The sequence below is a fragment of the Streptomyces sp. NPDC001443 genome, from assembly GCF_053597355.1.
The window spans coordinates 203,792-246,049 of record NZ_JBSFIA010000007.1 but is presented as its reverse complement, the minus strand read 5'-3'; the positions used below and the strand labels follow the sequence as shown (position 1 = coordinate 246,049).

The window sequence follows — 42,258 nt, the reverse complement described above, 5'->3', positions numbered from 1 at the left end:
AAACGCCCGGTTACATTCCGAACCCGGAAGCTAAGCCTCACAGCGCCGATGGTACTGCAGGGGGGACCCTGTGGGAGAGTAGGACGCCGCCGAACAAATTTTAGAGAAGGCCTCTACCGTTAAAACGGTAGGGGCCTTCTTTGCGTTCCGGATACGGTGTGGCGCATGAACTACGTCATCCGATCCATACGTGCCGATGAGTGGCCGGCGGCCAAGGCGCTGCGGCTGCTCGCGCTCCAGGACCCGATCGCGCACCTCGCCTTCCTCCAGACCTACGAGGACGCCGTCCGGGAGCCGGATTCCTTCTGGCAGCAGCGGACCGAGCGGGCCGCGGAGGGCGCGAGCGAAGCTCAGCAGATCGTCGCCGAGGGGCCGGACGGCGAGTGGGTCGGCACCTTGACCGTGCTGGTCGAGGAGGCGGGCTCGAAGGACTGGGCCGGCTTTCCGGTCGAGCGGAGGCAGGCGCACCTGGTCGCCGTGTTCGTACGGGACGACTTCCGTGGGATCGGGCTCACCGAGGTGCTCTTCGACGCCGGGCTGGAGTGGGCGTGGGGCATCGGGGCCGAGCGGATACGGCTGATCGTGCACCCCGACAACCAGCGGGCGCAGCGGTTCTACCGCAGGATCGGGTTCGTGCCGAGCGGGATCGCCGTGCCGTTGGAGCCGACGTCCGAGGAGACAGAGCTGGAATTCGTCCTCGAACGCGACTGAGGACTACGCCGGGAGTTCCTGGTGCGGCCAGCGGGAGCGGGCCTGTTCCCGGGACCGGAGCAGGGCCAGGGCGGGCATTCCCCGGTCCGCTCCGGTGACCAGCAGCTCCGGCAGCTGGGGAAGCGGAGCCACGGCGGCGACGTCGTCCAGGACGAGCGTCAGTGGTGGGTCGAGGCGACCGGAGGATGACCGTTCGGCCATGCGCCGGCCACGCTCGACCACGCTGGAGACGAGGGCCGTCAGGAGGGGCATCGCACCGGGGTGCGTCCTGGGGTCCTCGATGGATTCACCGACCACATAAAGCGTGCCCCCTTCGTCGACGAAGGAATCCAGGGCGAGCGCATCGCTTCGGTTCGGGGCGCAGGCCTCGCGGATGTTGACCGTGGACAGCGCGGAGAGCGCACGGCTGGTCAGCTCCTGGGCGATGTCACGGCGTTCGGGGTGCGAGGTGAGGGCGGCCTCCAGCTCGCCCGCGGCGCCGGATGCCGCCTTGGGGTTGGTGCGGAGGATGCGTACCGCGTCCTGGATCTGGGTGCCCTGGGACCAGCGGTGGACATGGCGGACGGTGCGGCCGTCGATGGCGGCGGCGTGCAGATAGCTGTGCAGGAGCGTTTCGGCGGTGTCGCCGACGGCCTGGTCGATCTTGGCGGTGGGCCGGACGGGGGCGAGCAGGGCCGCGGCCCTGCGTACCGCGGTCTGTTTGTCCTCGCAGCCGGTGGTCGGCGACCAGTGCAGCCGGGCCGGAGTGTCGCACAGATGTGTGGGGTCGTAGAGGTGGACGGGGCCCAGTTTGGCGCGGGCGTCCTTGGTGTCGTGCCAGAGGGCGGGGTCCGAGGTGACGACGAGGGCCGCGCCCTCCGCGTCGCGTACGGCCCGGGTCGCGGCGGTCCGACGGGCTTCGGGAGCGGCGTAGACGACCGTGCCCTCCGGGCGGGCCGGCTCCCACCCGGCGTTGCGTTCCACGGGGAAGAGCGCGGTGGGGGGCTCCTGGAGCTGGGCCGTCGGTGCGGACGACGGTACGGACGACAGGCTGGGTGCGGTCTGCTGCGGCCCGTCCGTCGGCGCGGGTTCGCCCGCCGGTGCGGGTACCGGTTGGCTCGTATCCGCGGGCGAGGGCGGTCGGTGGCTGGGGCCGGGCGTCGGTGACGGGCTCCTCGGCACCGGCACCTCGTGGTGGTCCGGGGTGGCCGTGGCCGCCGCGCGCCTTCTGGCCCGGCCCGCTCTCCAGCGCGCCAGCGTCCCCATCACGAACACGGTCAGGACGAAAAGGACCATCAGCTGGCCGATGAAGAGGCCCCAGAACAGGCCGTAGCCGGAGAGCTCGGCCGGTGGGGCGTCCGGCCAGGCGCCGGGGATGTCATGTGGCTGGGCGATCAGCCGGCGCATGGCCACGGGGGTACGGGTGAAGGTGACGCCGGACGGCCACGCGGCGTGTGAGAACAGTCCGGCGAGACCTGTGGCCGTCCACACCAGCAGGGTCATGCCGAGCAGGAAAGCGAGTATGCCTACCAGCAGGCCGTCGGGGATGCCGCCCGCGCCGGGGCGGCGTTCGTCCGGTCTCATGCCAGGGACACCCCTTCTATGCCACCGTCGACTCGGACGAGCCGTCCAGATCGCCCAGGTGCTGTTCCATGAATGTGGCCGCCCTTTCCTCCGCTTCGAGTTCGGCGGCGCGCAGCACGTCGTCCGGGGCCAGGTCGCTGGACGACTCGGTCATCGCGCGGTCGGTGAAGACCAGTGGGCGTTCCGTCTCGGTGACCAGGTGTTTGACCACCTGGACATTGCCGTTGACGTCCCAGACGGCGATGCCCGGGGTGAGGGTGGGGATGATCTCGACGGCCCAGCGCGGCAGGCCGAGCACCCGGCCGGTGGCCCGTGCCTCGTCGGCTTTCTGGGCGTAGATCGTCCTGGTCGAGGCCATCTTGAGGATGGCCGCGGCCTCTTTCGCGGCCGCTCCGTCCACCACGTCGGACAGATGGTGGACGACTGCGACGAAGGACAGGCCGAGCCTGCGCCCGAACTTCAGCAGCCGCTGGAACAACTGGGCCACGAAGGGGCTGTTGATGATGTGCCACGCCTCCTCGACCAGGAAGATGCGCTTCTTGCGGTCGGGGCGGATCCAGGTGTGCTCCAGCCAGACGCCGACGATCGCCATCAGGATCGGCATCGCGATGGAGTTGCGGTCGATGTGGGAGAGGTCGAAGACGATCAGCGGTGCGTCGAGGTCGATGCCCACGGTGGTCGGGCCGTCGAACATGCCGCGCAGGTCACCGTCGACCAGGCGGTCCAGGACCAGGGCGACGTCCAGGCCCCATGCCCGTACGTCGTCTATGGCGACGTTCATCGCCTCGGCCGAATCCGGTTCGGGGTGGCGCAGTTGCTCCACGATGTCGGTCAGGACCGGCTGGCGGTCGAGGATCGTCTCGTTGACGTAGGAGTGGGCGACCTTGAGGGCGAAGCCGGAGCGTTCGTCCAGGCCGTGGCCCATCGCGACCTCGATGATGGTGCGCAGCAGCGCCAGTTGGCCGGTGGTGGTGATCGAGGGGTCGAGCGGGTTGAGGCGGATGCCGTGGTCCAGGGCGGCCATCGGGTCCAGGCGGATGGGGGTTATTCCCAACTGCTGGGCGATGAGGTTCCATTCGCCGACGCCGTCCTCGCCCTGTGCGTCCAGGACGACGACCTGCCGGTCGCGGAAGCGCAGTTGCCGTAGGACGTATGTCTTCTCCAGGGCCGACTTGCCGTTGCCGGACTCGCCGAGTACGAGCCAGTGCGGGGCCGGCAACTGCTGGCCGTAGAGCTGGAAGGGGTCGTAGATGTAGCCCTTCCCGGAGTAGACCTCGCGGCCGATGATGACGCCGGAGTCACCGAGGCCGGGGGCGGCGGTGGGCAGGTAGACCGCCTGGGCCTGGCCCGTCGAGGTGCGCACCGGGAGCCGGGTCGTCTCCACCTTCCCGAAGAGGAAGGAGGTGAAGGCGTCGGTGAGGACGGACAGCGGATCCCGCATCAGGTCCTACCTCCGAATGCCGGTGGCGAAAGGAAGGGTGTTCACGAAGGCGCGATGGTGCTCGCGGTCGCACCACTCCAGTTTCAGATACGACTTTCCGGCCGAGGCCCTTATCGTCCGCTTGTCGCGGGCCAGTGCTTCGGGGTTGCGGGAGGAGACGGTGATGTAGCCGACCAGGTTGACGCCGGCCGCGCCGCTGGCGAGGTCCTCGCCGCGCTGGTCGAGGCGGCCGTGGGCGGCCACGTCGCGCGGGTCGACGGTGCGGTTCATCTTGGCGGCGCGGGAGGCCTCCGCCTCGTCGTTCGTCTTCTCCGTCAGCATGCGCTCGATGGCGACCTCGGTGGGTTCGAGGTCCATCGTGACGGCGACCGTGCGGATGACGTCCGGGGTGTGGACCAGGAGCGGGGCCAGGAAGTTGACGCCGACCGGGGTCATCGGCCATTCCTTGACCCAGGCGGTGGCGTGGCACCAGGGGGCGCGGGTGGAGGACTCGCGGGTCTTCGCCTGGAGGTACTGGGGCTCCACGGCGTCCAGCTCGGCCGGCCAGGCGTTGCGCTTGGTCATCGCCTGGATGTGGTCGATCGGGTGGTCCGGGTCGTACATGGAGTGGATCAGGGACGCGAGGCGGCCCTGGCCCAGCGGCTGGCGGACCCGGATGTCCGCCTCCTGGAGGCGGGAGCAGATGTCGGTGAGCTCGCGGGCCATGACGACGGCGAGTCCGGCGTCCCGGTCCAGTTTGCGGCCGGCCGTGGGGCGGGCGGCGCGGGCCATGGCCTGTGCCTCGGCGGCCAGTTCACGGTTGTAGTGCATGCAGGCGACGAGGTAGGCGCGGTGCTGCTCGCTGCTGGTGGACACCATCGACTGGAGCTGGTCGTACGACTGGGCCAGCCAGCCCGGTGCCCGCTCGTCGCCGCGTACGGCCACGTCCTTGGCGTGGGCGTCGGGGTCGGCGGGGAGGGTGCGGGCGAGCATCTGGAGGCGGGTGACGAAGCCGTCGCCGTTCGCCACGTGCTTCAGGAGGGTGCCGAAGCGGTCGACGAGGGCCTCCTGGTCCTCGCTGTCGCGCAGGCCGACGCCGGGGCCCTCGATCTCGATCGCCGCGGTGACCGTACGACGGTCGGCGTGCAGGAGTACGGCGATCTCGTCGGGGCCGAAGGGCGCGGCCAGCCAGCTGATGCGGCCGATGCCGGGTGGCGGGCCGATCTCGATCTCCCGCCCGTCGGCCCGGGTGCCCGCCTCCATGACGGTGGAGCGGTAGGTGGTGCCCCGGCGCAGGGTCCGCTTGTAACTGCGGTTCACCTCGAACCACTTGTAGAAGGTGCGCTGCTTGTACGGCACGTAGACCGCGGCCAGCGCGAGCACGGGGAAGCCGGACAGCAGCACGATGCGCAGGGCCAGCAGGGGGACGAGGAGCCCGCACATCATGCCGAGGAACGCGCCGACGACGATGAGCGCGATCTCGCCGGACTCGCGGTTGCGGCCGACGATCGCGTTCGGCCGGGCGCGGCCGATCAGATATGAACGGCGGGGCGTGACCGGATGGGACAGGTGGGTCTCGGTCGTCAACGCCCTTCACCTCCCGTGCGGTTGTTGCGTGTGTTGCCGGCGTGCGGGGTGTTGACCGCGCTGGGTGCGCGGGGTGCGGGTGCGGTGGTGGGTACGGATCCGCCGCCGCCCGGGGTACGTGTGCTGTGCGCCGCCACTCCGCCCGAGGCGGGGTTCGCCGGGCGGGGGCCTGCGGAGCCGGACTGGCCGCCGCCGTTGTTGTCGGCGCGGGTGCTGTGCGTCTTGATGCCCTGTGCGACCAGGGTCGCCGGAGAGCTGATGACGGCGGCGGCCTTGCCCTCGGCGCCCTGCATGATGCGGTTGCTGCGGGAGTTCGCGATCTCGTCGCCGAAGCCGGGGACGAAGCGGTAGATCATCGCGCTGGCGAAGATGGCGAGCAGGATGATCGCGAGTCCGGAGACCACGGCGGAGAAGGCGCCCGGGCCGTCGTCGGTGGACAGGGCTCCGGCCAGGCCCAGCACGATGACGATGACCGGTTTGACCAGGATCACGGCGATCATGATTCCGGCCCAGCGGCGCACATGGCCCCACAGGTTCTTGTCGACCAGGCCGGCGTACACGACGGTGCCGAGCAGGGCGCCCACGTAGAGGAGCGCGGCCCGGATGACCAGCTCCAGCCACAGGACGCCGGCGGCGAGGATGGAGACCAGCGAGACCACGATCAGCATGATCGGGCCGCCGCCGATGTCGTCGCCCTTGTCGAGGGCGCCGGAGAAGTTGCCGAAGAACGTGTCGGTCTGGTTCCCGGTGGTCTTCGCCAGGACGTCGGTGATGCCGTCGGTCGCGGAGACGACCGTGTAAAGGATCAGCGGGGTGAAGGCGGAGGCCAGCACGGTGAGCCAGAGGAAGCCGACGGCCTCGGCGATGGCGGTGGTCAGCGGAACCCCGCGCACCGCCCGCTTGGCGACCGCCAGCAGCCACAGCAGCAGCGTCAGTACGGCCGAGGCGGCGAAGACGACGGCGTACTGCTGGAGGAACTTGGGGTTGGTGAAGTCGACGTTCGCGGTGTCCTGCACGGCCTCGCTGAGCTTGTCGATGGTCCAGGACGCGGCGTCGGCGCAGCCCTTGGCGAGGGAGGAGAGGGGGTCGAGGGTGTCGGTGGTGCTGGGGGTGGTGGTGCCGGAGGGGGAGTTGCCGCGTTCGCAGTAGTCCTTCGCCGGGCCTCGGATCAGGTCGCACTGGCTGCTGGTCGACGGTGACGACGACGGATCGGGCGACGCACTGGGTGACGGACTGGGGGTCGGCGCGGCGAAGGCGCGGGTGGCCAGCAGCACCACTGTCGCCTGCGCGGCGGCGACAGCGGTGGTGACCTTGAGGAAGCGGTGGTTAGCGCGCATAGGTGAACCCTCCGTACTCCTCGACGGCCTTCGTCATGTCGTCAGCGGTGGAGGCCTTCTGGTCGCGTCCGACCGGGACGGGCCCGTCCTTCTGCTGAAAGTCCGTGATCTTCCAGTCTGCGTCGACCCACTTCAGTTCGTACGTGGTGGTGTACCAGCTCTCGGACACGGGGTTGGTCGAGCCGTCGCCGGAGAGGCCGAAGAGGGATGTGTACCAGACCTCGACGGTGGCGCTGTCCGGGGTGGACGCCGTTGCTTTGGTGCCCACCGGGATGATCCGGGAGACGAAGGTCTGACCGCTTGGCGCGGTGCCGTCCTTGGCGAGCCCGATGTTCGCCAGGAAGCTCTCGCTCGAGTACGCGTTGTCCAGGTCCGTCTGGCGCGCGGCGGCGACATCGGGGGCGTAGACGGTGTTGACGATGTCGTGGCGTTTGGCCGCGGCGAACATGTCGGTCGAGCCCAGGGCCACCGAGTAGTTCGCCGCAGCGCTCTGTGCTCCCTGCGCATCGTGTTTGAACCCGCTCGGGATCCCGTCCGTGTTCGTCTCCACCGGTTTCGTCCCGCTGGCCGCGGTGGTCGACGACTTCGGCTTGTCCCCGCCCGCGCCAGTGGATCTGGTGCCGTCCGCGGACGCGGAATTGTCTCCCCCACGGTTGGCGAAGGCGATCGCCGCGATGAGCAGTACGACCACGCCGACCACCGTGACCAGGCTCCGCGTGGACGAGCGGCCGCCGCGTCGGGCGCCCCCGTAGGGGTCGCCGTCGGGCAGGCGGGTGCGGGTCTGGCCGGTGCCGCCGTAGCCGTCGTCGGCGCCGCCGTAGCTCTGATCGTCCCCGAGGCTCATCTCGCGTACGCCCCCTCGACCTCGTACCGAAAAGCGTAGAAGTACGACGGTAGCCGTGCTGGTTCCCGCGCGGGCGCGGTGTGGTGACTCGACATCAGGGAAACGCAACCTCAGCCGGTGGGCACGACGGGCGGGTGGGGAGAGGAGTGGAGCCGGGCGCGCCCGGGCGGGCCGGGGCTAGACGGCCATGCCGTACACGATGGTGAACAGTGTGCCGAGCGAGCCGATGATGAAGACGCCGGTGAGGCCCGCGATGATGAGGCCCTTGCCCTGTTCCGCGCTGAACGTGTCACGCAGCGCTGTCGCGCCGATACGCTGCTTGGCGGCACCCCAGACCGCGATGCCGAGACAGAGCAGGATGGCGACCGCCATCACCACCTCGATCATCACCTTGGCCTCGTTGCCCAGGCTGCCGAAGGGGCCCCAGTCCGGAGCGATCCCGCCGATGATGGTGTTGATGTCTCCCTTGTCGGCCGCAAAGAGCATGTAAGTCACCGCCCCTGGTGGGTAGTTCCGAGGCCCCTGCGGTGTGCAGAGGTCAGCCCTCATTGTCGCTGACAACGGCGCCTTCGTATGTCGACTTGGCGTCATTGGTTGGCGGGTTTCGTGCGAAGGCCCGACTGGGGATCGTTTGGTGACTCTGTGTATCACGGCAGGTCACGCCGGGCAATGAAGTCAGACCGGAACCTGTGGTGTGGTTCCGTCGTTGTCCCTTTTTCGTGTCGGTGTTCCCGGGGTGAAGGCTATCGGCAACGGCGAACGGGCCGCGGCTGGGTGCCGCGGCCCGTTCGCCCCTGGCCGCCTGGCCCCCACGGCCCAAGGCGGCGCGCTCTGCTGACCGTCCGTCAGCCCGTGAAGGCGGCTACGCCTTCCGGAGTGCCCCAGCCGGTGGGGCCGTCGTAGCCGGACTTGGCGGTGCACAGGTAGCTGGAGGAGCAGCTGCCGTTGCTGCCGCTGGTGACGTCGTTCAGGGCGGAGGTGCCGGCCGAGTTGTAGGGGAACTTCGCCGGGTACGAGCCGCTGGACGGGGTGCCGCCGAGGGCGTAGACGCCCGCGATGATCGGGGCCGAGGCGCTGGTCCCGCCGAAGGTGTACCAGCCGGCGGTGATGCCGTAGGAGTCGTAGACCGAGACGCCGGTCGCCGGGTCTGCCACGGCCGCGACGTCGGCGATGGTGCGCTTGGTGCAGCCGGTGTCGGTCTGCCAGGTCGGCTTGGCGTCGTAGGAGGAGCAGCCGGAGCCGGTGCCCTCGGTGCTGCTGGTCTTCCAGACGGTCTCGGTCCAGCCGCGGGTGGTGGAGGAGGTGGACAGGGCGGTGCCGCCGACCGCGGTGACGTACTTGGAGGCCGCCGGGTACTCGGCGCCGTAGCCGGAGTCGCCCGCGCTGACGGTGATGGCGACGCCGGTGTGGTTGAAGTACGAGGAGTCGTAGCCGGTGTCGGAGGAGGACTCCGAGCCGCCGTAGCTGTTGGAGACGTACTTCGCGCCCAGGGCGACCGCCTCGTTCACCGCGGTGCCGAGGTTGGCCATGGTGGCGGACTTGGCCTCGACCAGCAGGATGTTGCACTTGGGGCAGATCGCGCTGGCCATGTCGAGGTCCAGGGAGATCTCCTCGGCCCAGCCGCTGTCGGCGGAGGGCAGCGAGGTCGTGGAGCCGGTCTGGCTGACCTTCTTGAAGCAGCCGTTGGCGACCGTGCAGGCGGACAGGCCGTAGTACGAGCGGTAGGTCGCGAGGTCGGCCGCGGCGTTCGGGTCGTCGTAGGCGTCGACGATCGCGATGGTCTCGCCGGAGCCGTTGGAGGCGGCGGCGGAGGTCAGTCCGTAGGCGGACTGGAGGTTGGTCGGGCCGTAGCCGGAGGGGGTGGTGGCGTCCGCGGACTTCGGGGTGACGCCGGTGACCTGGGCCTGGTGCTTCTGGAAGGCGGTGAGGCCGCCGGTGACCCGGAAGGAGTTGCAGGCCAGTTCGCCCGCCTTGTGGGGCGTGGCGCAGGGGGTCGCGGCCCAAGTCGCCTGCGACGAGGCTGTTTTCACGGTGGCCATCGGGGCGGCTCCGGCGTGGGCCGCGGTGCCGAGTCCGGCGAGCACGAGCGCCGCGGTGCCGAGGGCCGCGGAGCCGATGCGGCGCCATCTGCCGCGTATGGCGGGCGTGCTGGGGGGTGACGTACGCAACGGACTGCCTCCTGGGAGTGGTTGACAGGGGCGGTGCGGGTGGTCGTGATGCCACCGGTACGTGGTCCCCGGCAGCGGGCGGCGGCCCGCCGACGACTGTGACTTGTTGAGTACGCGACAACAAGGCGGGTCTCGGAATCCTGACTTCCGCCTTACGAACGAGAGATGGCGCTTACCGCTCGATGGCGGGTGGATGGACGGGCGATGGCGGGGCCTTGACCAGGTGCACAGGGCCTGCACAGAGTCCCGCTCAGCCGCGGGCGGCCCACACGTGCAGGGTGTCGTAAGCGGTCCCGTACGTGTACCAGCGTCCGGCGCCGAGCGGCGCGGGCGCACTGGTCACCGGCAGCGGGTAGCCGACCGGTTCGGGCTCTGCGGGGCCCTGGGGTGCGGCGCCGACCAGCCAGTGCCTGCCCTCGCCCCACTCCTCGTCGCTCTCGACGGTGGAGGCCAGCACGGTGGTGTCGTCGACGAAGCCGCCCGCCCAGTCCCAGTAGGGCTCGGCCTCGTCGTCGTCCGGCTCCGCGTCCGGGTGCCGGGGCGCGGACGTCCCGGCGTCCCAGCGCGCCACGACGGCGCCGCTCGCCGTCTCGTGCACGGCGAGCGTGTTCTGGTCGTGGTCGACGGTCAGGAAGCGGCTGCCGGACGGGCTCACGTCCAGCAGGACCAGGTCCTGTCCCTCGAAGTACGCGACGGCCAGGCGTTCGCCGTCCCAGTGGCCCCACCTCAGCGGTGCCCCGTCCTGTCCCTCCCCGATGCTCAGGCCCATCCGGGCGGGATCGGGATGCGGCACGTGCAGGCTGCCCGCCGCGGCGGCCCGCGCGTCCGCCCGCGCGAGCACGCGGCCGTCCGCGGCGTCGAGTACCAGCCACTCGTCCACGGCGTCCGGGTCCGGCCCGCCCGCGTCGGGCAGCGGGCCGCGCACATGCGCCCACACGAGCCGCCCGTCCGAGGAGAAGGCGGCGGAGCCGCGGTCGGGGTGCGGCCAGCCGCCGTGCCGCACCTCCCACCGCACGGCTCCCCCGGCGTCCACCGCGCGCACGGCGTCCCGGCCCGTGAAGACGACCAGGTCCGCGTCGGGCGCCACCGCGTCCGCCCCGGACCGCCGGGGCCACGGCGCCGGGAACCGGAGCGTGCGCGTGACGTCGAAGGCGTCGTCCAGCAGCTGCACCACCAGTTCCCCGTCACCGCGCTGGAGCAGCGCCGTGTGCCTGCGCAGGCGCACCAGCTGCGGGGCGTCCGCCTCGGCGGCGGGCAGGGGGGCGGTCAGGGTGGCGACGAGTTCGGGCACGGTGGGTTCCTCGGACGGCCTGGACGACTTCGTGGAGGCAATACTGCGCCCGCGCGGGGGAGCGGCGGCGGGCGGGCCCCGTACGGCCGAGTGGCTCGCGTCACTCGTCGGGGCGGGCCCGGAGCCAGGGAGAACCGGGGCCGCCCGGTGCTGCGGGGGCTGTTGGGTCCCGGGGAGGGAAACGGCTGGGGGCCGAGTGCCGCAGGCAGCGCAGGCGGTTCGAGGGGACACCCAGTACGGTGGATGGAATGCCGAGCCGGAGCCGGAAGGACGGAGAGGTTTCCCCTCGTCTGCACAGGACAGGTGGGCCCCGATGAAGCGCATTCCACGCCCTCGCCGCACACCGCGCGCACCGCACCCCCGCAAGCGCGCCCTCTTCGGTGCGCTGGTGCTGCTGGCCGCCGCGTCCGCCACGGCCTCGGCCTCCACCGCGGACGACGGCACCGGGCCCCTCGGAATGACCGCCGTGGCCACGCAGGCGGCGCCCGCCGACCGGGTGGGTGCGCTGTTCCCCGCCGACCGGGCCTCCCGTCTCACCGGCAGTCACTTCTGCACCGCCTCCGTCGTGCACAGCCCGCACCACGACCTCATCGCCACCGCGGCGCACTGCCTCGACGGCCAGGGCGACACGCTCCTCTTCGTACCGGGGTACCGGGACGGCACGGCCGCGCACGGGGTGTGGACGGTCCGCCGGCGGTTCCTGCCCGACGGATGGGCCTCGGGCAAGGACGAGGACAGCGACCTCGCCTTCGCCGTCGTCGAGCCGCAGGGCGGCAAGGCCGTCGAGGACGTGGTCGGCGCGAACCGGTTCGCCGCCGGCCTGGCGACCGGGGCGACCGCGGTGACCGTCACCGGATACCCCGACTCCCGTGAAGTGCCGGTCAGTTGCACCAACAAGCCGGTCGCGCACAGCCCCACCCAGCAGCGCGTCGACTGTCCCGCCTTCAGCGGCGGCACCAGCGGCAGCCCCTGGGTGAACGGCGACGCGCAGCTCGTCGGCGTGCTCGGCGGGCACGAGCAGGGCGGGGACACCGACGACATCTCCTACAGCGTGGTGTTCGCCGACGAGGCCGCGGAGCTCTACGCGGACGCGGCGGCCGGTTCCTGAGGGTGGCCCCCGTTGCCGTCCGACTGCTGTGGGCCGGTCGCCGCATGGCGGCCGAGAAGGCAGAACGAGCAGGTCACAGCCATCTGACGCGACGAAAGTAACTGAACTGTCACTTATCCGGAAGCCTGGCCGATCGATCATTGTGGCAAGGTCTGTCCGGTGGACGGACTCAAGCCTCAGGATCCCGCGCAGATCGGCGCGCACACACTGCTCGCACGGCTCGGTGCCGGTGGGATGGGGCAGGTGTACCTCGGGCGGTCGCCGGGTGGCCGGCTCGTCGCCATCAAGGTGATCCGGGACGAGATCACCGACCACCCGGAGGCGTTGGCGCGGTTCCGGCGCGAGGTGGAGACCGCGCGGGCGGTGCGCAGCGCGTACACCGCGAACCTGATCGACGCCTCGTTGGACTCGGCTCCGTACTGGCTGGCCACCGAGTACGTCGAGGGACCCACGCTCAGCAAGGCGGTCGTGGAACAGGGGCCGTTGCCCGTGGAGACGTGCCGGGGCCTGTTCGCCGCGCTCGCGGAGGGGCTGGCCGCCGTGCACGCGCACGGCGTCACCCACCGGGACCTCAAGCCGCTGAACGTCATCCTCGGCGCCCAGGGGCCGCAACTCATCGACTTCGGCATCGCCCGCGGTGTGGGCCAGACCGCGCTCACCGACGCGGGTTTCGCCTCCGGGACACCCGGCTTCACCGCGCCCGAGGTCCTGATGCGCAATGAGGTCGGCCCGGCGGCGGACGTGTTCGCGCTGGGGGCGACGATCGCGTACGCGGCGACCGGACGAGCGCCCTTCGGCGTCGGCGACTCGGCCGCGGTCAGCTATCGAGCCGTGCACGAGTCCATCGACCTGGCGGGCACGGACCCCGAGTTGGCGGCCCTCGTCGAGGAGTGCGCGGCGAAGGACCCGGAGAAGCGTCCGGGGCTGGACGAGGTGATCGCGCGCTGCGGGGTGCGCGCGGCGCTGGTGGAGGACCCGTTCTACCGGGGGCTCATCGTTCCGGCCGAGGCGGCGCCCCGGACCCCTCAGGTCCCGGCTGCTCCTCGAGAAGAGCGGCCCGGGCTGCACGTCCTGCCGACGGCGGCCGCAACGCCGTACCCGGCCGGAACGCCTCACGGGGTGCCCGGCTATACGCCGACCCAGGTCACCCAGGCGGTTCCGGCCGCCCGGCGGCGCAGGGCGCGGATGGCGATCGCGGTGGGCGGCGGACTCGTGGTGGGGGTCAGCACGGCGCTGGTGTTCGCCCTGCTCCCCGGCCTGGGCGGGTCCGACGCGGACGAGGCCGGCGGATCCGGCAGGACCGGCAAGACCGGAGCGGGCGCGTCGGCCACGACCAGCGCCAGCGCGTCGGCCACGAGCGAGGCGAGCGCGTCCGTGGCCCCCGGGGTGACCTCGGCGGCGCCGCCGACGGCGGGCGCCGACGTGTCGACGGCCGAGCCGGCCTATGTCGAGCAGACGAACCCGTCGCGGGACTTCTGGCAGGCGGACGGGGATTCCCGGTACGGGACGGGAACCTGCGGGCTGCCCGCGGAGGAACGCAACGAGCATTTCCAGTACTCCGTCTCCGAAGCGGGCTCCGACGCCCCGTACACGACCGGCAAGGGCAGCATCGGCATACGTCTGAAGTACGCGGACCCGAAGCCCGGGGAGTCCTACTACCTGTCGGTCGTCGTGAAGCCCCCGCACGAGATCGACTCGGACACCGGCAAGCCCTTCGAGGGAGGACTCCAGAGCAATCTGAGCCTGGGGTACACGAGCAAGCCCGTGGACATCTACCAGCACTACCGCACCGATCCGGACAACAGCTGGATCGACTTCACGTACCCCGACGACTTCCAGGAGTACGTGAACGGGAAGCGGTACGGAGGCGCCATCCCGATCGGGAACGATCCGGGGGACTGGACGGTTCTCTTCCTTCACGTCAAGAGCCCCAAGGACTACGCGAGTATCGCCTGCGACGGCTTCACCGCGCGGTAGGCCCATGGGGGGAAAGCCGCCACTCTCTGCGGAAATGGCTTTGAACAGGGCGCGGATGGGGGAAGGTTGAGCCGTGCGGAAAGTGTGGGTGGTCGGTGGGGCGGCTGTCGGGCTCGGTCTGAGCTTCGTCATGCTGCTCGTCGTCGGCGTGTACGTGGTCGGCGGGAACCTGGCCAACGGAGCCGGCACCGGCAGCGTCGGACTGGCCAAGGGAGCCGTCCCGGCCGCCTACAGAACGCTGGTGCAGCAGTGGGGAAGCCTGTGCTCCGCCATCAACCCCGCCCTGCTCGCCGCCCAGTTGTACCAGGAGAGCGGCTGGGACCCGGACATCGTCAGCCATGCCGACGCACGGGGCATCGCCCAGTTCATCCCCAGCACCTGGGCGACGCACGGCATCGACGGCAACGGTGACGGCAAGCGTGACATCTGGGATCCCGACGACGCGATCCCGTCGGCCGCGTCGTACGACTGCGAGCTGGCGAAGGACATCGCCGACGTACCCGGTGACACGTCGGACAACATGCTCGCCGCCTACAACGCGGGTGCGTACCGCGTCATAAAGGCGGGCGGGATTCCGGCCATTCAGGAGACCCAGAACTACGTCAGGACCATCCGCACCCTGGAGAAGAGCTTCGCCGCGCCCGTCACCCGGGTCGATCCGTCGAGGCAGGCCGCCGGGGCGATCTACTACGCGCAGAAGAAGCTCGGCACGCCCTATCTCTGGGGCGGCAACGGCACCGCCGACCAGGGAGGGCGCTTCGACTGCTCGGGGCTGACCAAGGCCTCGTACGCCAGTGTCGGGATCACGCTGCCGCGGGTCGCCAACGACCAGTACAACGCCGGACCGCACCCCAAACGGAACGAACTGCTGCCCGGGGACCTGGTGTTCTTCTCGCACGACCTCGGCGACTCGCGGGCCATCCACCACGTGGGCATCTACGTGGGCGGCGGGTACATGATCGACGCGCCCCGCACGGGTGCCGTGATCCGGTTCGACCCGATCGACACCTCCGAGTACTTCGGGGCCACCCGGGTCACCGAAGATGGCGCGAAAGCGCTGCCCACCGAGGTGTGAACCGTGTGTGAACCCACCCCCTGAGCTGCGATGACGTGTCTCTCTTCGATAACGTCTGCGTGATCATTCGGTGGAGTGTGGAACGTATTCACCAGGGCCGTGCGTTCCTGTTGACGTAGTCCGGTGGGCGGTGGACGGCAGCCGACGGTCGGCGGGTCGGCACATGCCGGATGCGCGGATGGGCGTACGACGAGCGGAAGCGGATCTACGGGCCACGGGGGTGGGCAGGAGCGGGCGCGCGAGCGGTGCGTCCGGGGAACGACGAAGGGGCCGCAGCGCCATGGCTGGACTCGCTGAATCCGGGTCGAACCCCGACGTCGACCTGCTCTACGACATCAACGGTCTCGCCGGGAGCACGCCGCACTGGTTCGACCGCGGCGTCGCGTTCGTCGGCGAGTACGGACTGCTGCTCGCCATGGTGCTGGTGGTGCTCTGGTGCTGGTCGAGCGTGCGGCGGCGGGGCGGGGACGAAGCCGCCTCCGCCGTGGCCGGACTGGTGTGGGCGCCGCTGGCGGCCGGCATCGCGGTCCTGGTGAACGTGCCGATCCGCGGGTTCGTGCAGCGGCCCCGGCCCTTCCTCGACCACCAGGGACTCGACGTCCTCGTCTCCGGCAAGACCGACTACTCGTTCGTGAGCGACCACGCCACCATCACCATGGCGATCGGCGTCGGACTGTTCGTCACGAACCGCAGGTTCGGTCTGCTGGGGATCGCGCTGGCGATGCTGGAAGGCTTCTGCCGCGTCTACATGGGCGTCCACTATCCGACCGACGTGGTCGGCGGGTTCGCGCTCGGCACGGCCGTGGCCCTGCTGCTGTCGCCGCCGGCCATGCTGATGCTCACGCCGCTGATGAAGGCGGTGGAGCGGTCGCCGAGGGCCGGACGGCTGATCCGGCGGCGGCCGGCCGGGGACGACCGGGACGCGGTGGTCCCGGAGCCGCGCAGCGCGTCGTCGTCGGAGGCGGAACGCGACCTCGCGGCCTGAGCCGGGGGCCTAGCGCCCGAGCCGGGTGTTGAGAGCCCGAGCCGGGCGATGAACGCCCGAGCCGGGCGATGAACGCCCGAGCCGGGCGATGAACGCCCGAGCCGGGCGTTGAGGAACCGAGCCGGGCGTTGAGGAACCGAGCCGGGCGTTGAGGAACCGAGCGCCCGGGCGCCGGGCCGCTCCTTTCCCCGGCGTCCTGCCGAAGCGCCGGGTCGGGCCCGGTTACAGGGCCTGCGGGTAGGTGAAGAAGCGGTTCGGGTCGTAGGTCTTCTTCACCTGGGCCAGTCGCGTCGCCGCGGCGCCGTAGTACGCCTGCCGCCAGTTCGTCAGGGTCGGGTCCGTGTAGTTCTGGTAGGCGGCGCCCGAGGCGTACGGCCTCATCGCGTCGTGGGCCGAGTTCAGCCAGGACTGGGCCGTGCTGCCCGAAGTCCCGGCCCGCCAGGACACTATGTACTGCGCCAGCATGCGGGAGCGGCGGTGCACGAAGGCCGTCGCCGTGGGGGAGACCCGGTTGACCGCGCCGCCGAGGGCCGTCAGGGCGATGCTGCCGGCGCCGCCGCGCGTGGCGGCGATCCGGGCGAGCAGGGTCTGGACGCCGGTCGTGGACAGGGAGCGGTCGAAGAAGTCCGAGCGCGCCGCGTACGTCTCCCGGCCCAGCGCGCCCTGCGCGGAGCGCCCCGGGGTCGAGCCCGGCAGATGGCACTGGGCGTCGGCGGAGAAGGAGGAGCAGCCCGCGTAGATCTCCATCGCCTCCTCGTAACCGCGGCGGCGCAGCGAGACGCTGCGGGCCGGGGCGCCGATCCGGTCGGCGAGGCGGTCGACGGCGTTCTGGAGTTCGCCGTACGTGCCGAGGGAGAACGCCGCCACGGAGACCGTGGGCGTACCGCCGGAGCTCGCCAGGTGCAGCGAGGACCAGATCTCGTCCGGCTGGGACGGGCCCCACTCCTGCCAGGCCTTCACCACCGCGGCCGCCTTCGCCCACGGCCAGGTCATGTACGCGGTGACGGCCTGCGGGGCGGCATGGGTGCGGAAGCGCAGTTCGGTGACGACCCCGAAGTTGCCGTTGCCCGCGCCGCGCAGGGCCCAGAAGAGGTCCTTGTTCTCGCCGGCGTCAGCGGTCAGCTCCCGGCCGTCCGCCGTGATCAGGGTCGCCTGGGTGAGGCTGTCGCAGGTCAGTCCGTACGCGCGGGAGGCCACGCCGTGGCCGCCGCCCAGCACCAGACCGGAGACGCCCACGGTCGGACAGGAACCCGCGGGGATCGTCACGCCCTTCGCCGCGAGCGCGCGGTAGACGTCGATCAGCTTGGCCCCGGCGCCGACGACCGCGGAGTTGCCGCTGCTGCGGACCCGGTTGAGCTTGGAGACGTCGAGGACCAGACGGCCGTTGCCCGAGGACCAGCCCGCGTAGGAGTGGCCGCCGTTGCGGATCGACACCTGGATGTGGTGGGCGCGGGCGTACGCCAGGGTCGTACGGATGTCGTCCGCGTGCGCGACGTAGGCGACCGCGGCCGGCTTCAGGCCGTCGAAGCGGGTGTTGTAGAGCTGACGGGCCGACTGCCAGCCGGCGTCGCCGGGGCGGATCAACGTGCCGTCGAGGTCATGGGCGAGCGCGGTCCAGTTCGCGGGGGCCGTGTTCGCGGTGGTGCGCAGAGAAGTGGTGGCGGAGGCGGTGGCGTCCGCCGTGGCCGGCCGGCCGGTGCCGCGCGCCGCGCCGCCGCTCTTTCCGCTGTTGCATCCGGCTGTCACGACCGCCGCCGCGACGGCCGCGCCGCCTCCGATGAACGCACGCCGTTCCATGTGGCCTCCTGCCCGATCCTGTGGAACCAGACGAGCCTTTCGGCCGGAGGGTTCCCGGGAGGGCGAGAGTACGTCGGCACGGAGCCCGGCGGGGATGCCCGACAGGTGATGTAGGACTCCCGGTGGTTTGCTGGATGGGTATGGCGTCGGGACCTCCACGTGTTCTCCCCGTGAGCGTTCCGTGACCTAACCGCACCGCCTTCAGGGGTTCACCCGCCGTTCACCTGTGGCCGTAGGACGCGTCACCTGTTCTGCCTAATTTCGGCCTTACCCGATGCGGAGCGCACTTCTTATATGCGTCCGCCTCGAGTCAGTCTCCGCACGCCGCCGGACAGGACGGCGGCTCCTGGAAGGAATTTCCTCAGTGAAGCTTCAGCGCAAGAACCGGCGGGCTCTCGCTCTCGGCGCTCTCGCCGTCTCCGGCGCCCTGGCCCTCACGGCGTGCGGCTCCGACGACACGGGCACCAACGCCAGCGGCTCCTCGTCGGCCAGCGCGAACACCGGCAACGTCAAGTGTGACGACGCCAAGGGCCAGCTGCTGGCGGACGGTTCGTCCGCGCAGAAGAACGCGATCGACGCCTGGGTCAAGCAGTTCACCGCCGCCTGCAAGACGGTGCAGATCAACTACAAGGGTTCCGGCTCCGGCGCCGGTGTCACCGCGTTCACCCAGGGTCAGGTCGCCTTCGCCGGTTCCGACTCCGCGCTGAAGCCCGAAGAGGTCACCGCCTCCAAGTCGGTCTGCAAGGGCGGCCAGGGCATCGACCTCCCGATGGTCGGCGGCCCGATCGCCATCGCGTACAAGCTCGACGGTGTGGACAACCTGGTCCTGGACGCCCCCACCCTCGCCAAGATCTTCGACGGCAAGATCGCCAAGTGGAACGACGCCGCGATCAAGGCGCTGAACCCGGGTGTCACCCTGCCCGACCTGAAGATCCAGGCGTTCCACCGCTCGGACGAGTCCGGCACCACGGACAACTTCACCAAGTATCTGATCGCCACCACGCCGGCCAACTGGAACTACTCCGGCGGCAAGGCCTGGCAGGCCAAGGGCGGCCAGTCGGCGGCCGGCTCCTCCGGTGTCGCCGCGGGCGTCAAGCAGACCAACGGCGCCATCGGTTACATGGAGCTGTCGTACGCCAAGGACGGTCTGGGCACGGTCGCCATCGACACCGGCGCCTCCGCCCCGGTGAAGGCCTCCTCCGACGGCGCCACCAAGGCCATCGCGGACGCCAAGATCGCCGGTACCGGCACTGACCTGGCGCTCAAGATGAACTACCAGACCAAGGCCGACGGCGCCTACCCGATCACCCTGGTCACCTACGAGATCGCCTGCGACAAGGGCAACAAGGCCGAGACCCTGGCCGCCACGAAGGCGTTCCTCACCTACATCGCCAGCGAGGAGGGCCAGGGCATCCTCTCGGGCATCGACTACGCCCCCGTCCCCGCCGACATCATCGCCAAGGTCCGCACCACCATCGCGGGCCTGAGCTGATCCACAGGTGAGGTCCGGCCCCGGAAACCGACCCGGGGCCGGGCCCCACCGTCCGGTGCACCGCCGCCATGAGCCGTACCGCGAGGTCGGCTCCGCCGAGCCGCTCCGATCCGAGCGGCTCCGCAGACCGGAGAACCAGATGGATATATCGACACAGAACACTCATGTCCCACCCCCGACGCCCCAGCGCTCCGGGGGCACTCGCAAGCGTGCCGCCGGCGCCACCCGCCGCGGTGACCAGGTCTTCCTCGGTCTCTCCCGCGGGTCGGGCATTCTGCTGCTGGTGATCATGGCTGCCATCGCGGTCTTCCTCACCTACCGCGCCTCTCTCGCGATCAGCAAGGACGAGGGCAACTTCCTCACCACCTTCGAGTGGAACACCGGCCTTCAGCCGCCGGTCTTCGGCGTCGCGGTGCTGGCCTTCGGCACCGTCGTCTCCTCGATCATCGCCATGGCCATCGCGGTCCCGATCGCCGTCGCCATCGCGCTGTTCATCACGCACTACGCGCCGCGCAGGCTCGGCGGCACCATCGCGTACGTGATCGACCTGCTCGCCGCCGTGCCGTCCATCGTGTACGGCCTGTGGGGCGCCCTGATCCTCGTACCGCACATGAACGGCCTGTACGGCTGGCTCAACGACTACCTCGGCTGGACCGGGATCTTCTCCTGGGACGAGGGCGCGCCCCGTGCGATGCTCACCGTCGGCATCCTGCTCGCGATCATGATCCTTCCGATCATCACCAACGTGAGCCGTGAGGTCTTCCGCCAGGTGCCGCAGATGCACGAGGAAGCGGCTCTCGCTCTCGGCGCCACGCGCTGGGAGGTCATCCGCATGTCCGTGCTGCCGTTCGGCCGCTCCGGCGTCATCTCCGCCTCGATGCTCGGCCTCGGCCGCGCGCTCGGCGAGACGATGGCCGTCGCCACCGTGCTCTCCCCGAGCTTCGACATCCAGGCCAGCCTGCTCAACCCGGGCGGCGGGACGTTCGCCCAGAACATCGCCAGCAAGTTCAGCGAGGCGACGGAGTTCGGCCGTGACGCGCTCATCGCCTCCGGTCTGGTCCTGTTCGTCATCACCCTGCTGGTCAACGGCGCGGCCCGCATGATCATCGCCCGCCGCAAGGAGTACTCGGGGGCCAACGCATGAGCCACGCAGCCGTCGCCGCCAAGCGGCCCAGCACCCTTCGCGGAGCCACCCTCCCGAACTGGTCGCCGTGGGCCATCGCTGCGGGCTCCCTCGCCGTCGCGGCCGGGATCGGCCTCGCCGCCGACCTCCAGAGCCACATCCAGTGGGGCCTGATCGCCGCCCTGCTGTTCCTCGTCGGCACGTACGTCGCCGCCGCGCGCGTCGAGGGACGCCGACAGGCCAAGGACCGCATCGCGACCTCGCTGGTCTGGACCGCCTTCGTGCTCGCCGTGATCCCGCTGGTCTCCCTGATCTGGGTGACCGTGCAGCGCGGTGTGAAGGTCCTCGACCCCTACTTCCTGACCCACTCCATGGGTGTGGTCGCCGACTCCGAGCCCGGCGGTGGCATCTACCACGCCATCCTCGGCAGCCTGGAGCAGGTCGCGCTCGCCACCGTCATCGGTGCGCCGATCGGTGTGCTCACCGCGATCTACCTCGTCGAGTACGGGCGCGGCAGCCTCGCCAAGGCCGTCACCTTCTTCGTGGACGTCATGACGGGTATCCCGTCGATCGTCGCGGGTCTGTTCATCCTCAGCCTCATGCTGATGTTCGAGATGCAGCCCTTCGGCTTCGCCGGCTCGCTCGCGCTGGCGATCCTGATGATGCCGGTGGTCGTCCGCTCCACCGAGGAGATGCTCAAGCTCGTACCGAACGAGCTGCGCGAAGCGTCCCTGGCGCTCGGCATCCCGAAGTGGCGCACGATCCTGAAGGTGGTCCTGCCGACCTCCATCGGCGGCATCACGACCGGCATCATGCTGTCGATCGCCCGTATCGCGGGCGAGACCGCGCCGGTCCTGCTGCTGGTGTTCGGCAACCCGTTCATCAACGCCAACCCTTTCGAGGGCGCGCAGGCCTCCCTGCCGCTGTACATCTACCAGCAGTACTCGCAGAGCGCTGGTTCGACCGCGGCGTACGACAGGGCCTGGGCGGCGTCGCTGACGCTGATCGCCTTCGTGATGATCCTGAACCTGGTGGCCCGCGGCATCGCCCGCTGGAAGGCCCCGAAGACCGGTCGCTGAGGCGACGACTTACGGCTCCGCCGTGCGGGGCCCTCGGCGACTGAAGACTCTGGAAGTGAAGTAGTCATGGCCAAGCGAATCGACGTGAGCGGACTCACCGCCTACTACGGCTCCCACAAGGCGATCGAAGACATCTCGATGACGGTCGAGCCCCGCTCGGTGACGGCCTTCATCGGCCCCTCGGGCTGCGGCAAGTCGACGTTCCTGCGCACCCTGAACCGTATGCACGAGGTCACCACGGGTGGCCGCGTCGAGGGCAAGGTGCTCCTGGACGACGAGGACCTCTACGGCCCGGCCATCGACCCGGTGTCGGTGCGCCGCGAGGTCGGCATGGTCTTCCAGCGCCCGAACCCCTTCCCCACGATGTCGATCTTCGACAACGTGGCGGCGGGTCTGCGCCTGAACGGCAAGTACAAGAAGAGCGAGCTGAACGACATCGTCGAGCGGTCGCTCAAGGGCGCGAACCTCTGGAACGAGGTCAAGGACCGTCTGAACAAGCCCGGCTCGGGTCTGTCCGGTGGTCAGCAGCAGCGACTGTGCATCGCCCGCGCGATCGCGGTCGAGCCGAAGGTCCTGCTCATGGACGAGCCCTGCTCGGCCCTCGACCCGATCTCCACCCTCGCCATCGAGGACCTGATCGGTGAGCTGAAGGAGCGCTTCACGATCGTCATCGTGACGCACAACATGCAGCAGGCCGCGCGTGTCTCCGACCGTACGGCGTTCTTCAACCTCGCGGCGGTCGGCCAGCCCGGCAAGCTCATCGAGATCGACGACACGGAGCGGATCTTCTCCAACCCGTCGCGTCAGGCGACCGAGGACTACATCTCGGGCCGCTTCGGCTAGGCCGTCCCGGCCTGTGGAGTGTCGGCCACGGGTCCGTCGTGGCCGGTCGCGCAGTTCCCCGCGCCCCTTCAAGGGCGCTGCCGGACCTGACCTGACCTGACCTGCCGGATCCGCCGGGGCCGATGCTCCCGGAAGACCCCTCGTGGTGCTGCATGGCGGTGCCACCGCGAGGAATGGAAGGGCCCGCCCCCTGGCTCCCGGGGGGCGGGCCCCGCCTCGTTCCCGGGCCGGGGCCTCGCACACGGGATCTTGTTCCGGGCCTTGTCCGGATCCGGTCCCGCGTCCTGTTCGGGTCCCGTTCCGGGCCGCGTCCGGGTCCCGTTCCGGGCCCCCGCCCGGATCCCGTTCCGGGCCGCGTCCGGGTCCCGTACCGGATCTTGGCCGGAACCCTGTGGGATCCCTGCCCCGGATCTTGGCCGGAATTCTGCGGGACCCCGTCCCGAGCCCCCGTCCGCTCCGGGGCGGCCCTGGCCGGAAACGCCGCATGGGCCGGCAGGTGCCGGCCCATGCGGGGTGCGTGTCGAGGACGAGGCCGCGGGCTGTCGGTGCCCGGCCGGGCGGCCGGGACGTGCCGTGGCCGTCGGGCTACAGGAACGCGAGGTCGACGACCCAGAAGCCGCCCGCCGCCACGATCGCCGCCGCCGGCATGGTGATGAACCAGCCCAGGACGATGTTCTTGGCGACACCCCAGCGCACCGCGTTCACGCGCTTCGTCGCGCCGACGCCCATGATCGCCGAGGTGATGACATGGGTCGTGGAGATCGGCGCCTTGAACAGGAACGCCGTGGTGAACATGATCGACGCGCCGGTCGTCTCCGCGGCGAAGCCCTGCGGCGGATCCAGTTCGATGATCTTGCGGCCGAGGGTGCGCATGATGCGCCAGCCACCGGCGTACGTGCCCAGCGACAGCATGATCGCGCAGACCAGCTTGACCCAGACCGGGATCGGGTCGCTGTAGTCCTCGACGCCTGCGATGACCAGGGCCATCACCACGATGCCCATCGTCTTCTGGGCGTCCTGGAGACCGTGGCCGAGCGCCATGCCCGCCGCCGAGACGGTCTGCGCGATCCGGAAGCCGCGCTTGGCCTTGTGCGGGTTGGCCTTCCGGAAGATCCACAGGATCGCGGTCATGACCAGGTAACCGGCGATCAGACCCACGACCGGCGACAGGAACATCGGGATGACGATCTTGTCGAGCACCCCGCTCCAGTAGACGGTCGTACCGCCCGCGAGCGCGGCGCCCACCATGCCGCCGAACAGGGCGTGGGAGGAGGACGACGGCAGGCCGAAGTACCAGGTGATCAGGTTCCAGGTGATCGCGCCGACCAGGGCCGCGAACAGGATGGCCATCCCGTGCGAGCCCTCGGGCGTCTGGATGATGCCCTCACTGACGGTCTTGGCGACCCCGCTGCCCAGGAAGGCGCCGGCGAGGTTCATGACCGCCGCCATGGCGAGCGCCGCACGAGGGGTCAGCGCCCGGGTGGAGACGGACGTCGCGATCGCGTTGGCCGAGTCGTGGAAGCCGTTGGTGTACGTGAAGAAGAGCGCGACCCCGATGGTCACGACCAGAGCGAAGGTGTCCATGGAGGGGTCAGGACTCCTTGACCGCGATGGTCTCCACGGTGTTGGCGACGTGCTCGAACGCGTCCGCCGCTTCCTCCAGGACGTCCACGATCTGCTTCAGCTTGAGCACCTCGATCGCGTCGTACTTGCCGTTGAACAGATGGGCCAGCAGCTTGCGGTGGATCTGGTCGGCCTGGTTCTCGAGGCGGTTGACCTCGATCCAGTACTCGGTGAGGTTCTGCATGGTGCGCAGGTTCGGCATGGCCTCCGCGGTCAGGTCCGCGGCCCGTGCCAGTACCTCGATCTGCTGTTCGACTCCCTTGGGCAGATCCTCCACGTTGTAGAGGACGACCAGGTCGACGGCCTCCTCCATGAAGTCCATGATGTCGTCGAGGGACGAGGCGAGGGTGTAGATGTCCTCGCGGTCGAAGGGCGTGATGAACGAGGAGTTCAACTGGTGGAAGATCGCATGCGTGGCGTCGTCACCGGCGTGTTCCGCGGCCCGCATACGCTCTGCGATCTCGGCTCGGCCGGAAGCGTCCGCCCCGAGCAGTTCCATCAGGAGTTTCGAGCCCGTGACGATGTTGTCCGCGGACGCGGCGAACATGTCGTAGAAGCTCGTCTCCCTGGGGGTCAGACGAAAGCGCACGTGGGGTCCTCGGGATGCATCGGTTCGGTCAGGTTGATGCTAGGCGCATCATCCGGCCACGGCTAATGGGCCGCCCCCCAGTGTCGCCCATCGGGTAGAGCGATCGGCACAGGGGCCGCCGGCGGCCATGGGCAAGGGCCCTATACCCAGCAAAGTTCGTTACCATATACCCACCAGGGGTATCAGTCAGCAGGAGGACGCCATGACGACCACCGAGGCCGGCGCCACGGCGCCCTCCGAAACCGCCGCGGCGGGGGCGGCCGTGCACGGATACCACAAGCAGAAGGACGAGCACCTCAAGCGGCTGCGCCGGATCGAGGGCCAGATCCGCGGGCTTCAGCGCATGGTCGACGAGGACGTCTACTGCATCGACATACTCACCCAGGTGTCCGCCTCCACCAAGGCCCTGCAGTCCTTCGCGCTGCAGCTCCTGGAGGAACACCTGCGCCACTGCGTCGCCGACGCGGCCGTCAAGGGCGGTGCCGAGATCGACGCCAAGGTGGACGAGGCGACGAAGGCGATCGGCCGGCTGCTGCGGACCTGACGGTCGGTGGTGGGCGCGAGGCGGCGCGCGCGGTCGGCGTTCAGCCGCAGGTGGTCCGTTCCTCCGCCACCCGCAGCACCTCGTCGATGCTCTCCAGGCTGAGCCGGTCCTCGTCGGCGGCCGAGGCCGCGATGATCAGCTCGCCGCACAGTTCGATCTCGGCGAGGGCCACGTGGTCCTGAACTGTCGTACCGCCGACCGGAGCCACGCGCGTCACCTCACTTCTGTCGTCACCGACTTCCTAGAGTAGGGAGCGCCCTACACACCGCGCATGGCACGGACGGGCTAGTCCTCGTGCCTCACTCCTCGGCGATCCTGCCCGTGTAGATGTCCCCGGCGGCCGGCAGCCGTACCTCCACGGGGGCGCCGAAGCCGTAGAGCAGCGCCGTCGACGCGACCGCCACGGCCCCCCGCTGCCGGCCGTTGACGAAGCTGAACCGCTGCCGGATCTTGCGGATGCGCCCCTGGTCGTCGAGGTACACGTCGAAGGGCACCTCGGGCGTGGCGAAGCCGGTCGCCGCCGCTCGCAGCGCGGCCCGGCCGCCGGCCGAGGCGCGCCGCGCCGCGTCGCCGAGGTCGGCGGTGCCGCGGTAGTGCCGCACGCTGGTCCCGGCCACGTCGGTCCGGCCCACATACGTCGCCGCCCGTGTCCCGCGCAGCACCTCGGCGGCCGCGTACGGGTCGGTGGCGCCGCCGGTCACCAGGTTCCCGTCCGACAGGCCGGCCGTCTCCACCCGGACCCATTTGTCGTCCGGCACCCCCGCGCCCCGGTTCTTCATGAACAGGGCGCCCGGCGCGAGGAGTTCGGTGATGGGCCGGTGCTCGCTCTGCCCGGACGGGTCCTGCGGCAGCATCACCTTCAGCCGGCCGAGCTGCCTGCGGTAGTCGTAGACGCCCTCGCCCCGGATGGTGACGCGGGTGCCGCCGGTCGCCATCTCCATGGACGTACGGGCCTGCGAGCTGCCCGCGTCCACCAGCCGGTCGGCGGCGTGCCGCAGGGTCTCGACGGGATCGCCCGCGCCCCGCGCGTCCTCGGCGGCGGCGCCGCTCCAGGAGCATCCGGTGGCCCCGACACAGACCCAGGCCACGAGTCCCGCCACGGCGCTCGTGCCCGCCGTCCGGCCGTGCCACCGCTGCCTTGCCGTCATCGTCTGCCCACTCCCAGCCGGTACGTCCGTCACGGGCCCCTGTCGTCTCGGCTAACGACGGGCGGGCGACGCCGGTCACGCGTGTGGCGTGTCACCGGGGAGCGCGATACGAGCCCTTTACCGACGGCTCGGTACCCTGGCGGGCGTGGCGCAGCAGGAGGGGCCGGACCGCGTCCGGGAACAACCGGAACAACACATGACGACCACGGTCGAGCAGGGGCCGTTCTGTCTGGCCCGCTGTGCCTGCGGCTGGCGGGGACCGGCCCGCCGGGCCCGGAGCCAGGCGCGTACGGACGCGGAGACGCACGCGACGGGCGGCTGAGCAGGTCGCCGCGGCGGGCGAACCGCGGCCCGTCAGGCGGCCGGTGGCGAAGGTTCAGGCGTGGCGTACGGCCGAGAGCAGGTCGTCGACAAGGGTCCGGTCGCGGGGCTGGGTGAGCCGGTTGCGGGCCGCGAGCGGGGAGAGCCACAGGACCCGGTCCACCTCGTCGTTCGGGGCGAACGCGCCGGCGACGGCCCGGGCGGCCCAGTAACGGACCTGCTTCGGACGGCCGTTGGCGAGGTAGCGCAGGGTCGGCAGCGTGGCGCCGGGCTCGGCGGTGTACCCCGTCTCCTCCGCGACCTCGCGCAGCGCGCCGGTGAGGGCGTCCTCGCCGCGCTTCAGCTTGCCCTTGGGGTGGGACCAGTCGTCGTACTTCGGACGGTGGACCAGGCAGAGTTCCAGCTGTCCGTCGTAGGGGGAGCGGCGCCACAGGACGCAGCCGGCCGCCTGGACGGTGGTGTCGTTCGATTCGGTCACCGGGGTTCAGCCTCCCAGCGGATCAGGACGTACCGACGGTCTGTTTCCGCCAGGCCTGCTGGAAGGCGAACCTGGCCGCCTCCACCTCGTGGCGCTGGTCGGCGTGGAGCACGCCCAGCGCGTACGCCGTCGCCGGCGCGATGCGGGGCGTACGGGCCGCCTGGGCGGCGGCCGCGGCAGCCTCGGAGGCGTCGCGGTGCCGGTTGAGGGCCTGGCCCGCCTCCGGTACGCACAGGTGCAGCGGGGTGTCGTCGCCGTCCGGGGCCGGCACCTCGCGGGCGTAGCGGTACAGGCGCAGCAGCAGGCGCACCTGGTGCCAGGGGGCGTCCTGGGCGTGCGGGGCGGGGTCCGGGGAGAGGCCGTGGACGAGGGCCTCGGCGTTGTAGGGGTGGCCCGCGGTGACCAGGGGCAGGGCGGCGACGGCGTCCGTGAGGCGTTCGCGGGCCGCGTCGGTCAGCGGACGCAGTTCCGTGCCGAGGGCGGCCGGGGTGAGCGGGACGTCGCTGGCGAGCACGGCGAGCTTGTCCGCGACGGCGTGGAAGCGGGAGGAGCCGAGCGCCTGGAGGGCGGTGGAGTGGGCCCGGGTCCGGGCCAGCGTCAACTGCCGTTCGAGCAGGGCGCCGGCCTTCGCCGCGCCCACGGTGAGGTTGCCGCGTCCCCCCGCCGCCGGCGGCGGCACGGCCGGGCCGGCGGAGCCCGGTGCCGTGGCCGCCGCCGGCTGGACGGGCAGGGGCGTCGCGCCCGACAGCCGGTGCAGCGCCAGCAGGAGCCGGTCCAGCCGTGCCTCGCACGCGTGTTCCAGCGCCAGGGTGCCGGACAGCCAGGCCAGTTCGGGCCGGATCTCCTCCGACCAGGCGTTGTCCAGCAGCGGACGGTAGGTGTGCAGGCTGCCGCTGATGCGGCGGGCTGACCGGCGCAGGGCCAGGGCCGCGTCGGCGGACCCCCCCGCGCCCCCCGCCGTGCCACCGGTCTCCCGGTGCAGGCGCAGGGCGCGGAGGAACTCCGTGGCCTGGGACCGGAGGTAACGCGCGAGGGCGTCACCCTTCACCGGCTCGGCCGTGGGGTCCGTCGGGTCAAGGTGTTGCTGTGCCACGCCGGCGCCTCCGGGCGTCTATGAGCATCTCCTGGACGTTGCGCAGGGGCTGTCCGTCCGCGTCGGTCGCATGCCGGGTCCACTCGCCGTCCGGGCCCAGGTGCCAGGACGAGGTGGAGTCGGACATACCGGTCTCCAGCAACCGGTTGAGGGACGCGCGGTGGGCCGGGTCGGTGACCCGGACCAGGGCCTCGATGCGGCGGTCGAGGTTGCGGTGCATCATGTCGGCGCTGCCGATCCACACCTCGGGCTCGCCGCCGTTGCCGAAGCCGAACACCCGGGAGTGCTCGAGGAATCGGCCGAGGATGGAGCGGACCCGTATGTTCTCCGACAGGCCGGTGACGCCCGGCCGCACCGCGCAGATGCCCCGCACCCAGATGTCGACCGGCACGCCCGCCTGGGACGCGCGGTAGCACGCGTCGATGATCGCTTCGTCCACCATCGAGTTGACCTTGATGCGGACATGGGCGGGCCGTCCGGCACGGTGGTGCTGGACTTCCTTGTTGATGCGCGCGACCAGCCCGTCCCGCAGGGACTTGGGGGCGACCAGCAGGCGGCGGTAGGTCTCCCGGCGGGAGTAGCCGGAGAGACGGTTGAACAGGTCGGACAGGTCGGCGCCGACCTGCGGGTCGGCCGTCAGCAGGCCCAGGTCCTCGTAGAGGCGGGCCGTCTTCGGGTGGTAGTTGCCGGTGCCCACGTGGCTGTAGCGGCGGAGCGTCTCGCCCTCCTGACGGACCACCAGGGACAGCTTGCAGTGGGTCTTCAGGCCGACGAGGCCGTACACGACGTGGCAGCCGGCCTCCTCCAGCTTGCGTGCCCACTTGATGTTGGCGTGCTCGTCGAAGCGGGCCTTGATCTCGACCAGGACCAGGACCTGCTTGCCGGACTCGGCGGCGTCGATGAGCGCGTCGACGATCGGCGAGTCGCCGGAGGTCCGGTACAGGGTCTGCTTGATGGCGAGGACGTCCGGGTCGGCCGCCGCCTGTTCCAGGAACGCCTGGACGGAGGTGGAGAAGGAGTCGTAGGGGTGGTGCAGGAGCACGTCCCGGCTGCGCAGGGCCGCGAAGATGTCGGGGGCCGAGGCGGACTCGACCTCCGCCAGGTCGCGGTGGGTGCCGGCGATGAACTTGGGGTACTTCAGCTCCGGCCGGTCGAGGCCGTGGATGCGGAAGAGGCCGGTGAGGTCCAGGGGACCCGGCAGCGGGTACACCTCCGCCTCGCTGATCTTCAGCTCGCGCACCAGCAGGTCGAGCACGTCGCGGTCGATGGACTCCTCGACCTCCAGGCGCACCGGCGGCCCGAAGCGGCGCCGCATGAGCTCCTTCTCCAGGGCCTGGAGGAGGTTCTCGGTGTCGTCCTCCTCGACCTCCAGGTCCTCGTTGCGGGTGAGCCGGAAGGCGTGGCTCTCCAGCACCTCCATGCCCGGGAACAGCTCCTCCAGGTGGGCGGCGATGACGTCCTCGATGGGGACGTACCGGCCGGGGGAGCTCTCCAGGAAGCGGGACAGCAGCGGCGGCACCTTGACGCGGGCGAAGTGCTTGTGCCCGCTGACCGGGTTGCGTACGACGACGGCCAGGTTCAGCGACAGGCCGGAGATGTACGGGAAGGGGTGCGCCGGGTCGACCGCGAGGGGGGTCAGCACCGGGAAGATCTGGTGGCGGAAGAGCGTGAAGAGGCGCGCCTGCTCCTTCTCCGTCAGCTCGTTCCAGCGGACCAGGTGGATGCCCTCCTCCGCGAGCGCGGGGGCGACGTCCTCGTGGTAGCAGGCGGCGTGCCGGGCCATGAGCTCGCGGGAGCGGGCCCAGATCATCTCCAGCACCTCGCGGGGCTGGAGGCCGGAGGCGGAGCGGGTGGCGACCCCGGTGGCGATCCGGCGCTTCAGACCGGCCACCCGGACCATGAAGAACTCGTCCAGGTTGCTGGCGAAGATCGCCAGGAAGTTGGCGCGTTCGAGCAGGGGCGTGTCGGGGTCCTCGGCGAGTTCGAGGACCCGCTCGTTGAAGGCCAGCCAGCTGCGCTCCCGGTCGAGGAATCGGCCCTGCGGCAGCTGGGGCCCCTCGTACGGCGACTCCTCGTAGGCGTCGAGGTCGGCGTCGATGTCGGGTTCCAGGTCGGAGACCGCGGCCGACACGGTGTGCGGACGGTGCGCGGCTATGGAGCCCACGGAGGGCTGGGGGTGCTGGACCTGTGCCTGGGGGGCGTTTGGCTGGCTCATGGACCCATTCTTTCGCGCCAGCAGGTATACGGGCGCGTCGAGGCGTCCGAGCGGGAGCGCGGCGGCATCACCCTCGGGGGGCGGCGAAGCCTCGGGCGCGGCTGGGTTCATTGGCCGAGCGTCGCAAGTCAGTCTGAACCGACGGTTACGGGGACATGGCGTGCGGGATATCGCGGTGCGGCTCCCGGGCGTCCATCGCGGGGTGCGCGCGCTCGCTCCGCCGGGAGGCGTCGGCTTCGTACGCTGCTTCCCCCTCCCGGGGACAGGTACGGAGTCGCCGGACGGCCGGTTCGGTGCCCGTCCGGTGTCGGTCACCGGTGCTGAACCGGTGTTCGGCCATCCGATTCACCGCTATTTCACTGGTTGAGCAGTGAATGGGTTCCGGGATGATCGGAAAAGTCTGACCGAAGTCGGGGCCGGGGCGTGAACCGATCGGCGGGGCTCGTCCGATGAGGAGATGTGAGCGAGACGAGAAGCGACGGGGAGTTGCTGCGCGCCGTCGCGGCGGACGCCGACCGGCGCGCCTTCGAGGAGCTGTACCGGCGCTTCGCGCCCTGGCTGAGCGCCCGGCTGCGCAGCCGGTGCGCCGACGCCGGGATCGTCGACGACGTCGTGCAGGAGACGTTCCTCGCGGTGTGGCGGGGGACCGCCCGCTACCGCGAGGACGGCGACGTGGCCGGCTGGCTGTGGCGCATCGGGTCACGGCGGCTGGTCGACGTGCTGCGCGGCGACGGCGCACGGGGACGGCTGCGGCAGGCGCTGGCGCGGCTGCGGCACCGGGACGAGGCCTCGGCGGAGGAACGCGTGCTCGCGGGGGTGGAGCACGGGAACCTCGCCGGGGCCCTGCTGCGGCTCTCGCCCGAGCTGCGGGCCGTCCTGCAGGCGACGGTCGTCGACGGGCTCACCACCCGGGAGGCGGCCGTACTGCTCGGCATACCGCCCGGCACGGTCAAGACGCGGGCCCTGCGCGCCCGTAAGCAACTGCGGGAGGCACTGGCATGAGTACCACCTGGCATGTGCCCGAGGACGATCTCCGGGCCTACACGCGGGGCGAGTTGGCGGCACCGCGGCTGTGGTCCGCCGACACCCATCTGGCGGCCTGCGCCGACTGCCGCGCCCTGCTCGCGCGGCTCGCCGACCCGGTCGCGCTGGACGCCGGCTGGGAACGGCTCGACGCCGAACTCGACGCGCCGCGGCGCGGGTTCGTCGAGTCGCTGATGGTACGGGTCGGCGTGGCCGACCACACGGCCCGGCTGCTCACCGCCACGCCCGTGCTGCGCCGCTCCTGGCTCGCGGCGGTCGCCGCGGTCCTGCTCATGACGGTGCAGGCCACCGCCACCGTCTCGCCCGGACGGTCGCCCACGCTGTTCCTCGCCCTGGCACCGCTGCTGCCGCTCGCCGGCGTGGCGCTGTCGTACGGGCCCGCCCTCGACCCGACGTACGAGATGGGCGTCGTCTCCCCGCTGCACGGCTTCCGGCTGCTGTTGATCCGCACGGTCGCCGTGCTCACGGTCGGCCTCGGCCTGAACGGGCTCGCGACCCTCGCGCTCCCCGGCTACGGGCTGCGCGCGCTGGCCTGGCTGCTGCCCGCGCTCGCGCTGACCTCGACCGGGCTGGCGCTGACACCCCGCCTGGGCCCGGTCGTCGCGCCCGTCCTGGTCGGCGGCGGCTGGATCGGTCTGCTCCTCGCGGCGGACGCGTCCGGCGACGGGACGCTCGCGCCGTTCACCGCGGCCGGGCAGGGCGTGGCGGGCGCGGTCGCGGCACTCGGTGCCGGGCTGCTCTACCTCGCCCGCGACCGGTTCGACGCCTCGACCGTGCCGTTCACCGACTTCCGGCAGGGGGGTGGCGGGTGACCGCGTACGGCCGCTCCCTCGCTCCCTTCACCGGCGCCGTCGACGCGACCGGCGCCACCCACGCCACTCACAGGAGTGCCCCATGACCGTCACCGTCTCCGCCTCCGGGCTGACCCTCCGTTACGGCGGCACCGCCGCGCTCGACGAGGTGACCCTGCGGCTGACCGAAGGAGTGACCGGGCTGCTCGGGCCGAACGGGGCGGGCAAGACCAGCCTGCTGCGGGTCCTCGCCACCGCCGTGCCCCCCGACGGGGGCGCCTTCAGCGTCCTCGGACACGACCCGGGCACCACGGCCGGACGGCAGAACGTCCGCCGCGCCCTGGGCTACCTCCCGCAGAACCCGGGATTCCACCCGGACTTCACCGCCTTCGAGTTCGTCGACTACGTGGCGATCCTCAAGGAGATGACGGACCGCGGCGCCCGGCACCGCGAGGTGCGGCGGATCCTCGACGCCGTCGGCCTGTCCGAGGTGCGCGGCCGGCGCATCAAGCGGCTGTCCGGCGGGATGCGGCAGCGGGTCGCGCTCGCCGCCGCCCTCGTCGGCGACCCCGGTTTCCTCGTCCTCGACGAGCCGACCGTCGGCCTGGACCCCGAACAGCGCATGCGGTTCCGGGAGCTGATCGCTCGGGCGGGCGAGGGACGCACGGTGCTGCTCTCCACCCACCAGACCGAGGACGTGGCGATGCTGTGCCACCGGGTGATCGTCATGGCCCGGGGCCGCCTCCGCTTCGAGGGCACCCCGGCGGAGCTCACCGCACGGGCCGCGGGCCGGGTGTGGAGCAGCGCCGAGCGGGACCCGGCGGCGCTGGCGGGCTGGCGCACCGGACTCGGCACCTTCCGCAACGTCGGCGACCCGCCCGAGGGCGCCGACCTCCTCGAACCGACCCTGGAGGACGGCTACCTGCTCGCCCTCGACGGCGTGTCGGCGGAGGCGGCCGCATGAGCGCCACCGAGGTCGTGGAGAGGGCCGCCACGGCCGACGGGCCCGCAGCCCCGGTTCCCCGGCGGGCCGCGGCCGTGCTCGCCCTCGCCCGCTTCGAGGCACGCGAACTCAGCCGGTTCGTGCCGGTGTTCTCCTTCCTGCTCCTCTATGTCGGCTACACCGCGTGGCAGTTGTACTCGGGCGGCGACGGCATGGGCGCCTACCCGGTCCTCCAGGACGTCGACCGGGGCACCCAGAGCGGGCCGGAGCTGTTCGCCGTCGCCCTGCTGATCTGCGTCAACCGGGCCGCGGTGCGCTCGCGCCGCAACGGCACCGACCGGCACGACGGCATCCTGCCCATGGAGCCCTGGCGGCGTACGGTCGCGCACGTCCTGTCCGTGGTGCCGTACGCGGCGTTCACCGCGCTCGTCGTGACCGCCGAGTTCACCTGGGCCGCGCTGAAGCCCGGCGCGAGCGGCCACGGCTCGTTCTTCGAACTGGCCGTCGGCCCGCTCTGCGTCCTCCTGGCGGGTGTCGCCGGCGTGCTGCTGGCCCGGCTGATCCCGTCCTTCTTCGCCGCCCCGCTCGTGGTGATCGGCGGCTACGTCCTGCTCGTCCTCGCCGCCGTGAACCTCGACGGCTCGCACGGGGCGCGCTGGCTGCTGCCCACCGTCACCGAGACCGGCGCCGGGCCCCTGCCGTCCGACCTGCTCGGCCGCCCGGCCGCCTGGCACGCGCTGTACCTGACGGGGCTGATCGTCCTCGTGGCCTGCGGCGCGGTGCTGCTGAGCGGCGCCCGCACCCGTACGGCCCTGGCGGTGACCGCCCTCGCCCTGGCCGTCACCGTCACGGGGGCAGCCGGACAGGCCCCGGGCGAGCCGGCCGCCCTGAAGGCCGCCCGCGCCGAGGCGTCCGTCCACCCGGAACGGGTCCAGTCGTGCAGCGTCCACGGCGCCTCGACGTACTGCGCCTTCCCCGAATGGACCGGCCGCACCGCCGACTGGGCCGCCACGGCCGACCGGGTGCGCCGCCTCGCGGGCGGTGCCGCGGGCGGCACGCGGCTGACCGTACGGCAGAGGGTGGAAGCCCGTTACGGCCTGGAGGGCGACGCCGCGATCGCCCCGCTCACCCGGCCCGGCCAGGTCAGTGTCGGCACCGAGTGGGGCGGCGACCGGAACGCCCAGTTCGCGGTGGGGGTCGCCGCCGTCCTGGTGGCGGGCGACGAGCGGGCCGGCGGCGAGGTGTGCGACGCCCGGGTGGTGACGATCATGTGGCTCGCGCTGGGCGCCGAGCCCGACCCGCTGGCCGGGCTGCGCGCCGCCCGCCTCGACGACAGCCTCGAGGGCCCCGCGATCGCGCTGACGCCCGTCGACTCCGTCGCCATGACCGCCGGGCAGACCGACGTCGTGCGGCAACTGCTGCGGCAGCCGCGCTACGGCGTCATCGCCAAGGTGAAGGCCCACTGGACGGAGCTGACCACCCCGGGGACACCGCTCGCGCGGGTGGCGGAGCTGCTGGGCGTGCACGCGCCCACGACGGGGAAGGACGACGGTGACACCTGTGACCGGTGAACGACGGCCGAAGCCGTACGCCGTGGTCCGCGCCGGACGACCGAGGCCGTACGCCGTGGTCCGCGCCCTGCTCCGCCCGCTCTGGCGCACCCTGCCCCGGCCCGCCCTCGCGGCGGCCGGTGGTCTCGCACTGCTGCTCGCCGGGCTGCCCCGGTTGCAGTCCGGCGCCCCCGACCCCTGGCTGTGCCTGAACCTGCTGCGGGCCGCCGCGCTCTGCCTCGCCCTGGGCCTGGCGTTCCTGCTCGACGACCCGGCCCGGCACACCACCGCGCCGGTGCCGGTGCGCCGGCCGCTGCGCGGCGCCCTGCGCCTGGCGCTGGCCGTGCCGGTCACCGCGCTGTGCTGGACGGCCGCGCTGCTGCTCGTACCGGCGCAGGCGCGGCCCCCGGTGGGCGCGGTCACCCTGGAGGCGGCCGCGACCGCCGCGCTCGCGCTGGCCGGAGCCTCGGCCGCCGTCCGCTTCACCGACGGGACCCGGCCGGGCACCGCCGTCGCGGCCGGTCTGACGGCCGTCGCGGTGACCGTCCCGACGCTGCTGCTGCCGCAGCGGTGGGCGCTGCTGGTGGCGGCGGGCGACCGGCACTGGGCGGACGCGCACGGGCGGTGGGCGGCGCTGCTGGTGGTGGCCGTCGCGGTGGTGGCGCTCTGCGCGCCGGAGCCACTGCGCCGCGGGTCCGTCCTGCGTCCCCGGCCGGGGCAGACGGCCCCGACCACCGCCTGAGGTCACGTCACCCGGTCGTCGGCCGGCGCGCGTCCTGCGGACGGGCCCCGGTGGTGACGGCCGCTCAGGTCTCCGTGCGGTACATCAGGTCCGTCTCGTACGTGACGAATCCGAGCCGCTCGTAGACGGACACCGCCGCCTTGTTGTCGGCGTCGACATAGAGCATCGCCGTCGGGAGCGCCTGCGCGGCGAGATGGCGCAGGCCGATCGTGGTGAGGGCCTTGCCGAGGCCACCGCCCTGCGCGCCGGGGGCGACACCGAGGACGTAGACCTCGCCGATGCCCTCCTCGGCGTGCACCTTGGTCCAGTGGAAGCCGATCAGCCGGTCCTCACGGAAGGCGAGGAAGAAGCCCGCGGGGTCGAACCACGCCTCGGCCTTGCGGTCGTCGAGGTCGCGCTGGGTGAGGGAGCCCTGTTCGGGGTGGTGGGCGAACGCGGCGGCGTTCGTGGCGAGCCAGGCCGCGTCGTCGGCGCCCGGCTCGAAGGCGCGCACGTCCACGCCCTCGGGCAGCACCGGGTCGGGCAGGTCGAGTCCGGCCAACGGCCGCCGCATCTGGCGCAGTTCGCGGAACAGGGTGAGGCCGAGGACCTGGGCCAGATGCCGGGCCGCGGAGTGGCCGCCGTGCGCCCACACCCGCAGCCGCTTGCCGGAGGCGGCGAGCAGCGCGGAGCCCAGCGCCCGCCCGTGTCCGTGCCCGCGGTGCGCGGGGTGCACGACCATCTCGGCGGCCGGCGCCTCCACCGGGTCGGTGTCCTCCAGCTGCGCGTAGCCGAGGAGTTCGCCTCCCGTGGTCAGCAACAGGTGGGAGACCCCTTCGCGGGCTCCGCCGCGCAGTTGCAGCCGGCCCTGCTCGGACACCGCCTGCTGGCCGTCGCTGTGGGCGGCCTCCGCGAGCAGTGCGAGCACGGCCTCGGTCTGTTCCGCGGAGAGCGCGGAGAGGGTCTCGATGGAACGGGCGCCGGGGAGCCGTGCGATGTCGTCGCTGGTCATGCGTACGAGGGTAAGGGGATCGTCCCGCAAAGTGGTGGCAAGAAGGGGGCAAGACGGTGGCAAAGGGAAACCTGGACGTAACCATGAAACCCCTGTTGTGCTACGCGCGTTGACCTTAGGCTGCGCCGGACGGGCACACCTTCAGCAGACCCACGGGGCCACACCGGTCCGGTGGACGCCATCAGCCTCAGGGGGGCGCATGCCAGCCACATCACCGTCGAATCCCGGCCGCAGACGTCGTACGTACCGGGTTCTCGCGGCCGCCGCGGGTCTCGCCACGGCCGGCGCGATGGCCGCCGCGCTGCCGGCGGACGCGCACGACAACGGCGGGCACGGTCATCCGCGGCCGGCCCGCTACCAGGACGTCCAGCTGCTGTCCTTCAACGACCTGCACGGCAACCTCGAACCGCCGTCGGGTTCCTCCGGCCGGGTCACCGAACTCCAGGCCGACGGCACGACGAAGACCATCGACGCGGGCGGCGTGGAGTACCTCGCGACGCATCTGCGCGAGGCCCGCAAGGGCCACTCCTACTCGATCACCGCGGCCGGCGGCGACATGGTCGGCGCGTCCCCGCTGATCTCGGGCCTGTTCCACGACGAGCCCACCATCGAGGCGCTGAACAAACTCGACCTGGACGTCACCTCCGTCGGCAACCACGAGTTCGACGAGGGGGCCAAGGAGCTGGCCCGGCTCCAGAACGGCGGCTGTCACCCGACGGCCGGCTGCTACACGGACAAGAAGTTCAAGGGCGCCGACTTCCCCTACCTCGCGGCGAACGTCCTCGACGAGAAGACCGGCAAGCCGATCCTCAAGCCGTACACGGTGTGGAAGAAGAACGGCGTCAAGATCGGCTTCATCGGCGTGACCCTGGAGGGCACCCCGAACATCGTCTCCGCCGAAGGGGTGAAGGGCCTCAAGTTCCAGGACGAGGTCGAGACGATCAACAAGTACGCCAAGGTGCTGGACAAGCAGGGCGTGAAGTCGATCGTCGCGCTGATCCACGAGGGCGGACTGCCGGCCTCGGGCTCGTACAACTACAACTGCGACTCGCCGGGCGCGGGCGACGGCATCTCCGGCCCGATCGTCGACATCGCCAAGAACATCACGCCGAAGGTCGACGCGCTGGTCACCGGCCACACCCACGCGGCCTACGTGTGCACGATCCCCGACCCGTCGGGCAAGCCGCGCATGGTCACCTCGGCCGCGTCCTTCGGCCGCCTCTACACGGACACCACGCTCACGTACGACCGCTTCACCGGCGACATCGCCCGTACGTCCGTGAAGTCCGCGAACCACGTGGTCACCCGTGACGTCGCCAAGGCGGCCGACATGACCGCGCTGATCGGCAAGTGGAACACCCTGGCCGCCCCGATCGGCAACCGGGCGATCGGCTACATCTCCGCCGACGTCAACAGCACCGGCACCGAGTCCCCGATGGGCGACCTGATCGCGGACGCGCAGCTGGCGTACGGCAAGGAGCTGGACCCGAAGACGGCCCTGGCGCTGATGAACCCGGGCGGGGTCCGCGCCGGTCTCACCTACGCGGCCAAGGCCGGCGAGGGTGACGGCGTGGTGACGTACGCCGAGGGCTTCACGGTGCAGCCGTTCGCCAACACCGTCAACCTCCAGGACTTCACCGGCGCCCAGCTCATCCAGGTGCTGAAGGAGCAGGTCAGCGGCTCGAACGCGGCCGCGCCGAAGATCCTCCAGCCCTCGGCGAACCTGACGTACACGCTGGACCTGACGAAGTCCGGCGCCGACCGCGTCGTCACCGACTCCATCCGGCTGAACGGCGCCGCCATCGACCCGGCGGCCACCTACCGCGTCGCGACGAACAGCTTCCTCGCGGGCGGCGGCGACGGCTTCACCACGCTGGGCCTGGGCACGAACGACGTCGTCGGCGTCGACGACCTGGAGGCGCTGGTGCGGTACCTGACGGCCAACTCCTCGGCGACGGCCCCGCTGGCGCCGCCGGCCACCAACCGGATCACGATCGTCCAGTAGGTTCGGCTGTTCTGTCTGTTCCGGCTGTTCCCCGAGGGGCCCGGGACGTACGCGCGGCGTACGTCCCGAGCCCCTCGTCCTGCGTCTCGCGGCTACGTCTCGCGCATGTACGCGGGCACCAGGGACCTCCAGCGTCGGCGCTGCACCGCGGCCACGACGGCGAACGCGGCCGCGGGAACGCAGACGAACAGCAGGAACGGATGCACCGGAGCCCCGATCACCACCCGCACGATCATCACCGGGAACATGGCCGCCAGGGTGATGACCGCACCGGTGACCGAGTGCTCCCAAGCTTTGCGCTGCCCGGTCCGCAGCCGTATCCGCTCCTCGGTCTCCGGCCGCCGCTCCCAGGCCGTCCCGCGGTGCCGGACGGCGGTCTCGCGCAGCTCTTCCAGCTCGGCGGCGAAGTCCGCCACCTGCCAGTCGTCCACGTGCCGGAGCAGCGTGCGCCGGCCGTCGTGGCGGTAGAGGTAGGCGTACAACAGGGGCCCGTCCGTGCGGCGGTTGCGGAACGGCTCCGCGCGGATGTCGTAGATGTCCTGCCAGGGCACAAGCCGCTCCCGAAGGGCGCTGCGCACGGTGATCCCGTCGGCCCCCACCCGGGTGCGCCCCCGGATCTGCTCCAGCCAGGCCCAGCCCACGATCGCCAGCATCAGGGCCACGAACCCGGCCTGGGCCCAGAGCGGCATGAAGTCCTCGCTCCGGCTCATATGAAGCACGGCATTCATGAAGATGACGACCAGGAAGATCAACCGCGACCGGGACACGGGCCATCGGCGGCGACCGTACTCCCGCTCGAAGCCGCTTCCCCCGGTGTGCGCATCGACGCTCACGAAGCCTCCCCTTCCAGGCAGGACATCGTAGGACGGGACCGGTCGGATGCGCCGAGTGGGGGACCTCGGAGAATTCCTCGAAGGCCGGTTGCGGCTAAGGGAGTTCGGGCGGGGGTGTTCGCGAGCCCGGCAGACGGAGCGTCGCCACGGTTCCGCCGCCCGCCGCGCGGGTCAGACTCACCTCGCCGCCCGCCTGCCGCACGGTGCGCGCGACGATCGAGAGACCCAGGCCCGAGCCGGGCAGCGCGCGGGCGCTCGGGGAGCGCCAGAAGCGGTCGAAGACGTGCGGGAGTTCCTCGGCGGGGATGCCGGGGCCGTGGTCGCGGACCGTCAGGACGCCCTCGCTGAGCCGCACCTCGATCGTGCCGCCCTCGGGGCTGAACTTCACGGCGTTGTCGAGGACGTTGACCACCGCCCGCTCCAGCGCGGTCGGCTCCGCCCGTACGTACCAGGGGTCGACGAAGGACGTGATCGTCAGCTCCGGGCCGCGCAGGCGGGCGCGGCGCAGGGCCGCTTCGACGGTGTCCTCCAGCGCGACCACCTGGACGCGTTCGCCCTGCTGGCCCTCCGATCGCGACAGCTCCTGGAGGTCGCCGATCAGCGACGCCAGTTCCGTCATCTGCGCCTTCACCGAGGCCAGCAGCGCCTTGCGGTCCGCCTCCGGCAGGGGGCGGCCGGTCTCCTCGCTGCGGGTGAGGAGCTCGATGTTGGTGCGCAGGGAGGTGAGGGGGGTGCGCAGCTCGTGCCCGGCGTCCGCGATGAGCTGCTGCTGGAGCTCGCGGGAGCTGGCCAGGGAGGAGGTCATCGAGTTGAAGGAGCGGGAGAGCCGGGCGATCTCGTCCTCGCTGTCGTCCTCGACCGGGATGCGGACGCTGAGGTCCTCGGTGCGGGCGACGTGCTCGACCGTCTCGGTGAGCCTGTCGACCGGGCGCAGACCCGCACGGGCGACGGCGAGACCGGCGGCCCCGGCGCCGATCACTCCGATGCCGGAGACCAGGAGGAGGATGAGGGCGAGGTCGTTGAGGGTGGACTCGGTGCTCTTCAGGGGAACCGCGATGAGCAGCGCGGTGTCGGGGTACAGCTGGGGCGGGCTGGCGATGCCCTGGGTGACGAGCAGCGGCATGGTGAGTACGCGCACGGCGTTGCCGTCGGTGTCGGTGCCGTTGCGGATGATCCCGTCGGGGACGACCCCCCTGCTGTGTCTCGCGCTCTTGATCACGTTCGTGTCGGCGCGGGTGACCTTGACGGTGCCCGCGGAGTTCGACGAGACACAGGGCGTGCCGTCCGCCTTGACCAGCTGGATGTAGTTGCTCTGGGTCCGCAGGCCGTTGAGGCCGTTCTGGTCGTTGGAGCCGTTCTGGTCGTTCGAACCGGTCTGGTCGTTCGAACCGGTCTGGTCGGTGTCGTCGCTCTGCGGACAGGCCGCGAGGAGGTCCACGACCTGGTTGTACCGCTGCGGCTGCGACATCTTCCTGAGGTCGTCATTAACCTGTTCGTACAGTTTCCTCTGCACGATGAACCAGCAGGTCACCGAGACCGCCGCCACCGCGAACGCCACCGCCGCGGCGACCAGCATCGACAGCCGTGCCCGGATCGGCAGGGTCCGGAACCGGCGTACCAGCCTGCTCACTCCGCGCCGCCCTGGCGCAGCACGTACCCGACCCCGCGCACCGTGTGCACGAGGCGCGGCTCGCCGCCCGCCTCGGTCTTGCGGCGCAGGTACATGACGTAGACGTCGAGGGAGTTGGAGGAGGGCTCGAAGTCGAAGCCCCAGACCGCCTTGAGGATCTGCTCACGGGTCAGGACCTGGCGCGGGTGCGCCATGAACATCTCCAGCAGGGTGAACTCCGTGCGGGTCAGCTCCACGGGGCGTCCCGCCCGGGTCACCTCGCGGGTGGCGAGGTCCATCCGCAGGTCGGCGAAGGTGAGCGCCTCGTCCGCCTGGTCCGGGTCGGCGGTCGCGGACGCGTACGAGCTGCGCCGCAGCAGCGCACGGACCCGGGCGAACAGCTCGTCCAGTTCGAACGGCTTGACCAGGTAGTCGTCGGCGCCCGCGTCGAGCCCGGTGACCCGGTCACCGACCGTGTCACGGGCCGTCAGCATCAGGATGGGCGTGGTGTCGCCGGCGCCGCGGATGCGACGGGCCGCGGTCAGACCGTCCATCCGGGGCATCTGGACGTCGAGGACGACCAGGTCGGGCCGGTACGCGGCCGCCTTCTCCAGGGCGTCCGCACCGTCCACGGCGACTTCTGTGGCGTACCCCTCGAAGGCGAGACTGCGCTGGAGTGCTTCGCGCACCGCCGGCTCGTCGTCGACGATCAGGATGCGCTGGGTGTCACGGTCGCCTTCGGCGGAGCTCATGGGCGGGGTTCCTCGGAGGGTGCGGTGGGACGTCTGCGGGCTGATCGGGCTGATCGGGCCGATGGGTGCGATCGGTCTTATTCGGCGGTACCGCGTTCAGCCTCGCATGTTTCCCGGCCGGGGCGTCAAGGAAGCGGGCGGCGGGCCCGACCGGCCGCGCTCAGCCGCGGACCGCGGTCAGCCGCTTCAGCGGCACCTTGCGGCGGTGCGGACGGGCCGCGGAGGTACGCAGGCCCATCAGCTCGGGGGCCACCTCGGGCGCCCGCGGCGTCGGCGCCGCCGGGGCGTTCAGCTCGTACGCCACTTCGAGGGCCAGGGCGAAACCGGCCGCGTCGATGCCGGCCGCCGGGTGGGAAACCTGCTTGATCATGACGTACTCCTTCGCGTGTGCGGCGGGCCGGATCAGCTGTCGGAGCCGCCCGCCCGCAGGTCGGCCAGGTCGGCCTTGACCGTGTTGATCGGGATGGCGAAGCCGAGACCGACGCTGCCGGCGCTGGACGAGGACGTGGAGTCCGCGGCCGAGTACATGGCGGAGTTGATGCCGATGATGTTGCCGTTCATGTCGATCAGCGCGCCGCCGGAGTTGC

39 protein-coding genes and 1 rRNA gene (1 of these 40 running past the window's edge) are annotated in these 42,258 nt (G+C 71.3%); 18 read left to right on the top strand and 22 right to left on the bottom strand.

The annotated features are described in order from the left end of the window. Together rrf and ACWC24_RS11455 are read left to right on the top strand one after the other, a co-directional pair. Positions 1-95 (top strand): 5S ribosomal RNA (rrf, locus tag ACWC24_RS11460); the annotation flags it as partial. A 70-nt stretch (positions 96-165) separates the two neighbouring features. After that, the gene (locus tag ACWC24_RS11455) at positions 166-711 is read left to right on the top strand and encodes a GNAT family N-acetyltransferase (RefSeq protein ID WP_450662597.1); all 546 of its coding nucleotides are present in this window, start codon (positions 166-168) and stop codon (positions 709-711) included. 3 nt (positions 712-714) lie between these two features. Here ACWC24_RS11455 and ACWC24_RS11450 read toward each other — a convergent pair whose 3' ends face one another. The 8 genes from ACWC24_RS11450 to ACWC24_RS11415 form a co-directional block, all read right to left on the bottom strand. Beyond that, positions 715-2,274, bottom strand: coding sequence for a type VI secretion protein (locus tag ACWC24_RS11450; RefSeq protein ID WP_450662596.1), 1,560 nt, complete (start codon positions 2,272-2,274; stop codon positions 715-717). 16 nt (positions 2,275-2,290) lie between these two features. Continuing rightward, complete coding sequence (locus ACWC24_RS11445) at positions 2,291-3,715, bottom strand: ATP-binding protein (protein ID WP_450662595.1); 1,425 nt, start codon at positions 3,713-3,715, stop codon at positions 2,291-2,293. A gap of 6 nt (positions 3,716-3,721) precedes the next feature. Then, entirely contained in the window at positions 3,722-5,281 is a 1,560-nt protein-coding gene (locus ACWC24_RS11440) for an SCO6880 family protein (RefSeq protein ID WP_450662594.1), read from the bottom strand. Next, positions 5,278-6,618, bottom strand: a complete 1,341-nt coding sequence (locus tag ACWC24_RS11435; RefSeq protein ID WP_450662593.1) for a hypothetical protein — start codon at positions 6,616-6,618, stop codon at positions 5,278-5,280. Before ACWC24_RS11435 ends, ACWC24_RS11440 begins: the two co-directional genes overlap by 4 nt. Then, positions 6,608-7,462: a hypothetical protein gene (locus ACWC24_RS11430; protein WP_450662592.1), complete on the bottom strand. Its 855-nt coding sequence runs from the start codon at positions 7,460-7,462 to the stop codon at positions 6,608-6,610. The genes ACWC24_RS11435 and ACWC24_RS11430 overlap by 11 nt, the downstream gene beginning before the upstream one ends. A 177-nt stretch (positions 7,463-7,639) precedes the next feature. Further along, the gene (locus ACWC24_RS11425) at positions 7,640-7,948 is read right to left on the bottom strand and encodes a hypothetical protein (protein ID WP_014673544.1); all 309 of its coding nucleotides are present in this window, start codon (positions 7,946-7,948) and stop codon (positions 7,640-7,642) included. A 359-nt stretch (positions 7,949-8,307) separates the two neighbouring features. After that, positions 8,308-9,630 (bottom strand): S53 family peptidase, encoded by a 1,323-nt coding sequence (locus tag ACWC24_RS11420; RefSeq protein WP_450662591.1) that lies wholly within the window; start codon positions 9,628-9,630, stop codon positions 8,308-8,310. A 250-nt stretch (positions 9,631-9,880) separates the two neighbouring features. Next, the gene (locus ACWC24_RS11415) at positions 9,881-10,921 is read right to left on the bottom strand and encodes a hypothetical protein (protein ID WP_450662590.1); all 1,041 of its coding nucleotides are present in this window, start codon (positions 10,919-10,921) and stop codon (positions 9,881-9,883) included. 313 nt (positions 10,922-11,234) lie between these two features. On the opposite strand from ACWC24_RS11415, the gene ACWC24_RS11410 reads away from it, so the two are divergent. The 4 genes from ACWC24_RS11410 to ACWC24_RS11395 all read left to right on the top strand — a co-directional run bounded on the left by ACWC24_RS11410 (position 11,235) and on the right by ACWC24_RS11395 (position 16,066). Next, complete coding sequence (locus tag ACWC24_RS11410; RefSeq protein ID WP_450662589.1) at positions 11,235-12,029, top strand: trypsin-like serine peptidase; 795 nt, start codon at positions 11,235-11,237, stop codon at positions 12,027-12,029. 159 nt (positions 12,030-12,188) lie between these two features. Continuing rightward, positions 12,189-14,006, top strand: a complete 1,818-nt coding sequence (locus ACWC24_RS11405; protein ID WP_450662588.1) for a protein kinase domain-containing protein — start codon at positions 12,189-12,191, stop codon at positions 14,004-14,006. Between the two features lie 73 nt (positions 14,007-14,079). After that, positions 14,080-15,081 (top strand): C40 family peptidase, encoded by a 1,002-nt coding sequence (locus tag ACWC24_RS11400; protein WP_450662587.1) that lies wholly within the window; start codon positions 14,080-14,082, stop codon positions 15,079-15,081. A 280-nt stretch (positions 15,082-15,361) separates the two neighbouring features. After that, a complete protein-coding gene (locus ACWC24_RS11395) occupies positions 15,362-16,066 on the top strand; it encodes a phosphatase PAP2 family protein (protein ID WP_450662586.1) in 705 nt (234 codons plus the stop codon). Positions 16,067-16,288: 222 nt separating this feature from the next. Here ACWC24_RS11395 and ACWC24_RS11390 read toward each other — a convergent pair whose 3' ends face one another. Beyond that, positions 16,289-17,863 (bottom strand): FAD-binding oxidoreductase, encoded by a 1,575-nt coding sequence (locus tag ACWC24_RS11390; RefSeq protein WP_450662585.1) that lies wholly within the window; start codon positions 17,861-17,863, stop codon positions 16,289-16,291. Between the two features lie 364 nt (positions 17,864-18,227). Here ACWC24_RS11390 and pstS point away from each other — a divergent pair, with 364 nt between their 5' ends. The 4 genes from pstS (at position 18,228) to pstB (ending at position 22,400) form a co-directional block, all read left to right on the top strand. Beyond that, on the top strand, positions 18,228-19,355 hold the full coding sequence (gene pstS, locus ACWC24_RS11385; RefSeq protein ID WP_450662584.1) for a phosphate ABC transporter substrate-binding protein PstS: 1,128 nt from the start codon (positions 18,228-18,230) through the stop codon (positions 19,353-19,355). Positions 19,356-19,494: 139 nt separating this feature from the next. Next, on the top strand, positions 19,495-20,499 hold the full coding sequence (gene pstC / locus ACWC24_RS11380; protein ID WP_450662583.1) for a phosphate ABC transporter permease subunit PstC: 1,005 nt from the start codon (positions 19,495-19,497) through the stop codon (positions 20,497-20,499). Continuing rightward, a complete protein-coding gene (gene pstA / locus ACWC24_RS11375; RefSeq protein WP_450662582.1) occupies positions 20,496-21,557 on the top strand; it encodes a phosphate ABC transporter permease PstA in 1,062 nt (353 codons plus the stop codon). Before pstC ends, pstA begins: the two co-directional genes overlap by 4 nt. A 66-nt stretch (positions 21,558-21,623) precedes the next feature. Then, positions 21,624-22,400, top strand: a complete 777-nt coding sequence (pstB, locus tag ACWC24_RS11370) for a phosphate ABC transporter ATP-binding protein PstB (RefSeq protein ID WP_152894423.1) — start codon at positions 21,624-21,626, stop codon at positions 22,398-22,400. 585 nt (positions 22,401-22,985) lie between these two features. On the opposite strand, the gene ACWC24_RS11365 is transcribed toward pstB, so the two are convergent. Both ACWC24_RS11365 and ACWC24_RS11360 read right to left on the bottom strand, forming a co-directional pair. Then, positions 22,986-23,984 (bottom strand): anion permease, encoded by a 999-nt coding sequence (locus ACWC24_RS11365; protein ID WP_450662581.1) that lies wholly within the window; start codon positions 23,982-23,984, stop codon positions 22,986-22,988. 7 nt (positions 23,985-23,991) lie between these two features. Further along, positions 23,992-24,612 carry a DUF47 family protein gene (locus ACWC24_RS11360; RefSeq protein ID WP_162468166.1) on the bottom strand — a complete coding sequence of 207 codons (621 nt, stop codon included), beginning with the start codon at positions 24,610-24,612 and terminating at the stop codon, positions 23,992-23,994. A gap of 202 nt (positions 24,613-24,814) precedes the next feature. Between ACWC24_RS11360 and ACWC24_RS11355 the strand changes: the two genes are divergently transcribed. Then, complete coding sequence (locus ACWC24_RS11355; RefSeq protein ID WP_450662580.1) at positions 24,815-25,156, top strand: metal-sensitive transcriptional regulator; 342 nt, start codon at positions 24,815-24,817, stop codon at positions 25,154-25,156. 40 nt (positions 25,157-25,196) lie between these two features. Here the strand turns inward: ACWC24_RS11355 and ACWC24_RS11350 are convergent, their stop codons facing one another. Both ACWC24_RS11350 and ACWC24_RS11345 read right to left on the bottom strand, forming a co-directional pair. Then, entirely contained in the window at positions 25,197-25,373 is a 177-nt protein-coding gene (locus ACWC24_RS11350; RefSeq protein ID WP_450662579.1) for a hypothetical protein, read from the bottom strand. Between the two features lie 82 nt (positions 25,374-25,455). After that, a complete protein-coding gene (locus ACWC24_RS11345) occupies positions 25,456-26,304 on the bottom strand; it encodes a hypothetical protein (protein WP_450662578.1) in 849 nt (282 codons plus the stop codon). A 145-nt stretch (positions 26,305-26,449) separates the two neighbouring features. Between ACWC24_RS11345 and ACWC24_RS11340 the strand changes: the two genes are divergently transcribed. Next, on the top strand, positions 26,450-26,626 hold the full coding sequence (locus ACWC24_RS11340) for a hypothetical protein (RefSeq protein ID WP_450662604.1): 177 nt from the start codon (positions 26,450-26,452) through the stop codon (positions 26,624-26,626). 54 nt (positions 26,627-26,680) lie between these two features. Here the strand turns inward: ACWC24_RS11340 and ACWC24_RS11335 are convergent, their stop codons facing one another. The 3 genes from ACWC24_RS11335 to ACWC24_RS11325 are packed head-to-tail and all read right to left on the bottom strand — an operon-like array spanning position 26,681 to position 30,411. Further along, positions 26,681-27,103, bottom strand: coding sequence for an NUDIX hydrolase (locus tag ACWC24_RS11335; RefSeq protein WP_450662577.1), 423 nt, complete (start codon positions 27,101-27,103; stop codon positions 26,681-26,683). Between the two features lie 22 nt (positions 27,104-27,125). Continuing rightward, positions 27,126-28,196: a CHAD domain-containing protein gene (locus tag ACWC24_RS11330; protein ID WP_450662576.1), complete on the bottom strand. Its 1,071-nt coding sequence runs from the start codon at positions 28,194-28,196 to the stop codon at positions 27,126-27,128. Then, entirely contained in the window at positions 28,177-30,411 is a 2,235-nt protein-coding gene (locus ACWC24_RS11325) for an RNA degradosome polyphosphate kinase (protein WP_450662575.1), read from the bottom strand. Before ACWC24_RS11325 ends, ACWC24_RS11330 begins: the two co-directional genes overlap by 20 nt. A gap of 459 nt (positions 30,412-30,870) precedes the next feature. Here ACWC24_RS11325 and ACWC24_RS11320 point away from each other — a divergent pair, with 459 nt between their 5' ends. From ACWC24_RS11320 to ACWC24_RS11300, 5 genes are all read left to right on the top strand, one after another. Beyond that, positions 30,871-31,413 (top strand): RNA polymerase sigma factor, encoded by a 543-nt coding sequence (locus ACWC24_RS11320; protein WP_450662574.1) that lies wholly within the window; start codon positions 30,871-30,873, stop codon positions 31,411-31,413. Then, positions 31,410-32,267 carry an anti-sigma factor family protein gene (locus ACWC24_RS11315; RefSeq protein ID WP_450662573.1) on the top strand — a complete coding sequence of 286 codons (858 nt, stop codon included), beginning with the start codon at positions 31,410-31,412 and terminating at the stop codon, positions 32,265-32,267. Before ACWC24_RS11320 ends, ACWC24_RS11315 begins: the two co-directional genes overlap by 4 nt. 82 nt (positions 32,268-32,349) lie before the next feature. After that, positions 32,350-33,210: an ABC transporter ATP-binding protein gene (locus ACWC24_RS11310; protein ID WP_450662572.1), complete on the top strand. Its 861-nt coding sequence runs from the start codon at positions 32,350-32,352 to the stop codon at positions 33,208-33,210. Beyond that, on the top strand, positions 33,207-34,760 hold the full coding sequence (locus ACWC24_RS11305; protein WP_450662571.1) for an ABC transporter permease: 1,554 nt from the start codon (positions 33,207-33,209) through the stop codon (positions 34,758-34,760). The genes ACWC24_RS11310 and ACWC24_RS11305 overlap by 4 nt, the downstream gene beginning before the upstream one ends. Next, positions 34,750-35,481, top strand: coding sequence for an ABC transporter (locus ACWC24_RS11300; RefSeq protein ID WP_450662570.1), 732 nt, complete (start codon positions 34,750-34,752; stop codon positions 35,479-35,481). Before ACWC24_RS11305 ends, ACWC24_RS11300 begins: the two co-directional genes overlap by 11 nt. 64 nt (positions 35,482-35,545) lie before the next feature. Here ACWC24_RS11300 and mshD read toward each other — a convergent pair whose 3' ends face one another. Then, positions 35,546-36,472, bottom strand: a complete 927-nt coding sequence (gene mshD, locus ACWC24_RS11295) for a mycothiol synthase (protein ID WP_450662569.1) — start codon at positions 36,470-36,472, stop codon at positions 35,546-35,548. Between the two features lie 199 nt (positions 36,473-36,671). Between mshD and ACWC24_RS11290 the strand changes: the two genes are divergently transcribed. Further along, positions 36,672-38,477, top strand: coding sequence for a bifunctional metallophosphatase/5'-nucleotidase (locus ACWC24_RS11290; protein WP_450662568.1), 1,806 nt, complete (start codon positions 36,672-36,674; stop codon positions 38,475-38,477). A 92-nt stretch (positions 38,478-38,569) separates the two neighbouring features. Here the strand turns inward: ACWC24_RS11290 and ACWC24_RS11285 are convergent, their stop codons facing one another. From ACWC24_RS11285 to ACWC24_RS11265, 5 genes are all read right to left on the bottom strand, one after another. After that, positions 38,570-39,310: a PH domain-containing protein gene (locus ACWC24_RS11285; RefSeq protein WP_450662567.1), complete on the bottom strand. Its 741-nt coding sequence runs from the start codon at positions 39,308-39,310 to the stop codon at positions 38,570-38,572. 94 nt (positions 39,311-39,404) lie between these two features. Then, on the bottom strand, positions 39,405-40,940 hold the full coding sequence (locus ACWC24_RS11280) for a sensor histidine kinase (RefSeq protein ID WP_450662566.1): 1,536 nt from the start codon (positions 40,938-40,940) through the stop codon (positions 39,405-39,407). Further along, the gene (locus tag ACWC24_RS11275; protein ID WP_152885633.1) at positions 40,937-41,671 is read right to left on the bottom strand and encodes a response regulator transcription factor; all 735 of its coding nucleotides are present in this window, start codon (positions 41,669-41,671) and stop codon (positions 40,937-40,939) included. Before ACWC24_RS11275 ends, ACWC24_RS11280 begins: the two co-directional genes overlap by 4 nt. A gap of 160 nt (positions 41,672-41,831) precedes the next feature. After that, positions 41,832-42,041: a hypothetical protein gene (locus ACWC24_RS11270; protein WP_450662565.1), complete on the bottom strand. Its 210-nt coding sequence runs from the start codon at positions 42,039-42,041 to the stop codon at positions 41,832-41,834. Between the two features lie 32 nt (positions 42,042-42,073). Further along, a protein-coding gene (locus tag ACWC24_RS11265; protein ID WP_450662564.1) for a S1C family serine protease crosses the window boundary here: on the bottom strand, positions 42,074-42,258 show its final stretch. It continues 1,045 nt past the right edge of the window; only the last 185 of its 1,230 coding nucleotides appear in the window; the start codon falls outside the window, past its right edge; the stop codon is at positions 42,074-42,076.

What these genes read in the sequence shown, in the direction of transcription:
- ACWC24_RS11455 (WP_450662597.1), top strand. Translation starts at nt 166, where the DNA reads ATGAACTACGTCATCCGATCCATACGTGCCGATGAGTGGCCGGCGGCC.
- ACWC24_RS11450 (WP_450662596.1), bottom strand. Translation starts at nt 2,274, where the DNA reads ATGAGACCGGACGAACGCCGCCCCGGCGCGGGCGGCATCCCCGACGGC.
- ACWC24_RS11445 (WP_450662595.1), bottom strand. Translation starts at nt 3,715, where the DNA reads ATGCGGGATCCGCTGTCCGTCCTCACCGACGCCTTCACCTCCTTCCTC.
- ACWC24_RS11435 (WP_450662593.1), bottom strand. Translation starts at nt 6,618, where the DNA reads ATGCGCGCTAACCACCGCTTCCTCAAGGTCACCACCGCTGTCGCCGCC.
- ACWC24_RS11430 (WP_450662592.1), bottom strand. Translation starts at nt 7,462, where the DNA reads ATGAGCCTCGGGGACGATCAGAGCTACGGCGGCGCCGACGACGGCTAC.
- ACWC24_RS11425 (WP_014673544.1), bottom strand. Translation starts at nt 7,948, where the DNA reads ATGCTCTTTGCGGCCGACAAGGGAGACATCAACACCATCATCGGCGGG.
- ACWC24_RS11410 (WP_450662589.1), top strand. Translation starts at nt 11,235, where the DNA reads ATGAAGCGCATTCCACGCCCTCGCCGCACACCGCGCGCACCGCACCCC.
- ACWC24_RS11395 (WP_450662586.1), top strand. Translation starts at nt 15,362, where the DNA reads ATGGCTGGACTCGCTGAATCCGGGTCGAACCCCGACGTCGACCTGCTC.
- ACWC24_RS11390 (WP_450662585.1), bottom strand. Translation starts at nt 17,863, where the DNA reads ATGGAACGGCGTGCGTTCATCGGAGGCGGCGCGGCCGTCGCGGCGGCG.
- pstC (WP_450662583.1), top strand. Translation starts at nt 19,495, where the DNA reads ATGGATATATCGACACAGAACACTCATGTCCCACCCCCGACGCCCCAG.
- pstA (WP_450662582.1), top strand. Translation starts at nt 20,496, where the DNA reads ATGAGCCACGCAGCCGTCGCCGCCAAGCGGCCCAGCACCCTTCGCGGA.
- pstB (WP_152894423.1), top strand. Translation starts at nt 21,624, where the DNA reads ATGGCCAAGCGAATCGACGTGAGCGGACTCACCGCCTACTACGGCTCC.
- ACWC24_RS11365 (WP_450662581.1), bottom strand. Translation starts at nt 23,984, where the DNA reads ATGGACACCTTCGCTCTGGTCGTGACCATCGGGGTCGCGCTCTTCTTC.
- ACWC24_RS11355 (WP_450662580.1), top strand. Translation starts at nt 24,815, where the DNA reads ATGACGACCACCGAGGCCGGCGCCACGGCGCCCTCCGAAACCGCCGCG.
- ACWC24_RS11345 (WP_450662578.1), bottom strand. Translation starts at nt 26,304, where the DNA reads ATGACGGCAAGGCAGCGGTGGCACGGCCGGACGGCGGGCACGAGCGCC.
- ACWC24_RS11325 (WP_450662575.1), bottom strand. Translation starts at nt 30,411, where the DNA reads ATGAGCCAGCCAAACGCCCCCCAGGCACAGGTCCAGCACCCCCAGCCC.
- ACWC24_RS11315 (WP_450662573.1), top strand. Translation starts at nt 31,410, where the DNA reads ATGAGTACCACCTGGCATGTGCCCGAGGACGATCTCCGGGCCTACACG.
- ACWC24_RS11310 (WP_450662572.1), top strand. Translation starts at nt 32,350, where the DNA reads ATGACCGTCACCGTCTCCGCCTCCGGGCTGACCCTCCGTTACGGCGGC.
- ACWC24_RS11305 (WP_450662571.1), top strand. Translation starts at nt 33,207, where the DNA reads ATGAGCGCCACCGAGGTCGTGGAGAGGGCCGCCACGGCCGACGGGCCC.
- mshD (WP_450662569.1), bottom strand. Translation starts at nt 36,472, where the DNA reads ATGACCAGCGACGACATCGCACGGCTCCCCGGCGCCCGTTCCATCGAG.
- ACWC24_RS11290 (WP_450662568.1), top strand. Translation starts at nt 36,672, where the DNA reads ATGCCAGCCACATCACCGTCGAATCCCGGCCGCAGACGTCGTACGTAC.
- ACWC24_RS11275 (WP_152885633.1), bottom strand. Translation starts at nt 41,671, where the DNA reads ATGAGCTCCGCCGAAGGCGACCGTGACACCCAGCGCATCCTGATCGTC.
- ACWC24_RS11270 (WP_450662565.1), bottom strand. Translation starts at nt 42,041, where the DNA reads ATGATCAAGCAGGTTTCCCACCCGGCGGCCGGCATCGACGCGGCCGGT.